Origin of the sequence: Spirillospora sp. NPDC047279 (assembly GCF_040643285.1) — a bacterium.
Taxonomy (GTDB): Bacteria; Actinomycetota; Actinomycetes; order Streptosporangiales; family Streptosporangiaceae; genus Spirillospora.
This window is the reverse complement of the sequence record NZ_JBEYUA010000001.1, coordinates 774258-829388: the sequence shown is the minus strand read 5'-3', so window position 1 is coordinate 829388 and position 55131 is coordinate 774258. Positions and strand designations below refer to the sequence as shown.

The window sequence follows — 55131 nt, the reverse complement described above, 5'->3', positions numbered from 1 at the left end:
CGCGACCTTGTTGACGTCGCCAGAAGCGAGCTTCTCCAGGTTTGCCTTGTAGCGCCGAGACCAGTTGGTCGGCTCTTCGGTGTAGGGTGCGCGAAGCACCTCGAACACCTTCTCCAGGCCCTCCTGGCCGACGACGTCACGGACGCCCACGTCCTCGACGTTCTCGACCGGGACCTGAACTGTCAGGTCGCCCTTGTCGACCTTCAGGACCAGGTAGGTCCTTTCCTCACCCTTGATGGTGCGAGTCTCGATGGCCTCGATCCGAGCAGCCCCATGGTGGGGGTAGACGACGGTGTCGCCGACCTGGAAAGTCATGTGACAAGTACCCCTTCCGCTAGAACAAGGGTAGCACGGACCCGACGGTGGCTGCACCGACCTTATGGACAAATGCCCAGGTCAACACCCTAATTGGGGTCTTGACAAAGCTCCTTAATGGTGCATTCCACCCCTGTTCCGGGGTTGGAACATGCCCGCGGCGAACTCACAACCCGGCCCACACGGCCCCAGGCCGGGCGGATCGCACTCCCTCCGAACAACCCCCTGCCACTGGCCGCGAAGCGGCTCATACTGGAAGGTGAACATGCCGGGCCGGGTGGGTACGAAGCGCCCGGAAGGGCCGAAAAGGTCACCCCGGGCGCGGCGGAGGGGTGACGGGCGAGGCTCGGCAGAACTCAAGATAGTGAGGTGCGGCGTGAGGCCAGACGGCGACCCCGAGCCAGACGACTATGGCCTGCCACGCGTCGACGTGGTGGTGCCGGACGACGCCCGTGAGCTAGAACGAGAGGTTCTGGCCTATCGCCGCGAGGAACGCCAGCGCCGCCGCCGCGCACGGTTCCGCCGCCTCCTCTCCCCGTTCAGCCGGTTCGGCGTGGCGGTGCCGATCATCGCGGGCGCGCTGCTCATCGCCCTGCTCAGCGGTGCCCTCATGACGGCGTTCGGCCCCCGGCCCGCGCCCCGCCCGACCGCCTCGCTCGCCGATCCCACGTCCACGGTGCCGCCCGGCCGCCCCGGAGGGCCGCTGCCGTCCGGCGACGTCGCGATCGTGAACGGCAAGGCCGAACGCAGGCGGCTCGCCGACCTCCGGTCCGGCGTGCTGGCCATCGTCCCGTCCCAGTGCGCGTGCGACCGGCTCATCGACGAGCTCGCCACCCGGACCAGGCAGTACAACCTGAGCTTCTGGCTCACGCTCGACCGCCGCGACGCCCCCGCCTCCCGCGATGCCGCGCTCAGGCGGCTGCGCGCCCTCGGCGGCGCCGCCCACGGCGGCCAGGTGACCCTCCTGGAGGACGAGCAGGGCCGGCTGGCCGACATGTACACGCGCGACGCGGGCAAGGCCACCACCCTCCTCATCCGCCCCGACGGCCTGCTCGCCGACATCGTCAGCGACCCGCGGCCCGGCAGGGAGCTCTCCGAGAAGATCAAGGCCCTGAACGCCGCGTCGCTCCCCGTCCCCTCCTCCACCCACTCCTGAACGCCCCGCCGCTCCCCTTCCGCCCCGTCGCTCCCCTTCCGCCCCGCCGCTCCCTTCCCGAACGCCCCCCTCGCTCCCCTTCCCCGGACGCCCCCACCACTCCGGCTCCTGAACACCCGGTCGCCGGCTCCTTCACGCTCGCCACCCCGGTCACCTGTCACACTCCGCGGTGGAACGTCCCGGGGCGGGCCCTCCATACCTCGTGGCGGCCCGCAAAACCACCCCCGGGGCCGGATCACCCACCCGGTCTCGCTACGCTCTCCTCTGGCGCCTTCGCGCCGCCCCTTGATGTGGTCCCTTCCGCGGACCCCTGGACTGACACCCCTCGAGGAGATCGACGCCGTGATCCGTAACAGCCGTCGAGTGGTCGCGCTCGCCATCGCGGGCGCCGTCGCCATCGCGCCGGTGATCACCGGCTGCGGCGCCGGCGAGACCCCTCAATCCGCCGCCCCCACCCAGCTGACCGAGGCCATCAACGCGTCGGTGCCCCAGGGCGACAAGGTGTCGAAGATCGACATCCGCAACATGTTCCTGCTCGGCCCGCAGGCCGACAAGGCGTTCCCGCAGGGCAGCTCGCTGCCGCTCTACGGCGTGCTGATCAACCAGGTCAAGGCCCCGGACCGGCTGGTGGCGGTGAGCTCGCCCAACTTCGCGCAGGCCCGCGTCTCCGGCGGCGCCCTGACGCTCCCGGCCGCCTCGCAGGACGGCGTCGGCAGCGTCGTCAACCTGCTCGGCCCGGCCTCCGCCGCCGCGACGCCGACCCCGAAGCCCGCCAAGCCGTCCGGCGGCGCCGCCAAGCCGACCGAGACCCCGTCTCCCGGCGCGACGGCCTCCCCCGAGAGCACGGCGACGCCCGAGAGCCCGGCCGCCTCCGAGAGCCCGGCCGCCCCTGAGAGCCCGGGCGCGACCGCGTCCGCGAGCCCCGGCGCCTCCGCCACCACGACGCCCCCGGCCGCCGAGACGCCCGTCTCGCCGACCGGCAAGGGCCCGCTGGTGGTCCTGACCGGGCTGACCGGCGAGCTGCGCGGCGGCGAGACCATCAAGGTGACGCTGCAGTTCGAGAAGGCGGGCTCGATCGAGCTCTCCGTGCCCGTCATCCCGCAGCAGGGCGAGTTCACCGAGTACGTGGCGGTCTCCGCCGGCGTTCCGGTGCCCGGCGCCGCCACCAGCCCGTCGGCCACGCCCACCGGCGGTGGCGCGGGACACGGCGGGAGCGAGCAGGGCACGCCCACCCAGGGCGGCGGCCACGAGACCACGGCCCCCGCGACGAGCGAGAGCCCCGCGGCCCACGGCTGACGGACTCCCCCGTTCACACCACGTCGAACGGCCCACCCTCCACACGGAAGGTGGGCCGTTCGCAACGTTCACACGTTCACCGAACGCCCGTAGCGACGCGCCGCGGGCGGGCGGGCGGGCGGGTTAAGGCTCGAACTTGTAGCCGAGGCCCCGGACGGTGACGATGTAGCGCGGCGTCGAGGGGGCGGTCTCGATCTTGGCGCGGAGGCGCTTGATGTGCACGTCGAGGGTCTTGGTGTCGCCCACGTAGTCGGCGCCCCAGACGCGGTCGATGAGCTGCATGCGGGTGAGGACGCGGCCCGCGTTGCGGAGGAGGACCTCCAGGAGCTCGAACTCCTTGAGCGGGAGCTGGACGGTCTCGCCGTTGACGCTGACGACGTGGCGTTCGACGTCCATGCGGACCGGGCCGGCCTCGAGCGTGGCGGGGGCCAGCTCCTCGACCTCGCCCTGGCGGCGGAGGACGGCGCGCATGCGGGCGATCAGCTCGCGGGTGGAGAAGGGCTTGGTGACGTAGTCGTCGGCGCCCAGCTCGAGCCCGACGACCTTGTCGACCTCGCTGTCCTTGGCGGTCAGCATGATCACGGGGACGTTGGACTTGGCGCGGAGCTCGCGGCACACCTCGGTGCCGGGCAGGCCGGGCAACATCAGGTCGAGCAGCACGAGGTCGGCACCGTTGCGCTCGAAGATGTCCAGCGCGTCGGGGCCGGTGGCCGCGACGGCGACCTCGAACCCCTCCTTGCGCAGGTTGTACGAAAGTGCGTCGCTGAACGACTCTTCGTCCTCGACGACGAGCACACGGGTCACGGTGTTGCCTCCCGGGCGGGTTCCTTGGCCGGGCCGTTGGCCGTCATTCTTGTTCGGCCCTTCACGGGGTAGGTGGGGTCGGATAGACGATCGAGGCGTCGCCGTCTGGGGGTCTCGGCTGGTCGGCGGCGGCTTCGTTGGCCCGCTCGGTGGCCGCAGGAGGGCGGGGGGACGCGTTGAGGAGGGGCAGGCGGATGGTGAACGTGGATCCGGAGCCCTCCTTGCTCCAGACCGTCACCTCGCCGCCGTGCTTGGTGGTGACGTGCTTGACGATGGCCAGCCCGAGGCCGGTGCCGCCCGTCTGGCGGGAACGGGCCGGGTCGACCCGGTAGAACCGTTCGAAGATGCGCTCCAGGTCGACGTCCGGTATCCCGATGCCCTGGTCGGTCACGTTGATCTCGACGTGAAGGTCGTCGCACTGCCGGGTGGCGACGACGACGCGGGTGTTCTCCGGGCTGTAGGCGACGGCGTTGTCGATCAGGTTGCGGATCGCGGTGACCAGCAGTTCCTCGTCGCCGCGGACCTTGAGGCCGTCCTGGCCGCCGGTGGTGAGGTCGATGTTCTTGGCGTTCGCCTTGATCTGGCAGCGGTCCAGCGCCTCGATGATCACTTCGTCGAGGGCGACCGCGTGCAGCTCCGGCAGCGGTTCGTCGCCCTGGATGCGCGACAACGTCATGAGGTCCTGGACGAGGTTGGTCAGCCGGACGGACTCGTGCTGCATGCGGCCGGCGAAGCGGCGCACGGCCTCGGGGTCGTCGGCGGCGTTCTCGACGGTCTCGGCGAGCAGGGACAGCGCGCCGACCGGGGTCTTGAGCTCGTGGCTGACGTTGGCGACGAAGTCGCGGCGGATGGCCTCGACGCGGCGCATCTCGGTGAGGTCCTCGGCCAGGACGAGGACGAGGCCGTGGGAGCCGAGCGGGGCCACGCGGACCGCGAACCACCGCCCCTCGGCCCGGTTGCGGCCCTTGGACGAGCCGACCTGCACCTCGGTCTCGCGGATCTCGCCGTCGCGGCGGGCCAGCCGGGCCATGGCCAGGAGCTCGTCGATCACCAGCCGGTCACCGCTCACGAGCCCGAACGCGCGCGCGGCGGAGCTGGCGCGCAGCACCCGGTCCTCGCCGTCGACCACGACGGCCGAGGAACGCAGGACGCTCAGCACCGACGCGACGCCCGGCGGCAGCCCGCTCTGGGGCGCGGCCGGGGCCGTGGCCTGCTGGGCTCGCTCGCTCACGCGTACCGCCAATCCCGTAGCGAGCCCGATCGCGAGCCCGGCAAGCCCGGTCAGGCCTGCGACAATCTCGACCTCCACACCTCGGATCGTAAGTGCCGTTCGGGGCGTTCCTGCACCATGGGGTGATACAACACGGTCTCGTTAGCCCAAAGTTCACCTTTCCCTACCGGGTCGTTCATGCAGGTCAGGCAGGCTGTGGCGTGGACGAGTACGTCCGGCGCCCCCGCACGGTCCGCCACCCTGACCACATCGTGACCCCGACCGCACCAAGGAAGTTGAATGCGCGACGCCTACCACGAGGAGCTCGACTCCCTCTCCGACAAGCTGGTGGAGATGACCCGGCTCGTCCGGTCCGCCATGGCCCGCGCGGTGACCGCTCTTCTGGACGCCGACCTGCGGCTCTCCGAGGAGGTCATCAGCAGCGACGAGCACGTCAACAAGATCGACGCGGAGATCGAGGAGATCGTCTTCGACCTGATGGCGCGCCAGCAGCCGGTGGCGGGCGATCTGCGTACTCTGATCACCTCGTTGCGCATGAGCGGCGACCTGGAGCGCATGGGCGACCTGGCGGTGCACGTCGCCAAGACCGCGCGGCGGCGCCACCCCGAGTCGGCGGTGCCGCCGGTGCTCCAGGCGACGATGCTGGAGATGGGCCAGATCGCGGAACGCATGATCGCCAAGACCGGCAGCGTGATCGCGTCCCAGGACGTCGAGATGGGCCTGGAGCTGGACGCCGACGACGACCGCATGGACCAGCTGCACCGCAAGCTGTTCGACATCCTGCTGTCGCCCAAGTGGACCGAGGGCGTCGAGCCCGCCGTCGACATCACCCTGTGCGGCCGCTACTTCGAGCGGTTCGCCGACCACGCGGTGCACGTCGCCGAGGACGTGGTCTACATGGTGACCGGCCAGCGCCCCCAGGAGATCATCGACGCTCCCGAGTAGCCCGAAGGCCATCACCCACACGGAGAGGGGCGCCCCCGCCGAAGCGGGAGGGCGCCCCTCTCCTCATGTCCTCATGTCCTCATGTGCCCGGAGGCTACTTCTTGCGCTGCTTCCTGCCCCGGCGGCCGCCGGTGGGCTGGCCCGGCGGAACGGGCGGGACGGGGGCGCCCTGCCCGGGGGGCGGCGGGACCTTGGGGCCGGGGGCGGGGCGGCCGGCGCCCGCACCCTGGTTCTTGACGGCCTCGATGGCGGCCTTGGCGGCCTCCGGGTCGAGGTACTCGCCGCCGCGCTTGAGCGGCGCGAAGTCGTCGTCCAGCTCGTACACCAGCGGGATGCCGGTGGGGATGTTGAGGTCGGTGATCTCCTCGTCGGAGACGTCGTCCAGGTGCTTGACCATGGCGCGCAGCGAGTTGCCGTGCGCGGCGACCAGCACGGTCTTGCCGCCGGCCAGGTCGGGCACGATGGCGTCGTACCAGTACGGCAGCAGCCGGTCGACGACGTCGGCCAGGCACTCGGTGCGCGGGATCAGCTCGGACGGCAGCGGCGCGTAGCGCAGGTCGTTGACCTGCGACAGCGGATCGTTGTCCTTGATCGGCGGCGGCGGGGTGTCGTACGAGCGGCGCCAGATCTTGAACTGCGCCTCGCCGAACTCCTCGCGCGTCTGCGCCTTGTTCTTGCCCTGGAGCGCGCCGTAGTGCCGCTCGTTGAGCCGCCAGGACCGGCGGACCGGGATCCACAGCAGGTCGGCGACGTCCAGCGCGATGTTGGCGGTACGGATCGCCCGCTTCAGCAGCGAGGTGTGGACGACGTCCGGGGTGAGGTCGTTGTCGAGCAGCAGGTCGCCACCCTTGGTGGCCTCCTGCTCGCCCTTGGCGGACAGGTCCACGTCCACCCAGCCGGTGAACAGGCCCTCCGCGTTCCACACACTTTCGCCATGTCGGAGCAATACCAGGGTCGCCATGGGCCAGAGCTTATCGGGGAGCCGTGAACGCGGCGTAAGCGGGCGCCGGCGGGCCCGGCGGCCTTCGCGGCGGCTCCCGGCGGCGGCTCCCGGCCGCTTTCGGCGGCCCTCAGCGGCGGTCGGGGTCGGCGAACGAGGCGAACGCCTGGAGGTTGGCGAGGCTCTCGCCGCGCTTGACCCGCCAGTCCCACTCGCGCTGGATGGACGTCTTGAATCCGCGTTCGAGGGCCTTGTCGAAGTTGTCGTCGCTGTAGGTGAGGACGCAGCCGAGGACGCGGTCGATCTCGTCGGGGGTCACCCCGCCCAGCGGGAGCTTGCCGACGATGTAGACGTCGCCGATCTCGTCGAGGGCGAAGCCCATCCCGTACATCCGCCCGTTCTTCTCCAGCAGGAACCGGTAGAAGTCGGCGTGGTTCTCGTCCGGCCGCCGGCAGAAGAACGCCTCGACGTGCAGGCTGTGGTCGCCCACGATCAGCCAGGTCATGGTGGCGAGCTTGTGCTGGCCGGGCAGCTTGACGAAGAACGCGCCGGGCTTGGGCACCTCGTAGTCGAGCTCGGACGCCTTGAGCGTCTCCTCGATCACGACGACGGGGTCGGGGACGTCTCCGCGACCATGGGCACTGCTCATGCGGACACCTCGGCGGCTGGCGTGGTCGAGAACACCGACACGTCGCCGCCCGCGGCGGCGGGAAGGCGGTGCGTGCGGCTGGGCGTGAACGTGGTCAAGGCGCCTGTATACACCTCGACGAGCCGGTCGACCGTGGTGTCCCAGCCGAGCGACTGCGCGTGTCGCACCGCGCCGCGGGCGAGGCGGGCGTGCAGGCCGGGCTCGGCGTGCAGGCGGCGCAGGACGCGGGCGTAGTCGGCCGGCTCGTGGCCGTCGATGAGGACGCCGGACTCGCCGTCCTTCACGGCCGTGCAGAGCCCGCCGACGGCCGCGGCGACGACCGGGGTGCCGCAGGCCTGTGACTCGACGGCGACGAGCCCGAACGACTCGTTGTGCGAGGGCACGACGGTGACGTCGGCGGCGCGGTACCAGTCGGCGAGCTCCTGCTGCGGGCAGGGCGGCTCGAACCGCACGACGTCGGCGATGCCCAGCTCGGCGGCCAGGGCCTGGAGCCCCTCGGGCCGCGACCGGCCGCTGCCGCTGGGGCCGCCGACGACGGCGACGACGAGCTTGGAGCGCAGCGAAGGATCGTCGTCGAGCATCCGGGCGGCGGCGTGCAGCAGCACGTCGGGCGCCTTGAGCGGCTGGATGCGGCCGACGAAGAGCAGCACGTACGCGTCGCGTGGCAGGGCGAGGCGGCGGCGGGCGGGGCCGGTCCGGTGCGGGAGGAGGCCGGTGCTGCGCGACAGGAGCGCGGCCTCGGGACGGAACAGCGACAGGTCGACGCCCGGTTTGACGGTGGCGACGCGCGCGGGGTCGGCGCCGTAGAGCTCGACCAGCTCGCGCGCCTCCTTGGCGGTGTTGGCGACGAGCTGGTCGGCGGAGTCGACGACCTGCTGCTCGCCGAGCACCCGCGCCTCGGGTTCGGGGGCGTCGCCGACGGCGAGCGCGGCGTTCTTGACCTTGGCCATGGTGTGCATCGAGTGCACGAGCGGTACGCCCCAGCGCCGCTTGGCGGCGTCGCCGGCCTGGCCGGACAGCCAGTAGTGGGTGTGGAGGAGGTCGTAGTGGCCCGGGTCGTAGGAGGCCTCGGTGCGCAGGACGCCGTTGGTGAAGCCGCACAGCTCGCCCGGCAGCTCGGTCTTGTCGAGCTCCTCGAACGGGCCGGCCACGATGTTGCGCACCAGCACGCCGGGCGCGAGCTCGACGACGGGCGGCAGTGCCCGGCACGTGGCACGGGTGAAGATGTCCACCTCGATCCCCCGGGCGGCCAGCCGCTTGGCGACCTCGACGACGTAGACGTTCATCCCGCCCGCGTCGCCGGTGCCCGGCTGGTCAAGGGGCGAGGTGTGAACGCTGATCGTCGCGACCCGGTTGAGACGAGACGACATGCGACCCGACACGGACACCACCTCCGGTTGTGCAACCTATCGGTCGCGAATTGTGTTCCCACCAGACGGTGTCCATGCGGGGCAGAAGTGACGTTCTGGGCAAATGTGGCACCTGTCACACAACGTTGCTACTAACCAGTCAGTAGGTATTTACTTCCCACGCTACTAATCACTGTGTCTAATAGAGCTGGGCGAAAGAGGAGTCGGCGTGCGCAAGCTCGGGATGGCGGGAGCGGCTCTGGCGGCGGGCGTGACGTGGGCCGCCGCCCTCACGGCGGTACCGCCCGCGGCGGCGGCGGAGAAGGGTTCGACCGTCACCTACGAGAGCATCCCCGGCGACGGCGGCACCGCGCTGAAGGCCCTCGTGATCAAGCCGACGGGACACGGCACCGGACGTTCGCCGCTGCTGGTGATGCCGGCGAGCTGGTCGCTCTTCCACGCCGAGTACCTGGGCGCCGCCACGCAGCTGGCCAAGGAGTCGGGCTACACCGTCGTGAGCTACACCAGCCGTGGCTTCTGGGACTCGGCAGGCACGATCGAGGTCGCGGGCCGCCAGGACATCGCCGACGTCAGCCGGGTGATCGACTGGGCGGTGCGGAACGCGAACGCCGACGAGACCCGGGTCGGCGCCGCCGGGATCTCCTACGGCGCCGGGATCAGCCTGCTCGCCGCCGGATCCGACAAGCGCGTCCGTGCCGTCGCCGCGATGAGCGGCTGGACCGATCTCAAGGCCTCGCTCTACCCGAACGAGACGGTCAACGACCAGTCGGCCGCGCTGCTCCTGGGCGCCGGCAACATCACCGGCCGCCTGGGCACCGACCTCAAGCGCCTCCAGGACGCCTGGATCGCCGACGAGCTCGGGCCCGTCCTCCCCCTCGCCGACGAGCGCGGCGCGATCAACCGGATCGGCCGGATCAACGCCAACCGGCCGGCGATCCTGGTGGCCAACCAGTGGGCCGACAGTATCTTCCCGCCCGGCCAGACCGCCGACTTCTACGAGCGGCTCACCGGTCCCAAGCGGCTGATGCTCCAGCCGGGCGACCACGCCACCGCCGAGGGACTGGGCGCCGTCGGCCTGCCCAACGACACCTGGACGGCGGCGGCCCGCTGGTTCGACCACTACCTGCGGGGCGTCGGCAACGGCGTCGAGCGCGAGGCGCCGGTCAACCTCAAGGCCCTCAACGGCGGCGGCTGGACGGGCTACCCGAACTGGAAGGCCGTCACCCGGGGCTCCGCCGCGTACCGCCTCGACGGCACCCGCACCCTCGCGGCGGGCGGCGCGACCGTGGCCGACAGCGGGATCGTCTTCGCCCACGGCGTCGCCCAGCAGGCGGGCATCCACTGGAAGATCCGCGTCGACCAGGTCGACCCCCGCAACGGCGCCGTGTGGCGGACCGCGCCGTACGGCCGCGCCACCACCATCGGCGGGTTCCCGCGGCTGCGCACGACGGTGATCCCGAGCACCCGGGACTCCTCGTTCTTCGCCTACCTGTACGACGTCGCGCCGAACGGCGAGGGGCAGCTGGTCAGCCACAAGCCGTTCACCCTCCGGAACGCGACCCCGGGCAAGGCCAGGACGGTCGACCTGCGCCTGGAGCCGGTCAGCTGGAAGGTCCCGGCCGGTCACCGGCTCGCGCTCGTCGTCGACACCACCGACATCCGCTACCGGTCCATGAGCAGGTCCGGGACGTTCACGCTGACCTCGACCGCGAAGGCCCCGTCCACGCTGACGATTCCGACCTCGTGACCGGCCCCGCGCCCTCCTCGTGACCGTCCTCGTGACCCTTCGCGCGGGCGTTCCGGGGGACCTGGGACGCTAGGGCGCATGCGTAAGACGGCGGTTGTCACCGGAGCAAGCAGCGGGATCGGCGCGGCCACGGCCAAGAGGCTGGCCGCCGAGGGGTTCAACGTCGTGCTCGCCGCGCGGCGGCGGGAGCGGATGGAGGACCTGGCGAAACACATCGCCGAGGAGGTGCCGGGCGCCGGGAAGGTCGCGGTGGTCACGCTGGACGTGACCGACCAGGCCTCGGTGGACGCGCTCGCCGAGGCCTTGGCGGACGTCCACGTGCTGGTCAACAACGCCGGCGGCGCCATCGGCCTGGACCCGGTCGCCAGCGCCGACCCGGCCGACTGGCAGGCCATGTACGACACCAACGTGCTCGGCCTGCTGCGCGTCACCAAGGCGCTGCTGCCCAAGCTGATCGCGTCCGGCGCCGGGCACGTGGTCAACATGACCTCGCTGGCCGCGCACGCCAACTACGAGGGCGGCGCGGGCTACAACGCGGCCAAGCACGCCGCGTTCGCCGTGAACGAGGTCATGCGGCTCGAACTGGTCGCCGAGCCGGTCCGGGTCACCGAGATCGCCCCCGGCCTGGTCAAGACCGAGGAGTTCTCGCTGGTGCGGTTCCGCGGCGACCAGAGCAAGGCGGACAAGCCGTACGAGGGCGTGCCGGAGCCGCTGGTGGCCGAGGACGTCGCCGACTGCGTCGCCTGGGCCGTCACCCGTCCCGCGCACGTCAACATCGACCGGATCGACGTGCAGCCGCGCGTCCAGGCGGCCCCGCACAAGCTGCACCGCCGCTGAACCGTTACCGCCCCTGAAGCGGTACCGCCCCTGAAGCAGTACCGCCCCTGAAGCAGCACCGCCCCTGAAGCAGCACCGCCCCTGAAGCAGCACCGCCCCTGAACCAGTAGGGCGCGCAAGGATCATTCCGGCCGGTGTCCGGGTATCCCCTGAACGGGAGTCGAGGCCGCTCAGGGGGACGGACGGATGACCGACTACGTGGTGCCACTGGACGAGGGCGGCGCGCCGGCCGACACGGGCGGCAAGGGCGCCTCGCTGGCCCGGCTCGCGGCCGCGGGGTTCCCCGTGCCGGCCGGGTTCCACGTCACCACCGCGGCCTACCGCCGCGTCGTCGGCGATGACGGCCTGCGGGACGGGATCCGGGTGGCCCTCTCGAACGTCGATCCGGACCTGCCCGCGACCGCCGAGGCCGCGGCCGGCCGGATCGCCCGGCTCTTCGCGGCGCACGAACCGCCGCCCGAGATCGCCGGGCCCGTCCGCGCCGCCTACGCGGCCCTCGGCGACCGGGAGGGCGACCCGGCCGACGTCGCCGTGCGGTCGTCGGGGACGGCCGAGGACCTGCCGGACATGTCGTTCGCCGGGCAGCAGGACACCTACCTGAACGTGCGCGGCGAGGAGGCGCTGCTGGACGCCGTGCGCCGGTGCTGGGCCTCGCTCTGGAACGCCCGCGCCATCGTCTACCGGGCCCGCAACGGCATCGACCACGACGAGGTGGCGCTCGCGGTCGTCGTCCAGCGCATGGTGCCCGCCGACGCGTCCGGCGTCATGTTCACGGTCGCGCCGGTCGGCGGCGCCACCGACCAGATCGTGATCAACGCCGCCTGGGGGCTGGGCGAGACGGTCGTCGGCGGCGGGGTGACGCCCGACACCGTCGTGGTCGACAAGCCGTCCGAGAAGGTCATCGGCACCCGCGTCGCCGACAAGGTCGTGCGCGCGGTCCGCGCCACCGGCTCCGCGGACGGCGCGGGCACAGGCGGCACAGGCGGCACGAGCGGCGCAGGCGGCACGAGCGGCGCAGGCGGCGCAGACGGCATGAGCGGCGCAGACGGCATGAGCGGCGCAGACGGCATGAGCGGCGCAGGCGGCGCAGACGGCATGAGCGGCGCAGACGGCATGAGCGGCGCAGGCGGCACGCGGGAGGAGCCGGTGCCCGACGAACTGCGCCGCGAGCCCGCCCTCACCGGCGACCAGGCGGTCGCGCTGGCCCGCCTGGGCAAGCGGATCGAGGAGCTGTACGGCCGGCCGATGGACGTCGAGTGGGCGTTCGCCGCGGGCCGCCCGTACATCCTCCAGGCCCGCCCGATCACCGGCCTCGACGAACGGCCCGCGCCGTCGGAGGTGTGGAACGACAGCCTGGACGGCGACTACCTGTGGACGAACGGCAACCTCGGTGAGGCGATCCCCGACGTGATGACGCCGTGCACCTGGTCGCTGGTCCAGATCTTCATGGGCGGCGCGATGGCGACCTCGTCGGTGCCCGGGTACCGCGCGTACGGCAACATCGGCGGCCGGTTCTACATGAACCTCAGCGTCGCGGCCTCGGTCGCCACCGCGTTCGGCATGAAGTCCCGGCTGGGCATGCTGGAGCAGGTCTTCGGCAGGCTGCCGGAGGGCAGGGAGATCCCGCTCGTCCCGCTGTCCCGGCCGCAGGTGTTCCGCGCCCTCCTGCCGGTCGTCGCGGCCGTCGTCCCGCGGGTGGTCGTCAACCAGCGGCGGCTCCCCGACTTCCTGGCCGCCTCGCCGGGCCGCTGCGCCGCGATGCGCGACCGGATCTGGGACGCCGGGACGGGCGACGACCTGGCCGGGCTGTGGGACGACGTGGTGGAGCCGTACTTCACCGAGGCCTGCCACATGCTGGAGGCCGCCGGGCGCCAGGGCGGGAACGCGCTCGTCACCGTCCGCGCCGACCTGGAGAAGCTGGTCGGCGAGGAGGACGCGGGCGCGCTGCTCAGCGGCCTGCGCGCCGACGGCGCCGCGCTCGCGAGCCTCGGCCCGGTGACCGGGCTCGCCAGGCTGGCCAACGGGGAGATCGACCGGGCGGCGTACCTGCGCGAGTGGGGGCATCGCGGCCCGCACGAGTTCGAGGTCGCGGCGCCGCGCCCGGCCGAGGACCCCGGCTGGCTCGACCGGCAGCCGGCCGCCACCGCGAGCGACGCCGCCGCGCTGCTGGAACGCCGCCGCGACGCGAGCCAGGCGGCGTGGCGGCGCCTGCGCGAGCGGCACCCGCGCAAGGTCGCCGGGCTCCGGCGCCGGATCGGCCGCTGGGCGAAGGCGGCCCACGACCGGGAGGCGGCACGGTCGGAGGTCGTCCGCGTGTTCTGGGTGCTGCGCTCGTTCGTGCTGCGCGCCGCCGGGCTCACCGGCTGCGGCGACGACCTGTTCTTCCTGACCATCGACGAGATCGTCCGCCTGCTGCGCGGCGACCGCGGCCCGCTCGACCGGGTGGAGGAGCGGCGCCGGGCGTACGGGCGCTACGCCGCGCTGCCGCCCTACCCGGCCGTGATCCTCGGCCGCTTCGACCCGGAGGCCTGGGCCGCCGACCCGGACCGGCGCACCGACTTCTACGACGGCACCGCGCTCACCCCGCCGCGGGCCGCCGGCGCCGTGATCACCGGTTTCCCCGGGGCGTCCGGCGTCGTGACCGGCACGGTGCGCGTCCTGGCCCGGCCCGAGGACGGGGAACGGCTCGAGCCCGGCGAGATCCTGGTGACCACGGTGACCAACATCGGCTGGACGCCGCTCTTCCCGCGTGCGGCCGCCGTCGTCACCGACGTGGGCGCGCCGCTCTCGCACGCCGCGATCGTGGCCCGCGAGCTCGGCATCCCGGCCGTGGTCGGCTGCGGCGACGCCACCATGCGGCTGCGCGACGGCGACCGCGTCCGGGTGGACGGCGCCCGGGGCACGGTCCGGGTGATCAGCGACGAGGGGCCACGGCCTCCCACGGAAGCGTCACCTCACCCAGCCGCCACCGCGACCGGCCGCCGTAGGGAGGGCGGGTGAGCACCGGGTGGGTGCGGGCCAGCAGGCCGACCGCCTCGATCCAGCGGGCGCGCGGGCCGAACGCCGAGTGCGGCGCGGCGGTCGCCCAGCACCGGTCGAAGTCGGTGAGCAGGGTGTGCACCGGTTCGCCGGGGACGTTGCGGTGGATGAGGGTCTTGGGGAGGCGTTCGGCCAGCTCGGACGGCTGGTCGAGGGTGGCGAGGTGCGCCGCGAAGGTGATCGTGCGCGGTCCGGAGCGGGACAGCGTGACCCAGACGGCCCGGCGGCCGATCTCGTTGCAGGTCCCCTCGACCAGCACGCCCGCCGGGGCGAGCCTGGCGCGCAGCCCGTCCCAGGCCAGCCAGGCCGCCTCCTCGTCGTACTGCCGGAGGACGTTCAGGGCGCGCACGAGCACGGGCGGGCGGTCGACGGGCAGCTCGAAGCCGCCGCGCCGGAACGTCAGCCCGGGCAGCGGGTGCGCGTCGAGATGGGCGAGCCCGGACGCCACCCGGTCGGGTTCGATCTCGATGCCCACGACCTCCAGCCGCGGCGCGACGGCCCGGAGCCGCGTGTAGAGCTCGACCGTCGTCACGGGAGTCGCGCCGTACCCGAGGTCGACGGCGAGCGGCCGCGGCGCCGACCGCAGCGCCGCGGTCTGCGTCGCGGCGATCCAGCGGTCGATCCGGCGCAGCCGGTTGGGCGCGGTGGTGCCGCGGGTGATCTCACCGTCGGGTCTCTGGGATCGGGCGGGTCTCTGGGGTCGGGCCACTCTGGGATTCTCCCCGGACCACCCCACTGAACGTGATTCGGTAAGCGACGGGTTACGGTGATCCCGGGTAGCCGTGTGGCGCGCGCGGCACCCTTGGGATCCCTGGAGGAGTGCCGATGCCGGAACTCGACCTCGCCACCTTGCACGAGGCCGTCGAGGCCGCGATCCCGGACCGCGAGTGCCTCGTCTGGCAGGGCGGCAGGACGACCTGGCGGCAGATGGGCGACCGGACCCGGCGGCTGGCGAACGTATTGCACGCGCACGGCCTGGGCCGGCGCGAGCGCGACTGCGAGGCGTGGGAGTCGCCGCACGACCATCTGGCGCTCTACCTGCACAACGGCCCCGAATACCTGGAAGGCCTGCTGGGCGCGCACAAGGCCCGCGTCGCCCCGTTCAACGTCAACTACCGCTACGTGGACGACGAGCTGGCGCAGCTGTTCGGCGACTCGCGTCCGGCCGCGATCCTCTTCCACGCGCGGTTCGCCGGCGCCATCGGAAGGGTCGTCGATCGTGCAGGGAAGGAGGGCGGCACCTCGCCGCTGCTGCTCCAGGTCGCCGACGACTCCGGCGAGGAACTCCTGCCCGGCGCGCTCGACTACGAGACGGCCCTGGCCGAGGCGTCCCCCGGGCCGCTGGACCTGCGCCCCTCCCCCTCCGACCTGCACATCCTCTACACGGGAGGCACGACCGGCCTGCCCAAGGGCGTGTTGTGGCGGATCGGCGACCTCATGGTGGGCCCGCTCGGCCTGAGCCGCCGCGACGGAACGCCCATCACCGACCTGGCCGAGGCGGTCGAACGTGCCGTCCGGGGCGACCACCGGGTCCTGATCGGGCCGCCGATGATGCACGGCGCGGGAACGTGGTCGGCGCTCGGCGGCTGGTGCGGCGGCGCCTGCGTGATCTTCCCCGGCCGGGTGGACGGGCTCGACGCGGCCGACCTGCTCGCCACCGCCGAACGGGAACGCGTCACGCGCATGCCGATGGTCGGCGACGCGTTCGCCCGGCCGATCGTGGAGGAGCTGGAACGCGGCTCGTACGACCTGTCGGCCCTGCGCACCATGCTCAACTCGGCCGCCGCGATCAGCCCCGGGGTGAAGCGGCGGCTGCTGGAACGGCTGCCGAATCTGCGGATCGTGGACGTGCTCGGCTCGTCGGAGAGCGGTTTCGCGGTCACCCGGCAGGGCGCGGCGGACCGGCCGTTCCTCCCCGCGCCCGGCGCGGCGGTGCTGAGCGCCGACCGCGGCCGCCGGATGAAGCCGGGCGAGGACGAGATGGGCTGGCTCGCCAAGGGCGGCCGGGTGCCGCTCGGATACCTGAACGACCCGGACAAGACGACGGCGACGTTCATCACGGTCGACGGCGAGCGGCTCGTGGTCGCCGGCGACCGGGCGCGGCTGCTCGCGGACGGCACGGTCGAGGTGCACGGCCGGGAGGCGACCACGATCAACACGGGCGGCGAGAAGGTGTTCGCCGAGGAGGTCGAGGTCGTGCTGCGCGGGCTGCCCGGCGTGGCGGACGCGCTGGTGGTCGGGCGGCCCAGCGAACGCTGGGGCACCGAGATCGTGGCGGTCCTGCGAAACGCCGAAGGGGCCGCGCCGGACGACGCGGAGCTGCGCGCGGGGTGCGCGGCCCATCTCGCCCGATACAAGATCCCCAAGGCCTTCCTGCGGACGGACGGCGGCCTGCGCCTGCCCAACGGGAAGGCCGACTACGCCGCCGCCCGCGCCATCGTCGCCACCGCGGGCGGCAACCGACCCGAATCAGGTTCGGCCTAAGGTCTGTACTCGGCGGTATCCGGCGGTGGATGCTGGGCGGCATGCCTGATCTCACCGTGCTCCTCGCCGACCTTACGGCCGAGGGCGACGACCTGGAGTCCCTCGTGGCGGGCCGGCCCGCCGGGGACTGGGCCACGCCGACCCCCGCCGAAGGCTGGACGGTCGCCCACCAGATCGCCCACCTGGCCTGGACCGACGACCAGGCGCTGGCGGCGGCGACCGACGAGGCCGCCTTCAACGAGATCATCGCCCAGGCGATGGCGAACCCCGGCGCGTTCGTCGACGACGGCGCGGCCGAGGGGGCGGAGGCCGAGCCCGCGTTGCTCCTCGCCCGCTGGCGCGCCGGCAGGGCGGCGCTCGCCGAGGCGCTCACCCAGGTGCCCGCGGGGGCGAGGCTGCCCTGGTTCGGGCCGCCGATGGGCGTCGCCTCCATGGCCACCGCGCGGCTGATGGAGACGTGGGCGCACGGGCAGGACGTCGCGGACGCGCTCGGCGTACGGCGCGAGCCGACGCACCGGCTGCGGCACGTCGCCCACATCGGGGTGCGCACCCGCGACTTCTCCTACGCCAACCGGGGTCTGACGCCGCCGGAGGAGACCTTCCGGGTCGTCCTGTCCGCGCCCGGCGGGGACGAGTGGACGTGGGGTCCCGACGACGCCGGGCAGGCGGTGCGCGGCCCGGCGCTCGACTTCTGCCTCCTGGTCACCCAGCGGCGCCACCGCGCCGACCTCGCGCTGACCGCGGAGGGCGCGGACGCCGACCGCTGGCTCGACCTGGCGCAGGCGTTCGCAGGTCCGCCCGGCAACGGCAGGACGCCCGCGTCGGCGTGAGAGGTTCCCCACTCTTGGAGATCATGGGAGTTCGAAACGCTTCGAACGGGACATGTCTCCAGACATGACCATGTTGATCGCCTATGACGGCTCCGACGACGCCAAGGCCGCGATCGCGTTCGCGGGAAAGCACGTGACCCCGGCCCCGACCGTCGTCCTCGTCGTGTGGGAGCCGCTGCTCGTCCAGATCGCCCGTTCCGCGATGGCCACCCCCGCCGCCTTCGTCGGCGACGACGCCGAGGCGGAACGGCAGCAGCGCGAGGAGGCCGAGAGCTTCGCGGCCGAGGGCGCCGAACTCGCCCGCAAGGCCGGGCTCACCGACGTCAAGCCGCACGCCGAGGCCAGCACCGGCCCGATCTGGTCCACCATCGTGGACGTCGCCGAGGAGCTCGACGCCTCGCTCGTCGTCACCGGCTCGCGCGGGCTGGGGCGGGCCAAGTCGGTCCTGCTGGGCAGCGTCTCCGACCGCATCCTGCGCCATGTCAAGCGCCCGGTGCTGATCGTCCCGCATCACGAGGACGACTGATCCGGCGGCGGCCGGACTCCGGCCGAACTGGAGCCGGACTTGAGCCGGGCTCCGGTCAGGGGTTGAGCGCTTTGGCGAACGCGGTGTAGGCGTCCTGCCCGAAGAGCACGAACCGGGCGTCGCTGACCTGGCTCGGGGTCGACCGGACCGTGTCGACGGCGATGCGCGCGGCGTCGTCGATCGGCCAGCCGTAGATCCCTGCCGAGACGGCGGGGAACGCGACGGACCGGGCACCCAGGTCGTCGGCCACCCGCAGCGACTCGCGGTAGCAGGAGGCCAGCAGGCCCGACCGGTCCTCGGACGTGGAGTAGACCGGGCCGACGGTGTGGATCACCCATTGCGCCGGCAGGTCGCCCGCGGTCGTCGCCACGGCCTGGCCGGTGGGAAGCCCGGCGCCGTAGTGCGACGCCCGCAGCCTGCGGCAGTCGTCCAGGATCGCCGGGCCGCCCCGGCGATGGATCGCACCGTCCACGCCGCCGCCACCGAGCAGCGAGGAGTTCGCCGCGTTGACCACGGCGTCCGCCCGCTGCTCGGTGATGTCCCCGAGCACCAGCTCGATCCGCATCGTCCACCTCCTCTCCCCACCCTTTCATCGGCCCCTCAGCCCGTCGACTCACCTCAGCCCGTCGACACCGCAGTGCGTCGGACACCTCGGCGCGTCGACACCTCAGTGCGGCGGCTCACCTCAGTGCGTCGACTCACCTCAGTGCGTCGACTCACCTCAGTGCGTCGACACCGCAGCATTTCGACGCCTCAGCACTTCGACGCCTCAGCACTTCGACGCCTCAGCACTTCGACGCCTCAGCACTTCGACAGCTCAGCGCCCCGACACTCAGCACCTCGACAGCTCAGCGGCCCGGCCGTCGCGGAGCTCCAGGCGGGAGCCGGTGAAGCGGCTCCGCGACAGCCGGTCGTGGGTCACCATGACGAGCGTTCCCGCGAAGTCCGCGAGCGCCTCGTCCAGCTCCTCCACCAGCAGCGGCGACAGGTGGTTGGTCGGCTCGTCCAGAAGCAGCAGGTCGACCGGCCTGCTCACCAGCCGCGCCAGCTCGACCCGCCGCCGCTGGCCGACCGACAGGGCGCCGAGCGGCAGCGCAAGGTCGTCCAGGCGGAAGAGCCCGAGCGCGAGCAGCTCCGCGGCGTGCTCGTCCGGCGGGCCAGGGCGTCCCGCGGCGAACGCCTCCAGCACGGTCCGCCTCGCCGGGCCCGCGACGCCCTCCTGACGGAGGTGGCCGACGCGATGCGGGCGGACCACCGAGCCTGAGTCCGGCGCCAGCTCACCGGCCAGGACGCGCAGCAACGTCGTCTTGCCCGCGCCGTTCGGGCCGGTGACCAGCAGCCGCTCCCCCGGTGCGAGCCGGAGCCCGTCCAGCGCGAGCCGCCCGTCCACCCGGACGCCGGAGAGCTCCACCGCACCGCCGTCACCGGAGATCCGGGCGCCGAACCGCAGCGGCTCCGGAGGCGGCGGCACCGCGTTCTCCCGCAGGGTCGCCAGCCGCTCGTTGGCGATGCGGACGCGCTTGGCCGTGCCGTGCGAGGTCGAACGGGACCGGTGCGCGCCGGCGCCGGTGTTGAACAGCGGGGTCTTGCGCCCGAGGGTCGCGAGCCAGGCACCGCCCGTCTCCACCAGCCGGGCCTGCCGGGCGACCTCGGCCGTCCACTCCTCGTGACGCCGCCGCCAGGCCTCCCGCGCCGCGGCCTTGGCCCTCAGATACCCGGCGTAGCCGTCGCCGTAGCGCCGCACGCCGCGGGTGTCGTGATCGACCTCCAGGATCGTGGTGGTGGTCCTCTCGAGGAACGTGCGGTCATGGGTGATCACGACGACCGTGCCGTGGTGGGTCCTGACGTAGTCCTCCAGCCAGGACACCGCCGCGTCGTCGAGATCGTTCGTCGGCTCGTCCAGGAGCAGGAGCTCCGGTGCCGCCGCGAGCGTCGCCGCCAGCACCAGCCGGGAGAGCTGCCCGCCGGACAACGTCGCGAGGCGGCGGCCCCGGTCGAGGCCGGGGAGCCCGAGGCCGTGCAGGGCGATGTCCACCCTGGCGTCGGCCTCGTACCCGCCGCGGCGCTCGAACTCGGTCAGCAGGTCACCGTACGCGCCCAGCACGGCCTCATCTGCGCTGCCGCCCGCACTGCCGTCTGCGCTGCCGCCCGGACTGCCGCCCGCACTGCCGCCCGTGCTGCTGCCTGTGCTGCCGCCTGTCGTGCCGTCCGCCGAGCTGAGCTGGGCCTCGGCTGCCCGCAGGGCCGCTTCGAGCTCCCGGACATCGGCGAGCGCCAGGTCGATGACGTCGGCGACCGTGTCCCCGGCGAGCAGCCCCTCCAGGCTCTGCGGCAGGTAGGCCGTCCCGCCGGGGGCGACGACGGTGAGATCACCGTTGTCGGGCCGCTCCCGCCCCGCCATCACCTTCAGCAGGGTCGACTTGCCCGAGCCGTTCTCGCCGATGATCCCGACCTTCTCGCCGGGCTTGACGGTGAACGAGACCCGGTCGAGCACGACGCGGTCGTCGTAGCGCTTCGTCACCTCGGACAGCGCGAGCTGGGCGACGGACCGTCTCGTCTCGTCAAGCCCTCCTTCAGTCGTCGTCCCCGTCGTCGTCCTTGCCATCGCCGTTCCCGCCATCGTCGTCGGACCGGTCGTCCGGGACGTTCGCGACGACCTTGCCCGAGGCGGCGTCCACCTTCAGCTCGCGCTTGGCGCCGTCCTTGCCCACCACCTCGACCTCCCAGGCGGGCGCGCCGCCGTTGCCACCGCCGGCGCCGTCGTCGGAATCGTCGTCGGAATCGAGGTCGACGGAGGACACGTGGCCCGGGACGGTCTTCAGCGCGATGCCCGCCGCGTCGGCCGCGCTCACCTTGGCCGACCGCGCCAGCTGGGTCTCGGCCGCGCGTTCCCGCTGGTCATCGTCACCGCCGCCGTCCGCGGCGACGGCGGTGGCCGTTCCGCCGACCGCGACCACGCTCGCGGCGATCGCGCCCACCAGGAGCCTCCGGCCGGTCACCAGACGCCGTACGTCACGCTTCATCAGATCCTCCTCGGTCGTTTCGCTCGCTGACGGGACCCACGCTGGCGGACCGACCTGAGGCGCACCTGAAGCAACCTGAAGGACGCTTCAGGTGCGTCTGGCAGCCTGGGGACATGCGCCTGCTGATCGTGGAGGACGAACGCCGCCTGGCCGCGTCCCTGGCCAAGGGGCTGACGGCCGAGGGGTTCGCGGTCGACGTCGTCCACGACGGCACGGCGGGCCTGCACCGGGCGTTCGACCACGAGTACGACCTGATCCTGCTGGACATCATGCTGCCCGGCATGAACGGCTACCGGGTCTGCGCGGCGCTGCGCGCGGCCGGGGACGAGACGCCGATCCTGATGCTCACCGCCAAGGACGGCGAGTACGACGAGGCCGAGGGGCTGGACACCGGCGCCGACGACTACCTGACCAAGCCGTTCTCGTACGTGGTGCTGCTGGCGCGCGTCCGCGCGCTGCTCCGCCGGCGCACCCGCGGCGGCGCCTCCACGATCGTGCTCGGCGACCTGACCGTGGACCCGGCCGCGCGGTCGGTCCGGCGCGGCGACACCGAGGTCGAGGTCACGGCCAAGGAGTTCGCCGTGCTGGAGCACCTCGCGGTGAACGCCGGGCTGGTGGTCTCCAAGGGCCAGATCCTCGAACACGTGTGGGGCGCGGCGTACGACGGGGACCCCAACATCGTCGAGGTCTACGTGAGCGCGCTGCGCCGCAAGCTCGACGCCCCGTTCGGCCGCAGGTCGATCGTCACCGTGCGCGGCTCCGGCTACCGGCTCGTGACGGACGGCGGCTGAGATGCGCCGGCCGTTCGCCTCCGTCCGGGCGCGCACCACGCTGACCGCGACCGTCGTCGTCGCGGCCGCGCTGGTGGTCACCGGGCTCGCGGTGGTGCTGATCCTGCGGGCGGGGCTCGACCGGCAGACCGACCTGCGGTCCGAGGTCACCGCGCGGGAGGTCGCCGCGCAGCTCTCGACGGGGGTGCCTGCCGCACGGCTCGATCTGCCGGACGGCGAGGAGCACCCGGTCCAGGTCGTGGCCTCCGGGGGCCGGGTGGTGGCGGCCAGCGAGAAACTGACCGCCGTCAGCGGCACGGGCGTCCCGGCCGCGCCGCCCGCCACCGCCGCCCCGAGCCCGGCCGGGGACGCTGATGACGGCGCTGACAGCGACGGCACCGACAACGACGGCACCGACAACGATCGCGACGACGACTCCCCGCCGCCGCGCGGCGAGGTCTCCGACGACGTCCGGCACGGCGCCGGGAGCGCCACGGTGGACGGCGAGAGCGCCGGCTACCGGTTCGCCTCCGTCGAGGTCACGACTCCCGCCGGCGAGACGCTCACCGTCCACGCGGGCACCGACGTCGAGAGCGCGCGGGCGGCCGTGGGCACCGTGACCAGGGCCATGCTCGCCGGCCTGCCGCTGCTGCTGCTCGTGGTGGCGGGCGTGACCTGGCTGGTCACCCGCCGCGCGCTGCGGCCGGTCGCCGCCATCCGCGGCGAGCTCGCCGCGATCACGGCGTCCAGCGACCTGGCCCGCCGCGTCCCGGTGCCGGCGTCCCACGACGAGGTGGCCGACCTGGCGGTCACCACCAACGAGACGCTGACCGCGCTGGAACGTTCGGTCGAGCGGCAGCGCGGCTTCGTCGCGGACGCGTCCCACGAGCTGCGCAGCCCCATCGCCGCGCTGCGCACGGAACTGGAGGTCGCCGCCGCGCACCCCGAGCTGCTCGATCTGGACGGGCTGACCGGCGAGGTCGTCCGCCTCCAGCACCTGGCGGCGGATCTGCTGCTGCTCGCCCGGCTGGACGCGGGCGAGCGGCCCGCACGGCCGAAACCGGTCGCGCTCGCCGATCTCGTCCGGGAGGAGGTCGCGCGCCGAGCTGCCACCGACCGGATCCCCGTCACTTTCGATCTGCGGGCGGCCCCGGTCGTGGAGGGTTCGCCCGAGCGACTCGCCCGGGTGCTGGGCAACCTGCTGGACAACGCGCAACGGCACGCGTCCTGCGAGGTGAACGTCACGTTGCGGGAGGAGGACGGAGGGTGGGCAGTGATGGACATCACTGACGACGGTCCCGGAGTCCCCGAAGCCGACCGGGAACGGATCTTCGAACGCTTCGTCCGGCTCGACGACGCGCGCAGCCGCGACGACGGCGGCGCGGGGCTCGGCCTGGCCATAGCCCGTGACCTGGTGCGGATTCTGGGCGGTACGCTCACCGTGGGAGCCGTCCCACGGGGAGGTGCGCACTTCCGGATCCGGCTGGCCGTCCGCGACGTCCCGGGCGGAAGTCGTGGCCGTGCGTAGATGGTGGAATACAGTGAGTAGGCCGCGCTCGGCCGCGCCGGGCGTGACCTGGCGTGAGTCTCTGCCTATCCTTCCTGGAGGCGGCCACAAAGGCGTGCAGTCGTGGAGGTACCCCCCTTGAAGATTCTTGTCGCCGGCGCAACCGGTGTCGTCGGCCGTCGGCTGGTCCCCCTGCTCGTCAAGGCCGGGCACGAGGTCACCGGCACGACCCGGTCGTCCGAACGCGCCGAGTCCGTTCGCTCCCAGAAGGCCGATCCGCTCGTCGTGGACGTCTTCGACAACGCGGCGTTGCACGACGCCGTCCTCGCCGTACGGCCGGACGTGATCGTCCACCAGCTCACCGACCTGAGCGGCGAGGACTTCGCCGCCAACTCGGAGCTGCGCATCCAGGGCACCCGCAACCTGGTGTCGGCCGCCAAGGCCGCCAACGTCGAGATGATGATCGCGCAGAGCATCAGCTGGCTCTACGCGCCGGGCGACGCCCCGGCGGTGGAGACCGACGCGCTCGACCCGGCGCTGCCGCCCTACGAGGGCGTGGCCGCGCTGGAGGAGTCGGTCGCCGAGCTGCCGCGCGGCGTCATCCTGCGTTACGGCGCGCTCTACGGCCCGGGCACCTGGTACGCGACGGACGGCGCGATCGCCGACCGGGTGCGCGCGGGCAGCCTGCGGCCGTCCCCGGCGTGGACCTCGTTCGTGCACGCCGACGACGCGGCGGCCGCCGCGCTGGCGGCGCTCGACTGGCCGGCCGGCCCGGTCAACATCGTCGACGACGAGCCCGCGACCACGGCCGACTGGCTGCCGGTCTACAGCGCCGCGCTGGGCGCGCCGCTGCCGGCCAACGCCCGGCACGCCGCGGCGACGGGCCGCCCGGTCTCCAACGCCAAGGCGCTCGACCTCGGGTGGAAGCCGCAGATCCCGTCGTGGCGGCTCGGGTTCGCCGAGCTCGGCGGCGATCAGGCCTGACCGGTCTCGAACCTGCTGATCCGGTCGCCGTCGAGGGTGAAGTCCCAGCGGGTGCTCATCGCGCCCCAGGTGTCGTTGCGATAGTCGACGATCATGCCGAGACCGCCCGGGTCCTCACGGCGCACGTCGAAGTGGCCGTGGGCGGCGAAGATCTCCCGGTCGGCCCAGGCGTCGAGGTCCTGGGGCCTGCCGTCGTCGGTCATCGCGGCGTCGCGGGTGAGCAGCCCGCGGAACGCCGCCCGGTCTCCCTGGTTGATGGCCTCGGCGAACTTGCGCACGACCGGATGGGCCGGCAGGCGGGGCGTCTTCGGCGTCATGGCCCCCAGTGAACGTGCCACCGGGTCAGCCGCGCTCCCCTAACGGGTCAAGAAAGAACCGATCCCTGCACGTTCGCCCGATCGGCCCCTGATCGTCCGTGCTGATCGTCCGCGCTGATCGTCCGTGCTGATCATGCACTCTGATCATGCGCTCTGATCATGCGCAGTGATCATCCGAACTGGAACGATCGCTTCGCCAGGCCGTGCCAGAAGCCGTCGATCACCGACCGGCCGCCCGCCTCCCCCGCCCCGAGGGCCACGAACAGCGGCGCGAAGTGCTCGGTGCGCGGATGCGCGAGCCGCGCGGCGGGCGCCTTGCCCGCGAAGTCCAGCACCGCGTCGACGTCGCCGGCCCCGACGGCCCGCTCCGCCCACTCGTCGAACTCGGCCGACCAGGCCGGCGCCTCCCCGTGCGGGTCCTGCCGCATCTCGCGCAGGTTGTGGGTCGTGAAACCGCTGCCGACGATGAGCACGCCCTCGTCGCGCAGCGGCGCCAGCCTCGTGCCCAGATCGAACAGCTCCGCCGGCTCCAGGGTCGGCATCGACATCTGCAACACCGGGATGTCGGCCTCCGGGAACATCTCCACCAGCGGAACGTAGGCCCCGTGGTCGAGCCCGCGTTCGGCGTCCTGCGTGACGCCGGGCAGCAGCTTGCGCACGTCCTCGGCCAGCGCGGGCGCGCCCGGCGCCTCGTACTTCACCTCGTAGTAGTGCTGCGGGAAACCCCAGAAGTCGTAGACGAGCGGCACCGTCCGGGTCGCCCCGATGGCCAGCGGCGCCTCCTCCCAGTGCGCCGACACCACGAGGATCGACGTGGGCCGCGGCAGGTCGTCCGACCAGCGGGCCAGCTCGCGCGTCCAGACCGCGTCGTCGGCCAGCGGCGGCGCGCCGTGGCTGAGATAGAGCACCGGCATCCGGGCCATGGCAGCCTCCCGAGCAATGATTGATACTTCAACCACCAGCGTACGCGGGTTTCCGCGCCGTGCGACTCGCGGGCCGTGCGACTTTCCGGGCCGTGTGACTTTCCGGGCCGTGTGACTTTCCGGGCCGTGTGACTTTCCGGGCCGTGTGACTTTCCGGGTCCTGTGACCGGGGCGATGATGACGGGATGGACCCCAAGGAGAGGCTGACGGCGATCTGCGCGGCGTTCCCCGAGTCCGTCGTGGAGGAGAGCCCGCCGCACGTGGGCTTCAAGGTGCGCGGCAAGACCTTCGGCTGGTACACCAGCGACCATCACGGTGACGACCGTGAGGCGCTGACCTGCAAGGCGGCGCCGGGCGAGCAGGAGTCCCTGATCGCCGCCGACCCGGACCGCTTCTTCCGGCCCGCCTACCTCGGCCACCGCGGCTGGATCGGCGTACGGCTGGACGTGGCCGGCGTCGACTGGGACGAGGTCGCCGAGATGGCGGCGGAGAGCTATCGGCTGGTCGCGCCGAAGCGGCTGGCGGCCCAGCTCAAGTAGGCGGCGACCCCGAGCCTCGTCCGAGTCTGAGCCTGGAGCTGGCCTAAGCCTGGAGCTGGCCTGAGCCTGGGGCTGGATCTGGGTCCGAGCCTGTGTCCGGGCTGAGCCCGGATCTGGGGCTGGGGGCGGGCGTCGTTGGGGTCAGAGGAACTCGATCTCGTGGGTCTTGGCCTCGGGGTAGGCGGCGCGCAGGAGGTCGGTGCCCTCCTCGACCATGCCCTCGCGGTCGGCGTCCGAGACGGGCTCGAAGAGTTCGATCCACACGGTCGCGACGCCGCGCTTCTTCTCGTGCTTCCACATGCCGTGGACGAAGCCGTCGACCAGGACGGCCGCGCGGATGATGCCGTTGACGGTGAAGAGGCGCTTGCGGTGCTCCTCGGAGACGATCCGGGCACGGTCGGCGTGGGAGAGCGTGAGGTTGTCGAACTCCGGCACGAACCGGATCGGGGCGGGGACGCCGGGGCCCGGGCGGGGAGCGTCGGGCAGGTCGTAGAGCACCTTGCCGTTCTCGTCCGCGAACGTGACCAGCTCGGGCGCCAGGCGTTCGAACACCTCGCCCAGGAGCGTGAGGCCGGACCAGTGCTGCGCGTCCATCACGGTGGCCGGCCCGAACGCGGCCAGGTAGCGCAGCACCATGCGGTCGAGGGAGGCTCCGCGGTCGAGGGAGGCTTCGGGCGAGCGGCCGAGCCACGACTCGAGGGTGGTGTGCCTGGCCAGGCCGCTCTTGCCCCACAGGCCGCGGGGCGGGGTCTGCACGAGCGGGATCGCCGTCCGGGAGGCCCAGTTGAGCAGCTCGGGGTCGCCGGACGGGAACCGTTCGGCGAGAAGGGCGCGCATCTCCTTGTCGGTGCGGGGCTCCCTGAACAGCTCGCGGGCGGCCGCCTCCAGCGCGGGCAGGTCGATGCCGCTCAGGTCACGGCCGTTGCCGGTCCGCACGCTCCGGTCGGCGATCGCCTGGGTGAGGGGGCGCAGCGCCAGGGCGTCGCGTCCGCTCACCAGGTGGAGGGTGCCGCGCATCAGGACGATGCGCACGGCTTCGCGTTCGCTGAGAAGGGTGGCGAGGTCGTCGAACGCGAATCCGGCGAGGCGGCTCCACAGCCCGATGTAGGGCGGCGTCGGAGCCTGGGCCTGCATGCCCACCAGATGCTCGACGGCGGCGAGGGCAGGAAGCTCGTGCCGTTCGAGCAGCAGCTGGCGAGCCAGCAGCGCCCGGTTGAGCGACCACCGGTCGAGCACCTGGCCGGCGGTCGCGGAGGCCGGGGAGTCAGTCGTCATAGCGTCCTCTCAGCTCCTGCCAGTTGGGAGGGGGGCCGGGCAGCTCCTCCGCCTCCGGCATGTGCAGCGCCGCCAGGTACAGCTCCAGATAGCGGTGTTGCAGCCGGTTCATCCGCTCATCGTCCCCGATGCGGATGGTGTGCAGGTGCTCCAGGAGGACGGAGATGTCACCGACCTCGATGTCGCGGCGCAGCGCGCCCGCCTCCTTGGTGCGCTCCAGCAACTTCAGGGTGGCCATGTGGATGGCCTGCCCCTTCTTCGCCATCTCCTCGGTGACGGGGAAGCTGCCGGCCAGCCGCATGGTGAGGGAGCCCGCGCCGATGTCCAGGCAGCGGCGCATGAAGTCGGCGAACGCGGACCACGCCTCCCGGTCGTCCTCCAGCGCCGCCTCCACCTGGGTGAGGTAGCGGTCCATCCCGTCGTCGGCCAGACGCTGGAGCAGCTCTTCCTTGCTCTTGTACCGCCGGTAGAGGGCGCTGATGCCGACGCCGGCGTGCTCGGCCACAGCGGAGATCGGCGCACCGGGGTCCGCGGTGAACACGGCCCGCGCGGCCTCTTTGATCAGCTCGTCGTTCCGGGCCGCCTGGGCCTTGCGGCCGCTCATGGGAGCTTGCGTCTTGGTCTCCATGCCACCCATAGTAAGGGAACGAAGAATTCCGTTCTATATTGCGATCCCGCGATTTTCTCTGTACGCTGTACGCTGTTATCCTACAGGCGAGAACTGGGGGAAGTGGGAAGAATGGGCCAGATGAAGGACGAAGCAGAACGGCATCCCGCCGACAGCCATGACGTGATCAAGGTCCGGGGGGCGCGGGAGAACAACCTGGCCGACGTCTCCCTGGACATCCCCAAGCGCCGGCTCACCGTCTTCACCGGGGTGTCCGGGTCAGGCAAGTCGTCCCTCGTCTTCGGCACGATCGCGGCCGAGTCGCAACGCCTGATCAACGAGACGTACTCCGCGTTCCTCCAGTCGTTCATGGCGAGCCCGGGCCGCCCGGACGTCGACGCCCTGCACAACCTGAGCGCCGCGATCGTGGTCGACCAGGAGCGCATGGGCGCCAACGCGCGGTCGACGCTCGGCACCGCCACCGACGCGTACACCCTGCTGCGCATCCTCTACAGCCGCATCGGCGAGCCGCACGTCGGTCCTTCGTTCGCGTTCAGCTTCAACACCGCGGCCGGCATGTGCCCGGAGTGCGAGGGCATCGGCCGCAAGTCCGAGATCGACGTGGACGAGCTGATCGACCGCGACAAGACCCTGAACGAGGGCGCCATCACCGTGCCCGGCTTCGGCGTCGACACCTGGTACTGGGGCGCCCTGGCCCACTCGGGGTTCTACGACCCCGACGTCAGGGTCCGCGACTTCAGCGACCAGGAGTGGGAGGACTTCCTCCACAAGCCCGCCACCAAGATCAAGGTCAACGGCACCAACGTGACCTACGAGGGCCTCCTGGTGAAGGTCCAGCGGCTCTACCTGTCCAAGGACCGCGAGTCGATGCAGCCGCACATTCGCACGTTCGTCGACCGGGCCGTCACGTTCACCACCTGCCGCGCCTGCGGCGGCTCCCGGCTCAACCCGGCCGCCCTGTCCTCGAAGATCAAGGGCAGGAACATCGCCGACTGCGCGTCGATGCAGGTCAACGAGCTGGCCGACTTCGTCCGCGAGATCGACGACCCGTCGGCCGGGCCGCTGCTCAGCGGGCTCGGTCACACCCTCGACTCGCTGGTCGAGATCGGCCTCGGCTACCTGAGCCTCGACCGGGAGTCCGGCACGCTCTCCGGCGGCGAGGCTCAGCGCGTCAAGATGGTCCGGCACCTGGGCTCGCCGCTGACCGACGTCACCTACGTCTTCGACGAGCCGACGGTCGGCCTGCACCCGCACGACATCCAGCGCATGAACGACCTGCTCCGGCGCCTGCGCGACAAGGGCAACACGGTGCTGGTCGTCGAGCACAAGCCGGAGACGATCGAGATCGCCGACCATGTGGTCGACCTCGGCCCGGGCGCCGGCACCAACGGCGGGCACATCACGTTCACCGGCGACCTGGCCGGGCTGCGCGCGTCCGGCACGCTCACCGGCCGGCACCTCGACCACCGGGCCCGGCTGCGCGACGAGGTGCGCGAGCCGACCGGCCTGATCTCGATCGAGCACGCCACGCTGCACAACCTCAAGGACGTGAACGTCGACGTCCCGACCGGGGTGCTCACCGTCGTCACCGGCGTCGCGGGCTCCGGCAAGAGCTCGCTGATCCACGGTTCGCTCGCCAAGCGGGACGGGGTCAACGTGGTCGACCAGTCGGCGATCCGCGGGTCCCGGCGCAGCAACCCGGCCACCTACACCAGCCTGGCCGACCCGATCCGCACCGCGTTCGCCAAGGCCAACGGGGTCAAGGCCGCGCTGTTCAGCGCCAACTCCGAGGGCGCCTGCCCCAACTGCAAGGGCATCGGCCTCGTCTACACCGACCTGGCGATGATGGCCGGGGTCGCCTCCGTCTGCGAGGAGTGCGACGGCAAGCGCTTCACGCCCCAGGTGCTCACCTACGAGCTGCGCGGCAAGAACATCAGCGACGTGCTGGGCATGTCGGTCGCCGAGGCCCGCGACTTCTTCACCGAGAAGCAGGCCCGCGCGATCCTCGACCGGCTCGCCGACGTCGGGCTCGGCTACATCACCCTGGGCCAGCCGCTCAACACCCTGTCCGGCGGCGAGCGGCAGCGGCTCAAGCTGGCGATCCGGATGGCCGAGAAGGCGACGACCTACATCCTGGACGAGCCGACCACCGGCCTCCACCTGGCCGACGTCGACCAGCTCCTCGCGCTGCTCGACCGGCTGGTGGACGCGGGCAACACGGTCATCGTCATCGAGCACCACCAGGCCGTGATGGCGCACGCCGACTGGATCATCGACATGGGACCGGGCGCCGGCCACGACGGCGGCCGCGTCGTCTTCACCGGCACCCCCACCGACCTGATCGCCAAGTCCAACGGCCTGACCGCGCAACACCTCGGCGAATACGTCAACGGCGCCTAGCTGTGCATGGCCAGACGGGATCCCTCTTTGCAGATGGGCACTCCGGGTAGCTGGGGGCGTCCCCGGAAGACGGGGCGTCCCCGGAAGACGGGGCGCCCCGGATAGATGAGGCACTCCGGGCGGTGAAGGCCTCGGGCGGTGAAGGCCTCGGGCGGTGCGGCCTCGGGCGGTGCGGCCTCGGGCGGTGCGGCCTCGGGCGGTGCGGCCTCGGGCGGTGCGGCCTCGGGCGGTGCGGCCTCGGGCGGTGCGGCCTCGGGCGGTGGAAGGCTACTCCGCCCCTCTAACTGACGCTTGGGCCGCTCATCGTTGACACTTCTGGCGGATCAGGGTCACTCGCTTGGCTTATGCAGTTGCCCGACTACAAGAAGTGCGGACCGTAGGTCAAACCGGGCAGCGGCGAGGAAGAAGGTGTGGTTGAGGCCTGGCGCCTCGCAGCGGGTCAACGCATCTCCGGTTCTCTCATTAGCCCTTTCAGGGCTGGCGGCATCGGTCACCCCTTTGGCGAATTTCGGTGCCCGAGTGCGGCCGGGTACGGCCTTCTATTCAAACTTGGCAGCGACAAGAAAGTAGGCGGCTGGTCGGGGTCTTGTGTCATTGCGCGGGTGGGGGGTGGCTGATGTTCGGACGTTGTGGCCGCGCGAAGCGCGGGTTTCAGTGCAACCTCAGGCGGCGGCCTGCCTTTCCCTATTCGCATGACTCGGCTTCTGAGACCTCAGCCAACGTGACGGCAATGCTCGGGGAGGCGGGGGTGTGCGCGTTGGGTCAGTTCGGCTCCGCTCAGCCGTCCATCTGCGGCAACCGGCTTAGACTCCGCCTCACCCGTGCCGGGCCACGCGCCGACCGTGGGACGAAAGATCCACCTGTAACGGCGGCCAGAGAAATGATGGCCACCTGCGGCCAATCGAAATGTCCGTAATCAGATAATTGCAATCTGTGACCGGTCATATAATTGGGGGTATGAGTTCGATCGTGGCGGATCTGGAGTCCGCTTCCACCGCTGAATTGGTGGAAGCGGCAGCGGCGATCGCCACCCAGCTCACCCAACGTCCCGCCCCCGACTCCGGGTCTGCTTGCATGGAGTTGGCCGAGGAGTTGGCGCGTGCGGTCGACCAAACCGAATTCGCGTTGGCCGCGATGATTGCGGTGGTGGATCGCACGGGTGAAATGAAGCGCTGGGGGCTGCCGTCCACGCAGGCGTGGCTGCGCTGCCGTCTGGGGATGCGGGAAGGCCGCGCCAAGGAACGCATCACTCTGGCCCGGCAGTTGCCGCGTTTGGAGCGGGTGGGCAAGGACCTGGCCGCCGGTGCCCTGTCGCTCGGCTACGCGGCTACGGTTGCCGACGCCGTGCAGCGGTTGAACGATGAGGACTGCGCGGCCGCCGAGGACATCCTGCTGAACGCGGCGAACGATGGCTTGTCGGCGGGGAAGGTTGCCCGGCTCGGCCGCAAGATCCATGACCTGGTGAACGAGGCCGATGGCACCGAGAAGGCGCCCGAGGACGTTCAGCGCGGCTATGAGCGGTCGTGGTTGACGTTGAGTCGTTCGCTGGATGGCGGGTCGTATGTGAACGGGTGGCTCAATCCCGAAGACGCCGCGATCCTGGACGGCACCCTCGGCCCGCTGACCAAACCGGCTGGGACCGACGACCGGCGCGACCTTGGGGAGCGGACGGCGGCGGCGCTGACCACCGTGCTGTCGCACGGGCACAAGGACACCCGCGTCACCGTCATCGCCAACCTTGAGACATTGATGGGTGAGGACGCGCCTGGCTGGCTGCGGGACGGCACCCCCATCCCGGCCGAGCAGGTGCGGCGGCTGGCCCTTACCGCCGGAGTCTCGCCCCTGCTCCTGGGGCCGGGCAGCGTGCCGCTCTACCTGGGCCACACCACCCGCATCGCCAGCCCAGGCCAACGCCGCGTCCTGGAAACCCAATACGACACCTGCGCGGTGCGTGGGTGTGAGGTGCCGGGTTTCCTGTGCGAGGTCGACCATGTTGATGGGTGGGCGCTGGGAAACAGCCCGACCGATATCGACAAACTCGCGCTGTGCTGTGGGTGGCACAACCGCTGGAAACACACCCACCCGGCACAAATGCAGATCACCAAAGACCGGCACGGACGCTACGTCTACCGGACGTTGCCACCGGATGGGGTCGCACGATCCAGACGCGGCAGACCACCCACGGGAAGATCACCCGACGCGGGCGACAACCCTTGGGGCGATCACCATCTCGCAGCCTGATGGGAGCTGACGAGTCGGCCACGCTGCGCAGACTCGGTCTCTGGTATGCCCCTGGGTGGGTGAGCACTCCCAGACAAGCCGCTCTGGACGGCCTCGTGGGCGCGCACCTGGCAGAGACAGTGCCTTCAGCCGTCGATGCGGAGGGAAATACGGATGCGTCCGTCCAAGCTCGCGACGGTCACTCGGCCCCTGACATCTTGAGGCTCCTGACGAGCACGGCAAAGGAGTGGCGGTTCAGGTGCAGTTTCGGTCCGGCCGGGTCGGTGGAGTCCCGCACACCGATGACCTGGCCGACAGGACCGAGCGTCAACGCCGCCACCTCGACACAGGTCGTTGCGTCGTCGCCCCCGCTATAGCTGCTCTTACGCCAGACGGTCATCGCGATCCCTCTCCGCCTATGTCCCGGAGTGCCTGCTCGACCAGCGCGTACGAATCCGGCTCGCTGAGCGCCGCCGCGCACACCCTCTCGAAGACCACGCTGTAACGCGCGACATCATCGTCACCTTCGAGAAAGATAGCTTGGATCAGCCCCTCGATGAAGGCGAGCGTGAAGTCGCCGGATTCGACGTCCAGCACCGTGAAGGCGCCCTCTGGACTGGGCAGGGTGGTGGCGGAGAACGGGAGCACGCGGAGCCGGACGTTGGGCGTGCGCGACGCCTCCAGCAACCGATGGAGCTGACCTGCCATGACCTCCGCGCCGCCGGTCATCTGCCGGAGAACGGTCTCGCTGATGACGGCATCCAGGAAGGCGGGGTTCGGCCTCGTGAGCGCCTCCTGCCGGGCCATCCGGAAGGCCACGGAGCTGTCATAGTCACGGTCCCCGACAGGCGGGCGCGACCGCATGACGGCGCGGGCGTACTCCGGGGTCTGGAGCAGGCCCGGGACCACGTTCGGCTGGAACGTCCGGATCCTGGCCGAGTCCTGCTCCAGGCGGACGGCATCGCTGATCACCGGGGTGGGAGACAGGTTCGCGTGCCGCTTGACCCACTCCTTGGAGCGGCCCGCACCGGCCAGTCCACGTAGTGACTCGCCCAGTGCCTGATCCAGGACCTCGTACTTGATCAGGAAGTAGTCCACCTCGTGAGTCCGCACGATGACCTGTGCGTTCTCCATGCGGTGGAGAGCGGACTTGGAGATGTTCAGGAGGGTGGAGGCCTCCTCCAGGGCCAGGCCGAGTTCCTCACGAATCTTCCGCAACTCGGCTCCGAGGCGACGCATCCGCACGGTCGGGGGGTGCTTGGCCATGCCACACATTGTGATCGAGTAACTACATACAGGCCCGGCGTTCGCGGGAATCCTCTGTTGACAGGCCCGGCCGTCCCCCTGATTATGAACGTGTGTTCATGAACGTGTGTTCATATGGAGGATGAGTCGATGGAGATCGTGAACGTGGGGCAGGCGGAGGCGTGGAACGGGTACGAGGGCGAGCACTGGGCCGACCACCACGACCGCTACAACGCGATCAACGGCGGGTTCAACGGCGCTCTCCTGGATGCGGCCGGGGTCGGCGAGCGGGACCGGGTGCTCGACATCGGCTGTGGGGCCGGGCAGACCACGAGGCTGGCGGCGCGGAGGGCACGGCAGGCCGTGGGCGTCGACCTGTCGGGCCCGATGCTCGCCCGCGCCCGGCAGGCCGCGAGGGCGGAGGGTCTCGGGAACGTGACGTTCGAGCAGGGTGACGTGCAGGTGTTTCCCTTCGACGAGGGGGTGTTCGACGCGGCGATCAGCCGGTTCGCGGTCATGTTCTTCGAGGATCCGGTCGCGGCGTTCGCGAACGTGGCGCGGGCGGTGCGGCCCGGCGGGCGGCTGGCGTTCCTCAGCATGTCCGATCCCGGTGGCAGCGATCTGGGCAAGGTCCTGGCGGCCGTGGCCGGTCACCTGCCGGTGTGGCACGCGACTCCGGAGCCGGATCGGCGCGGGCCGCTCTCGCTCTCGGACCCCGGCCACGTGCGCGCGGTGCTCGGCGACGCGGGTTTCCGCGACGTCGAGGTTCGGCGGGTCGAGGCGGAGGAGGTCTGGGGGCGGGACGCGGAGGACGCGGCGGAGTTCTTCGCCGGGTGGGGGCCGGTCCGGCATCACCTGGGCGGCGCCGACCCGGGGCCGCTGCGGGCTTCGCTGGAGGACGCGTTCCGGCCGTTCGAACGTGACGGGGCCGTGCGGCTGGACGGGGCCGCCTGGCTGGTGACGGCGGTCCGATGAAGCGCATCGTTCTCATCGGCGGATACGGGGCGGTCGGGCGGGAGGCCGCCGCGTTGCTGGCCGGCTGGTATCCGGGGGCCGTGGTGCTCGCGGGGCGGCACCCGGAGCGTGCCCGGCCGGTGCCGGGGACCACCGCGATGCGCATCGACCTGGACGATCTGGACGGCGTGCTCGACGGCACCGACGCCGTCGTCATGTGCGTCGACCACGGCAACGTCCGGGTGGCACGGGCGTGCTTCGAACGCGGGATCCACTACGTCGACGTCTCCGCCTCGTACGACGTGCTCGCCGGGATCGAGCGGCTGGACGGGGTGGCCGCCGAACGCGGGGCGTCGGGCGTGCTCAGCGTGGGCCTGGCACCGGGTGTCACCAACCTGCTGGCCCGCACGGTGGGCGGGCCGGACGTGCGGATCGGGGTGCTGATCGGCTCCGGCGAGGCGCACGGACCGGCCGCGCTGGAATGGACGCTCGACGGGCTCGCCGCGATGGGGTCGTCCTGGCCGATGCCGTTCACGGGGTACGGGACGCGCACGGTGCACGCCTTCCCGTTCTCCGACCAGCACACGCTGCGGCGGACGCTCGGGGCGCCGGCGGTCGCGACCGGGCTGTGCCTGGATTCGCGGATCATGACGGCCGCGCTCGCCCGGCTGGCGCGGCTTTCGGGGCTGCTGTCCAGGCCCCGGATCCGGGCCGGGGTGCTGGCGACGCTGGGGAGGGTGCATGTCGGCTCCGACGGTTTCGCCGTCACGGTCACCTCCGGGGAGCAAGTCGCCTCGTTCGGCGGGCGGCGGCAGAGCCGGGCGACCGGCGTGGTGGCGGCGCTGGCCGTCCGGAGGCTGGAGACCTTCGCCCCTGGGGTACGGCACCTGGACGAACTCGTGGAGCCGGCCGCGTTCCTGACGCAGGTCGCGGAGTACGGCTTCACTACGATGCCGGGTGATGTCACCTAGGAGAGCGGCCGCGCTGCCGGACGGCGGAAACCTGCGCGACCACCTGATCGCCACCGCCGGGCGCATCATCGCCGAGCACCGGACGGCCGGGCTCACCGTGCGTGCGATCGCCCGGGAGGCCGGGGTCGCCGACGGCGTGCTCTACAACCACTTCGCCGACAAGGAGGAGCTGCTCGCGTACGCGCTGTGCGCCCATGTCGGGCAGGTGGAGAGGGACATGGGCGAGCTGCCCGCCCCCGGCACCGGAACGGTGGAGGACAACCTGCGGCGCTATGTCGGCCACGGCCTGGAGATGCACCGCCGGATCGTGCCCGCGTTCGTCGGGCTCTTCTCGCAGCCGAGGGTGCTCGCCAGGTTCGCCGAGCTGGGCGAACAGGACGAGGACTGGCGCGACCGCCTGTACGGCTACCTGCGCGCCGAACGGGACCTCGGACGCCTGGCGCCGGAGGCCAGGGTCGGCGCGGCGGCGAGGATGATCGTGGGTTTCTGCCACGAGACCGTGATGTCGGCCCTGTTCCAGAACGGCGTGCCCGGCCCCGCTCCGGCGCCGGAGGCCGTCGACGATCTGGTCGCGGTCGTGCTGCACGGGATCGTCAGTTCGTAGATAATCCGCATCTGGATCACATTGTTACACTGGCGTCATGACTGCCATGGCCCCGGCCCGCACCGTGCCCGACCTGTCGTTCTACCTGGACCACACCAGCCACGTGCTGCGGACCAAGATGGCGGCGGCCCTCGCCGAGATCGGACTGACCGCGCGCATGCACTGCGTCCTCGTGCACGCGCTCGAAGAGGAGCGCACCCAGATCCAGCTCGCCGAGATCGGCGACATGGACAAGACCACGATGGTCGTGACCGTCGACTCCCTGGAGAAGGCCGGGCTCGCCGAGCGGCGCCCGTCCGGCAAGGACCGCCGGGCCCGGATCATCGCGGTCACCGAGAAGGGGGCCGAGGTCGCCGCGCGCAGCCAGGAGATCGTCGACGGAGTGCACCGCGACGCGCTCGGCTCGCTGGCGGACGAGGACCGCACGGCGCTGCTCAGGATCCTCGACCTGCTGGCCACCGGGCACCTGGCCACCCCCGAGGAGGCCACCGGACAGGGGCGCCGGGCCCGGGAGCGCAACAAATAGATCGCTTGGGGATTGTCTGCAACGGAACTATCTACTACGGTCTCTCTTGTCGGGCTCGCACGACCCGACCCTGAACGAGGAGAGACCATGCCGACCGACTCACGAGGACTGGCGCTGGGCGTCCTGTCCGCCGCCGGGCTGATGACGATCCTGGACGGCAGCATCGTCACCGTGGCGATGCCCGCCATCCAGAACGACCTGGGCTTCAGCCCCGCCGGGCTGAGCTGGACCGTGAACGCCTACCTGATCGCGTTCGGCGGGCTGCTGCTCCTGGCCGGCCGGCTGGGCGACCTGATCGGCCGCAAGACGATGTTCCTGGCGGGGAACGCGGTGTTCACCGCGGCCTCGGTACTGGCCGGAGCCGCCACCACCCCGGGCGTCCTGATCGCGGCCCGGTTCCTGCAAGGCGTGGGCAGCGCGATGGCCTCCGCGGTGGTCCTGGGCATCCTGGTGACGCTCTACACCGAGCCGCGGGAACGTGCCAAGGCGATCGGGATCTTCAGCTTCACCGGAGCGGCCGGCGCCTCGATCGGCCAGGTGCTCGGCGGGGTGCTGACCGACCTGCTCAACTGGCACTGGATCTTCCTGATCAACCTGCCGATCGGGCTCGCGACCATCGCGCTGGCCGTCCGGGCGCTCCCCCGGGACCGCGGCATCGGGCTCGCCGCCGGAGCCGACATCGCCGGTGCCATGCTGGTCACGGCGGGGCTGATGCTGGGCATCTACACCGTGGTCAAGGTGGAGGAGCACGGCTGGCTGGCCGGTCACACCCTCGGCCTGGGCGCCGTGTCGCTGGCCCTGCTCGCCGCGTTCGTCGTCCGGCAGGCCAGGGCGGCGACCCCGCTGATGCCGCTGCGGATCTTCCGTTCGCGCAACGTCTCCGGCGCCAACGTGGTGCAGATGCTGGCGCTGTCGGCGATGTTCGCCTTCCAGATCATCGTCGCGCTCTACATGCAGAAGGTCCTCGGCTACAGCGCGCTGGAGACCGGCCTGGCGATGCTCCCGGCGGCGGTCGCCATCGGCGGGATCTCGCTCTTCGTCTCGGCCCGGCTGATCGCCCGCTTCGGCACCCGCGTCGTGCTGGTCACCGGCCTGCTCCTGCTGCTCGCCGCGATGGCCTGGCTGACCCGCGTCCCGGTGAACGCCGGATACGTCACCGACCTGCTGCCGGTCATGGTACTCATCGCGGGTGGCGGCCTGGTCCTCCCGGCCCTGGCCAACCTGGGCATGAGCGGCGCCAAGGCCGACGACGCAGGGCTCGCGTCGGGGCTCTTCAACACCACGCAGCAGATCGGCATGGCGCTCGGCGTCGCCGTCCTGTCCACGCTGGCCGCGTCCAGGACCGAGCACCTGCTCGGCGAGGGCAGGAGCCGGGCCGAGGCGCTGACCGGCGGCTACCACCTGGCCTTCACCACCTCGGCGGGCCTCCTGGTCGCGGCGCTGGTGGTCGCCCTGGTCGTCCTGCGCACCCCCAAGGACGCCGCCGAGCCCAAGCCCGTGGACGCGTCCGCCGAGCCGGCCGCCCAGCCTTCCCCCATCGCCTGACGACCCCGCCCGATCCCGTCCAAGCCCTCCCCCATCCGCTGAGAAGAACCTCGAAAGGAACTGTGAGATGACCTCCGACACGAACGAGAACTCCGGCCCCGCCCCCCGCGTCCTCACCGACCGGGAACTGGTGGACCTGCTCGCCGGGCAGCGGTTCGGGGCGCTGGCCGCGGTCAAGAAGGACGGGCACCCGCACCTGTCGACGGTGCTCTACGAATGGGACCCCGAGGAGCGCACGGTCCGGATCTCCTCGACCGAGGACCGGCTGAAGGTGCGCCAGTTGCGCAACGACCCCCGCACGGCGTTGCACGTGAACGGGGGGAACGTGTGGTCGTTCGCGGTCGCCGAGGGCGACGCGGAGATCGTCCCGGCGCCCGAGGCGGGTCCGGGACGGGTCTGGATCACGATCAAGGTGTCCCGGTTGTACGGGACGGCGCTGGACGTCGCGGACGCCGCCGACGAGGGCTGAGGATCGGGACGACGGCGATCAGTACGGCAGGAATCAGTGCGGCAGGGCGTAGAGCAGGATCGGGAGGCCGGCGATGAGGGGAACCGCCATCATCGCCACCACCCGGGTCGACCGGCGCGGGGCCTCCGGCTCCAGCAGCCGGTTGACCCGTGCCATGACGGGGATCTCTCCGGTGGCCGCGGCGCCGAGGGTGCCGGACGGGGCGGCCGGGGGGCGGGCGGCGGCGAACCGCAGCAGGGCGGTGGCCAGCTCGCGCGGGGCCCGGTGGTGCTTGGCCCGGTCGTCGGCGGCCATCTCGATCAGCAGCTCGACCGCGTCGAGACATCGGCCGACCAGGCGGATCTGCGGGAACACCTGGCGCAGCGAGGCGAACGGCAGCAGGACCAGGTCGTGGCGTTCGCGGGCGTGCGCACGTTCGTGCGCCAGCACCGCGGCCAGCTCGGCCGGGTCGAGCAGCTCCAGGGTGCCCGCGCTGACGACCACCTTGGACGAGCGCACGCCGGGCACGCAGTAGGCGGCGGCCTCCGGGTGGTCGAGGACGAGCGTGCCGGGGGCCGCCGAGTCGCTGCGCGAGACGAGGGCGAGCAGCGCGCGGTGCCGGCGCCGGGCCCGGACCACGCGGAACACCGCGTACATCAGCATGGCGAGCAGCACCGCGGTGAGGCTCACCGCGGCGAGCAGCGCGGTCACGTGCGTGGCGTCGAGCCGGCGGGCCTGGTCGGCGAACAGCGCGGGCAGGCCGCCTGCGATGCCCTCGTCGTAGGGCAGCAGGGCGATGCTCAGGAGCGTTCCGATGGTGGCCACGCCCCAGCCGAGGCCGAGGGCCTGCCAGAGCGCGATCGCGGTGCGTGGAGCGCGCCAGGTCCAGCGCGCCTTGGAGAGCACGTGCGCCCCGCCAACGGTCCCCATTGACATCAGTGCGAGCAGGGCGGTGCCGGTCATGCCGGTGGCTCCCTGCGCGTGAGGTTGAGCAGCGCCTGGCGGATCACGTTCGCCTCGTCGTCGGAGACCGAGCGCACGAAGTGGGCCAGGGCGGCGTCGCGGTCGCCGGTCTCGTTGAGGGCGCCCAGCATCAGCTCGGCGACCCAGCTCTCCCGGCTCTCGGACGGGCTGTACCGCCAGGCGCGGCCGTCGCGCTCGCGGTCGAGGAAGCCCTTCTTGGCGAGCCGGTCGAGGACCGTCATGACCGTGGTGTGCGCGAGGTCACGGTCGCCGGCGAGGGCACGGCTCACGTCGCGCGCAGTGGCGGCGCCGCGGCCCGCGTCCTCCCTCGCCCAGAGGACCTCCATGACCGTGCGTTCAAGCTCTCCCAGACCCTTCACGCCGTCCAGGTTAACCGACTGAGAGGCATATCACCACGGCAGGTAGTACTACGGAGTCAAGTACTACAACGCGTAGTACTACATTCGGTCGTATGAGCTCCGTAGCGCTCCTCGCGGACGCCGCCCAGGGCGCCGCGACGCCGGCCGACTTCATGGCCGCCCGCCAGCAGATGGCGTTCACCCTGGGCTTCCACATCATCCTGGCCAGCATCGGGATCGGCCTTCCCGCGCTCACCCTGCTCGCCGAATGGCGATCCCTGCGGACCGGGGACCGGGTCTACGCCGAGCTCGCCCGGCGCTGGATGAAGGCGGCCGGGGTCCTGTTCGCGGTCGGCGCCGTCTCCGGCACCGTCCTGTCGTTCGAGATGGGCACCCTGTGGCCGGGCTTCATGGACACCTACGGCCAGGTCTTCGGCGCCGCCTTCGCGCTGGAGGGCATCGCGTTCTTCATCGAGGCGATCTTCATGGGCGTCTACCTGTACGGCTGGGACCGGCTGTCGCCCCGGGCACACTTCGTCACCGGCATCCCGGTCGTGATCGCCGGGCTGCTGTCCGCCTCGTTCGTGGTCACCGTCAACTCCTGGATGAACCAGCCGCGCGGCTTCAAGCTCGTCGACGGCAAGGTCACCGACGTGGACCCGCTCGCGGCCATGTTCAACCCGGCGACGCCCGTCCAGGCCGTGCACCTGATCCTGGCCTCGCTCATGGTCTGCGGCTTCGTCGTGGCGTCCGTCTACGCGGTGGCGCTGCTCCGCGACCACAGGGCGGGACGCGTCGACCGCTACAACCGGATCGGCTTCGCCATCCCGTTCACGCTCGGCGCCGTCTGCGCGCCGATCCAGGTGCTCGTCGGCGACTGGGCCTCCCGCTTCGTGGCCGACAACCAGCCGATCAAGTTCGCCGCGATGGAGGGCATCGAGCACACGCAGGCGGGCGTCCCGTTCACGTTCGCCTTCCTGGAGATCCCGAACGCGCTGTCGCTCATGCTGAAGTTCGACTCGAAGGCCACGCTGCGCGGCCTGGACTCCTTCCCCGAGGACGTGCACCCGCCCGCCGAGGTCGTGAAGACCTCGTTCGAGATCATGATCGCGATCGGCATGGCCCTGCTGGCCCTCGCCGCCTGGTGGGGCCTGGCCTGGTGGCTGCGCCGCCGCGCCGCCGGCCGCTCGGGCGAGCTCGCGGGACGCCGCGACCTGCCCTGGAAGCCCTGGTTCCTGCGCGTCGCCACGCTCGCCGGGGTCGCCGCCGCCGTCGCCATGGAAGCGGGCTGGACCACCACCGAGGTCGGGCGGCAGCCATGGATCGTGTACGGGGTGATGCGCACCGAGGAGGCCGTCAACCCCAATCCCGGCCTGCGCTTCGGCCTCTACGTCGTGCTCGTCGTCTACGCCGTCCTCACCATCGCCACCATCAGCGTGCTGCGCCGCATGCGCCGCCGCCCCGAACCCGCGACGGCCACCGGGCCCGATACCGGCACCGATCCCACCCCTTCCCGTGAGGAGGCCGAGATCTGATGGACCACGCCGACGTCGCCCTCGGACTGATCCTGCTCGGCCTGTCCGCCTACCTGCTCTTCGGCGGCGCCGACTTCGGCGCGGGCCTCTGGCACCTGATCTCGCCGCGGCGCTCCGACAAGAACGTCATCGAGCACGCCATGGGCCCGCTGTGGGAGGCCAACCACGTCTGGCTCATCTTCGTGATGGTCATGACCTGGACCGCGTTCCCGCCCGTGTTCGCCGACGTCATGGCCGTGCACTGGGTCCCGCTGTCCCTCGCCGTCCTCGGCATCGTCGCGCGCGGCAGCACGTTCGTCTTCAGCAAGGCCGTCCCCGACCAGCGCGCCTATGGCTGGGTCTTCGGGATCTCCTCGGTCCTCACGCCGTACTGCCTCGGCGCCGTCGCCACCACGGTCGTCACGGACGCGCCGTCCTGGCTCAGCCCGCCGGGCGTGTACGGCGGCGTGCTCACCACCGCGCTCTGCGCGTACCTGGCCGCCGTCTACCTGATCTGGGACGCGCGGCGGCTCGGCGACGCCGACGCGGTCCTGCGCTTCCGCGGCTACGCCGTGCTCTCCGGGGTCGTCACCGGTCTCCTCGCCCTGCCGGGCGCCGCCGCGCTCGGCGTGCACTCGCCGCTCATCCTGGCCTCGGCCGCCGCAGGGGTCGTCTCGCTCGCCCTCGTGCTGCGGCGCAACTTCCTCGCCGTCCGGGTCACCGGCGCGCTCGCCGTGGTCACCGTCCTGTGGGGCGCCGCCGGGATGGCCGACCTCGACCTGGAGTCCGCCGCCGCCCACGACGCCGCGCTCCAGGTCGTCTTCGTGGCGCTCGCGGTCGGCGCCCTCATCCTCGTCCCGTCCATGACATGGCTGTACGTGTTGTTCCAGCGCGGCGAGGGGCGACCCCGATAGGCGTACGGCGCGCCGGGTCACGGTCGGCGACCGACTCCCGGCGCGCCGTATATCTAGGCCTGAATATCTCCGTATGATTCCGCCTGGATGTCGTAGTCGGGGGGCTTGGGATCTTTGGGGGTTCCCGCGTGTCCGCAGACGCGCCGTCGAGGCGGATCGGCCCGTACGAGGTGCTGCGCTCGCTGGGCGCGGGCGGCATGGGCGAGGTCCATCTCGCCCTGGACCGATACGGCCGCACGGTCGCGGTGAAGACCATCCACACCTACCTGCTCGACCGGCCGAGCATCCGGACCCGTCTGGGCCGCGAGGTCGAGACGATGCGGCTGATCGAGCACCCCCGGGTCGCGTCCGTCCTCGACTTCGACCTCGAGGGCGCGACGCCCTACCTGGTCACCCGGTACGCCCAGGGCCGGCCGCTCGACACGGTGGTGACCGACGACGGCCCGTTCGGCGGCGACGCGCTCACCGCGTTCGTGATCGGCGGCGCGGAGGCGGTCGCGGCCGTGCACGCCGCCCGGGTGGTGCACCGCGACATCAAGCCCGGCAACGTCATGGTCGCCGACGGCATGCCGATCATCATCGACTTCGGGATCGCGCACGCGGTCGACGCCACCCGTCTCACCCAGGACGGGCGCCGCGCGGGCACGCTCTGGTACATGGCGCCCGAGTTGTGGGACGGCGGCTCGGTGGGCCCCGCGGCCGACGTCTTCGCCTGGGCCGCGACCATGGCCTACGCCGCCACCGGGCGCCACATCTTCCAGACCCCGCACGACGCGGGCGTCTACGCGAGCATCCGCAGCGGCCGTCCCGACCTCGAAGGCGTGCCGGACGGCCTGCGCGGCCTCCTGTCCAAGGCCCTGTCGGTCGACCCCGCCGACCGCCCGGACGCGGCGGAGCTCGTCGCCCGCCTCCACCAGCTCCGCGGCGTCGCCACCGAACCCGATCCCGCCCCGCAGGTCGCCCAGACCGCGCCGCCCCCCGGGCTGGTGGAGGCGCCCCCCGGGCCGGTGGAGCCGCCGGGCGGCGAGCCTTCGGGTGTCCTCGCCAACGCCGATCCGGCCTCGGCCGACGGGGCGGGTGGCGGCGATGAGGTGCTCGCCTTCGCCGAGGTCCCGGCCCCGGCGGCTGACGCGGCGACGCGGGTCAAGGCGGCGGGCGATCCCGGGTGGTTGTCGTGGGAGAGCCTCTTCCTGGCCGCCGTCGTGATCTGCGTCGCCGGGATGATCTCCGTTCCGCTGGTGGACGGGCGGCGCGGCTTCAAGGATCTCCAGGCGCTGGGAACGTCCGGGCCGAAGCCCGCGTACGCCGTCGACGGCTGTGTGATGTTCGGCTGCCTGGGCTCAGACAAGGAGCGCGGCAGGAGCATGGTGCGCTACCGGCTCAGCGCGTCGGTGTTCCGGGCGCAGACGTCCTACCGGGTCACCGGCTGGGGCGACCGCTTCATCCACGCGCTGCCGGTGGTCGAGAGGGCGCGCGGCTGCTCCGCGAACGCCAGGCTCGCCTACCGGGTCGCCGGGCGCACCGGCACGCTCCCGCTGAGGACCGGCCAGAAGACCACGATCGAGTACGACGGGCTCGGCAGCCCCGCCACGTTCGAGGTGGAGTTCCGGCTGGACGACGCGACCGGGGGCTGCACGGCGACCGTCGGCCTCCAGGACGCCTATCTGCACCGGCTGCCGCCGGCTCTGCAGTTCTTCGCCAACAACAGGGAGAGCTGACCGTCAGCCCTCCAGGTAGTGGAAGCCCGGCTTGGGGTGCATCAGGAAGTCGTGGTGCGAGATGTTCCAGCCGTACGCGCCCGCCATGGCGAAGGCCACCACGTCCCCGACGGCCAGGCGCCCGGCCCGGACCCGCCGGGCGAAGACGTCCTTGGGGGTGCACAGCTGGCCGACGAGGGTGACGAGCTCCTCGGTCGCCGGGCCGGGCCCGCCCTGCGCGATGACCGTGAACGGCTGGTCGTGCTGCTTGGTGACGGGTGTGCGCAGGTGCATGGTGCCGCCGCGCAGCACCGCGTACCACTCGCCGTGCGCCCGCTTCACGTCGAGCACGTCGGTGACGTACCAGCCGGAGTGGACGGTCACCGCGCGGCCGGGCTCGATCCGCAGGGTCTCCCCGGGTCGTGCCAGGTCGGCGATGCCCTTGGCGTACGCGGGCCAGTCGAAGCGCCGGGACGGGTCGGCGTAGTCGACGGCCATGCCGCCGCCGAGGTTGATCTCGGGTGCGGCCAGGTCGAGCCGGCCGCGGGCGAACGTCAGGATCTCCTCCGACTGCCCGAGCATCTCGGGCGCGTCCAGGCCGGAGGCCAGGTGCGCGTGCATCCCGCGCAGGCGCACCCAGGGTGCCCGGGCCAGGATCGCCCGGCAGGCGTCGATCGTCTCCGGGTCCATCCCGAACGGCCCCGACATCGCCAGCGCGTACCCCTGCCGGTCGCCCGCCAGGTTGACCCGCAGGAGGACGTCGACCTCGCGCCCGGTCTCGCGTGCGAGCGTCGCCAGCCGCTCCAGCTCGTACGGGCTCTCGACGTGGACGCGGTCGACGCCGAGCCGCAGGATCGAGGCCAGCTCCGGGTCGGTCTTGCCCGGGCCGCCGAACGCCAGCGGCAGGCCGGGGAGAACGCGCCGCACGTGGTCGAGCTCTCCGCCCGAGGCGACCTCCACGCCGTCCAGGTACGGCGCGAGCGTCCGGAGGATCGGCGCGTCGGCGTTCGCCTTGGCCGCGTAGTAGAGCTCGGGCGTCCCCGGGCCGGACAACGCCTCCCGGATGTGCTCCGCCTGCGCCCGCAGCGCCCCCAGGTCGTGGACGAACGCGGGCAGTCCCTCGTCGTCGGCGAGCGCGACGGCCCGCTCCCGCACCCCATCAGTGATCATGCTGTCCGGCTCCCTCACGGGCCGAGCGTAGCCATTCGCACGGCCCGGGCCGGCTCCGCCACGGACCCGTGGCCGGTGTCGACGGCGGTCGTCTCGCCGGCGCCCGGCGGGCCGCACGACCACAGGACGGGAAAGGAGCCGTCACCCATGGCGGCCGTGGGGCATCGTGTCCTCCTGAGGGTCTCGGCCGACCCTACGTGGTGGCGTGCCCCGGCTTCAGCCGATGGGTTCGAGCTCCAGCTGTTCGGCGACGGGTTCCTCCCTGGGAGGTGCGGGCGGCATGGGGCGCTTGCGGCCGGGCCACCACCAGTTGGCGTGGCCGAGGAGGCTCATCAGCGCGGGCACCAGCATCATCCGGACGATCGTGGCGTCCACCGCGACCGCGACCGCGAGCCCCATCGCCATCATCTTGACCATCGGGTCGGGCTGCGGCACGAAGCTGGTGAACACGAAGATCATGATGAGCGCGGCCGAGGTGATGAGGCGGGCGGTGGCGCCGATGCCGACCACGACGCTCTCGTGCGGGTCGCCGGACTTCTCGTACTCCTCCTTGATCCGCGACAGCAGGAAGACCTCGTAGTCCATGGACAGCCCGAAGATCAGGGCGAACATGAACAGCGGCACGAACGACATGATCGGGATGGCCTGGTCGATCCCGAGCAGCTGGATGCCCCAGCCCCACTGGAAGACCGCGGTCACCACGCCGAACGAGGCGCCGATCGACAGCAGGTTCATCAGCGCGGCCTTGATCGGCACGATGATCGACCGGAACGCGATGACGAGCAGGATCAGGGCCACCCCGACGACGGCGACGACGACGGTCAGCATGCGTTCGCCGACCGTGTCGGCCAGGTCGATGATCGCCGGGTTCTCGCCGCCGAGGTAGACCTTCGCGCCCGGATGGTCCTTCAGCACCGCGGGCAGCTCGACGCCGCGCAGCCGGTGCACGAGGTCGGTGGTCTCCTCGACGTGCGGTGCGGTCGCCGGGATGACCTGGATCGTGGCCGTGGTGCCGGTGACGATCGGCTCGCCGGTGAACGCGACGCCGGGGACCTCCGAGATCCGCTGCTTGAGCTCCTGGCCGAGCACCACCGCGCCCTTGTCGGGCTTCTTCGTCAGGTCGGGGGCGCCCTTGGGCAGCGGGATCGCCGGCTCCTTGGAGGGCGGCGGCGCCACCGTGCCGCCCTGCGGACCGGTCAGCCCGCCGAGGCCGCCCGGCCCCTTGACGGTGGGCGGCGTGGGCTTGGGCTCGGCGGTGCGTCTCACCTCGCCCGGCACCTTGGCGACGATGACGAACGGGCTGTAGTGCCCGGCGCCGAACTCCTTGGCGACGATGTCGTACGCCTGCCGCCCGTCCATCTTGGGCGAGGAGACGCTGTCGGACATGACCCCGAAGCGCAGGCTGAGCGTGGGCACCGACAGGGCGAGCAGGACGAGCGTCGCGACGATCGCGTACGGCCAGGCGTTGCGGTCGACGTGCCGCCCCCACGCCATCCACCGTGTGGAGCCGCGGTCCGGCCGGACGCGCGGCAGCCTGTAGCGGTCGATCTTCGTGCCGAGCGCGCCCAGGACCGCGGGCAGCAGCGTGAGCGCGGCGAGCACCATGAGGCCGACCGCCAGCGCGGAGGCGAGGCCGATGCGGCCGATGAACGAGATGCCGGACAGGAAGAGCCCGCAGATCGCGAAGACGACCGTCCCGCCGGCGAACACCACCGCGTGCCCGGAGTGCGCCATGGCCCGCCCGACCGCGGTCTCCACGTCGTCGCCCTCCGCCAGCTGCTGGCGGTAGCGCGTCACGATGAACAACGCGTAGTCGATGCCGGCGCCGATGCCGAGCATGGCGGCGATCATCGGCGCGGTCGGGTGCAGCTCCAGCATCGACGCGGAGTAGTGGATCAGCGAGTACGCGATGACCATCCCGCACAGCGAGACCAGGATGGGGATGCCCGCGGCGAGGTAGGAGCCGAACGCCAGCAGGAGCACGACCATCGCGAGCGCGATGCCCACGCCCTCCTGCGGGCCGCCCTTGGGCTGGTTGAGGATCATGGCGACGATGCCGCCGAACTTGACGTCGAGCCCGGCCATCCGGGCCGGTTCCACCGCCGCGTCGAACTTGTCCAGGTCGGCGGCGCTGACGTCGCCCATGGTGCCCTTGAGGTTGACCCGGATCACCACGGCGTCGTGGCTCTTCATCCCGCCCATGCCCTCGATGAAGGGGTTCTCGGCGAACGCCACGCGGTCGAGGTCGGTGATGTTCTGGATGGCCTTGCCGACTGTGAGGGCGACCCGCCAGTCCCCCGGGCTCGCGTCCGGCGTCGCGTGGAACACCACCGTCGCTGTCGGCCCGGTCATCGCCGGGAAGTCCTCGCGCAGGGTGTCGATGGCACGCTGGGTCTCGGTGCCGGGCAGGGTGCTCTGCTGGACGAACATGCCCCCTTGGGTGAACCCGAGAACACCCGTCCCGAGCATCACCAGGATCCACAACTCGAAGACGGTACGCCGTCGCCGAACGCAGAGGCGGCCCAGCCTCTCCAGAATTCGCGCCACACTCGGAGAAAAACACGTATGGATGCATATTTGCAATAGCTGCAAGTTTGCATTCGTGTTAGTCTGCGTGACATGGGTCACGTCGAGGGGTTGCGTGAGCGGAAAAAGCTGCGCACCCGCCGGACGATCGCGGCCGAAGCGCTGCGGCTCTTCGCCGAGCGCGGCTACGAGGAGACGACGATCGCCGACATCGCGGCCGCCGCCGACGTGTCACCCCGCACGTTCTTCAGCTACTTCCCGAGCAAGGAGGACGTGGTCTTCGCCGAGATCGACGACCGGCTCGCCGAGGTCGCCGAACGCCTCGCCACCCGCCCGCCCGGCGAGCCCCCGCTGGCCACGATCAGGCGCAGCATGGTCGACATCATGGAGGCGCTGGTCAGCGAGGCGGGCCAGTACGGCAGCGTGCAGATCCAGCTCATCCTCGAACGCCCCGGCCTGCGCGCCCGCGCCCTCCAGCGCATGACCGACACCCAGCAGGAGCTCGAGGAGCACCTGCACGGCCTCTGCCCCGGCATCAGCGAGATCGACGCCGTCGCCGCGTCCGGCATCGCCGTCGGCGGCATGCAGGCCGTCATCGTGCACTGCCGCCGCCACGGCTACTCCCCCGAGGCCATGCGCGACGCCCTCGACAGCGCGCTCACCATCGTCGAGCGCGGGCTGGGCAGCGTGGCGGCCTTCCACCAGGCGCCCGTGGAGAGCGCCGGCTGAGACGTCGGACGCCGTGGCGCGGTGGCGCCCGAGCCGCGGCGTCCGACCTGCTTCATGGCCCTGCGCGCTTCATGGCCCAGCGCGGTTCACGGCCCCGCGCGGGCGGTCAGTCCGCGATCTTGATGCGGAGGCGGCGGAAGCCCCGGCCCTTGTTCTCGACCTTGGCGACCTGGATGCGGCCGATCTGCTTGGTGGACGCGACGTGGGTGCCGCCGTCCGCCTGGGTGTCGAGGCCGACGATGTCGACGATCCGCACGTCCCGCACCTCGGGCGGGACCAGGTTGGTGGCGGTGCGGATGATGTCGGGGATCTCGAACGCCTCGGCGCGCGGGAGCTCCTTCACGTCGATCCGGCGGTCGGCCTCGACCTCGGCGTTGCAGGCGTCCTCGACGGCCTGCTTGAAGCCGGGCGGGACCTCGCTCAGGTCGAAGTCCATCCGAGCGGTCAGCTCGTCCATGTTGCCGCCGGTGACGAGGCAGCCGTAGTCGCGGAAGACGACGCCGCACAGCAGGTGGAGGCCCGAGTGGGTGCGCATCAGGGCGGTGCGGCGGTCGTCCTCCAGGGCGCAGGTGACGGTCGTCCCGGCGGGCGGGACCGGGTCGCCCTCGACGGGGATCAGCTCCAGGTCGTCGCCCTTGCGGACGCCCGCGATGCGGGTCTGCACACCCTGCCAGACGAGCACGCCGTGGTCCGGCGGCTGGCCTCCGCCGCCCGGGTAGAACGCCGACCGGTCGAGGACGATCCCCTCCGGGCCCGAGCCGAGCACGAGCGCGTCCCATTCACGTAGCGATTGGTCATCGAGTTCCAGCCGTGCGGTACGGCCGTGCAGGTGTGTCCCCATACTTCGACAGACTAGGACGCAAGCCTGTTCACAGGAGGGTTCTTCAGCGTGCGCCGAGTGGTCTCCACGGCGGTCGTGACCGTGCTCGTCCTCGGCGCCGGGGCGGCGTCGGCGGTGCGGGCGCCCGCCCTGCGGGACCCGGTGCGGGACACGGGGCACCGGCCGCCGGTCGTGTTCGTCCTGGGCGACAGCTACACGGTGGGGACGCGCGGGGTCAGGCCGGAGCAGACGTACGCGGCGGAGACCGCGCGGCGGCTGGGCTGGCAGCCGATCCTGGCCGGGCACGCGGGCACGGGCTTCGTCAACACCGGGATGACCGGCCGGGGCTTCGGCGGGCTGTTCGAGGAGCAGCTCGGCTGGCGTCCCGCGCCCGACCTGATGGTGATCGCCGGCGGGCACAACGACGTCTGGTATCCACCGGGACTGGTGGAGCGGAACGCCCGGCGGCTCCTGGCGAAGATCAGGAAGCGCTGGCCGCGGACGCGCGTGGTGCTGGTGGGACCGTTGTGGGGCGGCGACCCGTGGCCGGCCGCCCTGGTCGTGCGGGACGTGCTGAACGAGGCGGCGGACGAGCAGCGCGTGCCGTTCATCGACCCGCTGCGGGAACGCTGGATCACCGGGAGCGTGCGCACGCGCACGGGCAACGCGCCGCACTACATCCTGCCGGACGGCACGCATCCGACCGTCACGGGCAGCCGCTACATCGCGACCCGGCTCGTCGCCGAGCTGAAGCGGCGGGGCCTGGCCGCCTACCAGGGGCCGTAGGGGCCGGAGCCGGAGTTGCCGCCGCCCTTCTTGTTCTTGTACGGCTTGACGGCCGGCTTGACGTCGGCGAGATAGATCGCGGCGACGATGAACGCGGCGATCGGCAGGAACGACAGCAGCGGCAGGAAGTTGACCGCGCCGCCGAGCCCGACCACGTTGGAGACGACCAGAAGGATCAGCCACAACTTCTTGGTCTGCTTGTCGGCGGCCGGGAAGGCGCCCTCGGGCACCTGCAGAACATCGATCAGCGCGACCACCTCGAACACGAACGCGACGATCGCCAAGAACCAGAAGAAGTAGGAAAGCCCTGCCATCATCGTGCGTTCACCACTCTCGTCGCGGATGTGTCCCCTCGGACGTCCCCCTTCAGACTAGTAAACGACGAGGCCCGACCGGGTGATCCCGGCCGGGCCTGCGAAATTGTCGTCCGACGGTCAGGCGTCGGTCTTCTTGGCGGCGGTGGTCGCCTTCGACTGCGCCGTCTTCTTCTGCTGAGCGGCCTTGGCCTTGGGGGCCGGGGCGGGCTTGGCCTCGGTGATCTCGGCGACCTCTTCGGCCTCGCGGTGCACGACCTTCTTGCCGCGCTCGGCGAGCTCGTCGATGAACTCGACGGTCCGGGTGCCGACGTGGGTCACGTACGCGACGGCCGCGCCGGGCAGGTCCTTGACCTCGACCCGGTCCTGCACCTTGCCGGCGGCGCCGCGGGCCTCGCCGCGGTACTTGGCGGCGGTCTCCCGCAGCTCGCCCTGGTACTTGGCCGCGATCTCGCGGACCTGGCCGCGGTACTTGGCCGCGGTCTCCCGGAACTCGCCCTGGTACTTGGTCACCTGCTCGGGCAGCTCACGGACCTTCTCGGCCGCGAAGTCGCCGCCGCCGATCACGGTGTAGACGGCCTTGTTCTCTCGGAGGTTGCTGGCAAGCGTCATCCGACCTCTTCCTTTCCTTCTGTTAGATGCTCGGAGGGCACGTCGGCGAGTTCGTTCTCCTTGCGGAACGACAGGTAGATGTCGAGCAACACCTGCTTCTGCCGTTCGGTGAGGATCAGGTCGGCCCGGAGGGCGGCCTCCACGTCGGTGTCGGCCTCCCGCTCCTCGAGGATGCCCGCCTGGATGTACAGGGCCTCGGCGGAGATGCGCAGACCCTTGGCGATCTGCTGCAGTATCTCCGCGCTGGGCTTGCGCAGGCCCCGCTCGATCTGGCTCAGGTACGGGTTGGAGATCCCCGAGACATCGGCCAGCTGGCGCAACGAGATCTTCGCCCGGGTGCGCTGCTCGCGGATGTACTCCCCGATGGAGCCGACCTTCGAACTTGCCATGTCTCCACCCTGCGTCAGGGTGCTTGCAATTGCAAGCACGCTTGCTAGCACTGTGCTGTGAGTCCCCTCACAAGACGTAGATCAGCATGTCACGGGCGTAACGGGAACGACCGGACGGCGTCAGTTGATCGCCGAGGCGGGCGCCGTCCAGGTGTTGCACACCCCGAGGCCCTGGCCGCGGAACCCCTTGGTGACCCAGCCCGCGTAGTTGTGGCCCGAGCCGTGGTCGCGGCGGTCCACCGGCTGCCGCTCGTCGCCGCGGCCCTGCACGTCCACGATCATCGCCGCGTACTGCCGGCGGGTCATCCCGATCGTGAGGCGCTCGGCGCCGAGGAAGGCGCCGGCGAAGCACTGCGCCTGGAGCTCGATGCGCCGGCTGGCCGCGTTGCGGCCCGCGGTGTCGGACTGCTCCATCACCTGGTGCCCGTACAGCAGGATCCCGGCCCGGTCCTGGACGTGGTGGCCGTACTCGTGCGCGACCACCCGGGCGAAGACCCCGAAGTGGTCGAGGGACTCGCCGCCGGACGTCTCGATGATGTGCTGCAGCCCGACGTACATCGTGTTGTTGGCCGGGCAGTAGAACGCCGAGGCGCCGGGGCTCGGGTAGGTGCCGCACGGGCTGCGGCCCGGCGCGCTCCAGAACACCCGCTTGGGCGGCGTGTACTCCACGTCCGCCTTGGCGAACTGCCGGGTCCAGGACGCGTCCAGGCACTGCGCCAGCGCGTCCATGAACCCGCCCATGGAGGCCGTGCCCTGCTGGAGCCTGGGCAGCTTGCACTGGACCGGGGTCAGCGGGCCGGTCTTGTAGAGGGCGTTGTCGGTCGCCGTCGCGCGGGTCACCTGCTGGCCGGAACGTGCGCCCGGCTGGCCGGGCCGGCCCGGCGTGCCCTCGATCAGCGAGGAGATGATCGAGGCGCCGAGGATCGCCAGGACGCCGAGCGCGGCCACCACGCCGAGGAGACCGACCACGAGCCCGCCCGCCGTACGCCGCTGCGGCCGGCGCGGCGGCTGGTAGTGGTAGCGGGGCTGCCCGCCGTGAGCAGGCAGGTGGTGCGGCGGAGCGGGTGCCGGTGCCGGAGGGGGGTGGTGACCTGCCATAGCGAAAAATCATCCCATAGTGGCCGCCGCTGACCAGCATTCACGCCGGACCTGTACGATTTGCCGCCATGTTGGGTCGCCTGCGGCCGTTGGTCGCCTCCCTGGCCGTTGTCGCGCTCATCCCCTTGACCGCGGGCACGGCGTCCGCCTCCGGCACGGCCGCGGGATCCGCCTCCGGCACGGCCGCGGGATCCGCCTCCGTTCCGGGCGCGGGATCCGTTCCGGCCGCGGGATCCGCCCCGGCCACCGGGTCCGCCCCGGCCACCGGCCGGCGCGCGGCGGCGGAACGCGTGATCAAGGACGAGGTGACGCTGAAGGTCGGGCCCGACGGCGTGACCCACGCGCGCGAGTCGATCGTCTACGAGTTCGCGGGCGGCCGCGAACTGCGCCGGACGTTCGTCACCGGCACCCACGACAGCATCACCCGCGACCGGGTCTACAAGGTGGAGAACGTCAAGGCCAGCAGCCCCGACGGCGGTCCCACCCGGGTCTCGACCTCCACCACCGACACCCGCACCACCGTCAAGGTCGCCGCGGACGCCAGGCTGACCGGGCGCAAGACCGTCGTGCTGGAGTACGACGTCAGCGGCATCGTCGCCCCGATGGGGGCCGCCGAGGAGCTGCGCTGGACCGCGCTGGGCGGCTGGCGGGTCCCGATGGACGAGGCCAGGGTCGTCGTCGACGCCGGCGCGATGATCCGCAACATCAACTGCTTCGCCGGGCCGCTGGAGGGCTCGACGGGCTGCACGCAGTTCTTCACCGACCACACCAAGACCCGCGCCGAGTTCCGGCAGGGACAGATGCTGGCGGACGAGTACGTGACCGTGGTCGTCGGCTTCCCGGCCGGGACCACCAACGCCCAGCCGGTCTACGAACGGCGGCACACCGTGGCCACCGCGTTCTCGGTGAACGGCGTAACCGGCTCCGCCCTCGGCGGGCTGCTGCTCCTGCTGCTCGGCGGCGTCGCCGCCCTCTACCTGCTGCGCGGCCGGGACGCCCGGGTGGTGGCGCAGAAGGCGGCCGAGGGCGACCACGCGCCGCTCGCCGGCAGCGAGTTCGAGCCGCCGGACGGCGTGCGGCCGGGCCAGATCGGCACGCTCATCGACGAGCAGGCCGACGTCATCGACGTGACCGCGACGATCGTCGACCTGGCGGTCCGCGGCTACCTGCTGATCGACGAGGAGGACCGCGAGGTCACCGGGCGGCTCGACTGGGAACTGCAGCAGCTCGACCGCCCCTCCGACGACCTGCTGCCCTACGAGCGGCTGCTGCTCGACTCGCTGTTCACCGAGGCGGACGGCTCGCCGCGCCTCGCCGTCAAGCTGTCGGCGCTGGGCGGCACGTTCGCGACCCGGCTCGCGAAGGTGCGCGCGGCGATGTACGACGACGTGGTCGCGCAGGGCTGGTTCGCCCGCCGCCCCGACACCGTGCGGTCGCGCTGGACGATCGCCGGGTTCGTGCTCACCGGTCTCGGCGTCGTCGGCACGATCCTGCTGGCGTTCTTCACCGACCTGGCGCTGGTCGGCCTGGCCGTGATCATCGCGGGCGCGGCCCTGGCGTACGGCGGGCAGTACATGCCGGCCAAGACCGCGCGCGGCGCGACGGTGCTGGCGCACACGATCGGCTTCCGGGCGTTCCTCGAACGCGGCGAGATCGCCGAGGACGACGAGCTCGGCGCGCGGCAGCGGATCGCGCTGTTCTCGCGGTTCCTGCCGTACGCGGTGGTGTTCGACCTGGTGCCCAAGTGGGCCAAGACGGTCGAGAACGCCGGCGAGCGGGCCAAGGGCGCCGACAACCTCTACTGGTACGAGGGCCCGGCCGAGTGGGACCTGTCCAAGTTCGCCGAGTCGATGCGGGCGTTCACGCTCACCACGTCGGGATCGATCTCCCAGTCCCGGGGTCTGTGATCCGTCGCGTGTGATCCGTCGCGTGTGATCCGTCGCGTGTGATCCGTCGTACACGGTTGAAGTCCTCCTGGCGGGTAGGGGCCTGGTCAGGAGGTGAACGGCATGTTGGCAGACGCATCACCGGTGGGGGCCAACGCGCTGCTGATCGCCGGGCCCATCGTCCTGGCGCTCGCGCTCGTGGGGTGGCTCTTCCTGACATGGCGCGGGAAGCGGAAGATGACGCGGCGTCCGGAGCACAAGCGCGACCGGGCCGCCGAACGAGGCCCCGTGTCGGGCGGGATGATC

53 protein-coding genes (2 of these 53 running past the window's edge) are annotated in these 55131 nt (G+C 71.7%); 28 read left to right on the top strand and 25 right to left on the bottom strand.

Annotated features, from left to right (window positions below; genetic code table 11):
* On the bottom strand, positions 1–315 hold the 5' portion of the coding sequence (locus ABZ810_RS04025) for a CarD family transcriptional regulator (protein ID WP_026414839.1). It extends 168 nt beyond the left edge of the window; 315 of the gene's 483 nt are visible here — the first part of the coding sequence; it begins with the start codon at positions 313–315; its stop codon lies off the left edge, out of view.
* A gap of 376 nt (positions 316–691) precedes the next feature.
* Between ABZ810_RS04025 and ABZ810_RS04020 the strand changes: the two genes are divergently transcribed.
* Together ABZ810_RS04020 and ABZ810_RS04015 are read left to right on the top strand one after the other, a co-directional pair.
* Positions 692–1471: a hypothetical protein gene (locus tag ABZ810_RS04020; RefSeq protein WP_358398867.1), complete on the top strand. Its 780-nt coding sequence runs from the start codon at positions 692–694 to the stop codon at positions 1469–1471.
* A 342-nt stretch (positions 1472–1813) separates the two neighbouring features.
* The gene (locus ABZ810_RS04015; protein ID WP_358398865.1) at positions 1814–2767 is read left to right on the top strand and encodes a hypothetical protein; all 954 of its coding nucleotides are present in this window, start codon (positions 1814–1816) and stop codon (positions 2765–2767) included.
* A 123-nt stretch (positions 2768–2890) separates the two neighbouring features.
* On the opposite strand, the gene ABZ810_RS04010 is transcribed toward ABZ810_RS04015, so the two are convergent.
* Together ABZ810_RS04010 and ABZ810_RS04005 are read right to left on the bottom strand one after the other, a co-directional pair.
* A complete protein-coding gene (locus tag ABZ810_RS04010) occupies positions 2891–3571 on the bottom strand; it encodes a response regulator transcription factor (protein ID WP_358398863.1) in 681 nt (226 codons plus the stop codon).
* Between the two features lie 61 nt (positions 3572–3632).
* Positions 3633–4880, bottom strand: a complete 1248-nt coding sequence (locus ABZ810_RS04005) for an ATP-binding protein (RefSeq protein ID WP_358398861.1) — start codon at positions 4878–4880, stop codon at positions 3633–3635.
* 201 nt (positions 4881–5081) lie between these two features.
* On the opposite strand from ABZ810_RS04005, the gene phoU reads away from it, so the two are divergent.
* The gene (gene phoU, locus ABZ810_RS04000) at positions 5082–5747 is read left to right on the top strand and encodes a phosphate signaling complex protein PhoU (RefSeq protein ID WP_358398858.1); all 666 of its coding nucleotides are present in this window, start codon (positions 5082–5084) and stop codon (positions 5745–5747) included.
* Positions 5748–5841: 94 nt separating this feature from the next.
* On the opposite strand, the gene ABZ810_RS03995 is transcribed toward phoU, so the two are convergent.
* The 3 genes from ABZ810_RS03995 to mshA all read right to left on the bottom strand — a co-directional run bounded on the left by ABZ810_RS03995 (position 5842) and on the right by mshA (position 8706).
* On the bottom strand, positions 5842–6708 hold the full coding sequence (locus ABZ810_RS03995) for a phosphoglyceromutase (protein ID WP_358398855.1): 867 nt from the start codon (positions 6706–6708) through the stop codon (positions 5842–5844).
* A 109-nt stretch (positions 6709–6817) separates the two neighbouring features.
* Positions 6818–7336: a YbjN domain-containing protein gene (locus ABZ810_RS03990; protein ID WP_358398853.1), complete on the bottom strand. Its 519-nt coding sequence runs from the start codon at positions 7334–7336 to the stop codon at positions 6818–6820.
* Positions 7333–8706, bottom strand: coding sequence for a D-inositol-3-phosphate glycosyltransferase (mshA, locus tag ABZ810_RS03985; RefSeq protein WP_358398971.1), 1374 nt, complete (start codon positions 8704–8706; stop codon positions 7333–7335). The genes ABZ810_RS03990 and mshA overlap by 4 nt, the downstream gene beginning before the upstream one ends.
* Before the next feature lie 208 nt (positions 8707–8914).
* On the opposite strand from mshA, the gene ABZ810_RS03980 reads away from it, so the two are divergent.
* The 3 genes from ABZ810_RS03980 to ABZ810_RS03970 all read left to right on the top strand — a co-directional run bounded on the left by ABZ810_RS03980 (position 8915) and on the right by ABZ810_RS03970 (position 14290).
* Positions 8915–10453: a CocE/NonD family hydrolase gene (locus tag ABZ810_RS03980; RefSeq protein WP_358398850.1), complete on the top strand. Its 1539-nt coding sequence runs from the start codon at positions 8915–8917 to the stop codon at positions 10451–10453.
* A gap of 78 nt (positions 10454–10531) precedes the next feature.
* The gene (locus ABZ810_RS03975; protein ID WP_358398848.1) at positions 10532–11290 is read left to right on the top strand and encodes an SDR family NAD(P)-dependent oxidoreductase; all 759 of its coding nucleotides are present in this window, start codon (positions 10532–10534) and stop codon (positions 11288–11290) included.
* A gap of 186 nt (positions 11291–11476) precedes the next feature.
* Positions 11477–14290: a PEP/pyruvate-binding domain-containing protein gene (locus tag ABZ810_RS03970; RefSeq protein ID WP_358398846.1), complete on the top strand. Its 2814-nt coding sequence runs from the start codon at positions 11477–11479 to the stop codon at positions 14288–14290.
* On the opposite strand, the gene ABZ810_RS03965 is transcribed toward ABZ810_RS03970, so the two are convergent.
* Positions 14205–15038 carry a class I SAM-dependent methyltransferase gene (locus ABZ810_RS03965; RefSeq protein ID WP_358398844.1) on the bottom strand — a complete coding sequence of 278 codons (834 nt, stop codon included), beginning with the start codon at positions 15036–15038 and terminating at the stop codon, positions 14205–14207. The two genes, ABZ810_RS03970 and ABZ810_RS03965, sit on opposite strands and share 86 nt — an antisense overlap.
* A gap of 116 nt (positions 15039–15154) precedes the next feature.
* Here ABZ810_RS03965 and ABZ810_RS03960 point away from each other — a divergent pair, with 116 nt between their 5' ends.
* The 3 genes from ABZ810_RS03960 to ABZ810_RS03950 all read left to right on the top strand — a co-directional run bounded on the left by ABZ810_RS03960 (position 15155) and on the right by ABZ810_RS03950 (position 18169).
* Positions 15155–16813 (top strand): AMP-binding protein, encoded by a 1659-nt coding sequence (locus tag ABZ810_RS03960; RefSeq protein WP_358398841.1) that lies wholly within the window; start codon positions 15155–15157, stop codon positions 16811–16813.
* Positions 16814–16854: 41 nt separating this feature from the next.
* Positions 16855–17643, top strand: a complete 789-nt coding sequence (locus ABZ810_RS03955; RefSeq protein ID WP_358398839.1) for a TIGR03084 family metal-binding protein — start codon at positions 16855–16857, stop codon at positions 17641–17643.
* Positions 17644–17707: 64 nt separating this feature from the next.
* The gene (locus ABZ810_RS03950; protein ID WP_358398836.1) at positions 17708–18169 is read left to right on the top strand and encodes a universal stress protein; all 462 of its coding nucleotides are present in this window, start codon (positions 17708–17710) and stop codon (positions 18167–18169) included.
* Positions 18170–18224: 55 nt separating this feature from the next.
* Here ABZ810_RS03950 and ABZ810_RS03945 read toward each other — a convergent pair whose 3' ends face one another.
* The 3 genes from ABZ810_RS03945 to ABZ810_RS03935 form a co-directional block, all read right to left on the bottom strand.
* A complete protein-coding gene (locus ABZ810_RS03945) occupies positions 18225–18734 on the bottom strand; it encodes an O-acetyl-ADP-ribose deacetylase (protein WP_358398834.1) in 510 nt (169 codons plus the stop codon).
* 267 nt (positions 18735–19001) lie between these two features.
* The gene (gene abc-f, locus ABZ810_RS03940; RefSeq protein ID WP_358398831.1) at positions 19002–20774 is read right to left on the bottom strand and encodes a ribosomal protection-like ABC-F family protein; all 1773 of its coding nucleotides are present in this window, start codon (positions 20772–20774) and stop codon (positions 19002–19004) included.
* Positions 20743–21192 (bottom strand): PepSY domain-containing protein, encoded by a 450-nt coding sequence (locus ABZ810_RS03935; RefSeq protein WP_358398829.1) that lies wholly within the window; start codon positions 21190–21192, stop codon positions 20743–20745. Before ABZ810_RS03935 ends, abc-f begins: the two co-directional genes overlap by 32 nt.
* Before the next feature lie 113 nt (positions 21193–21305).
* Between ABZ810_RS03935 and ABZ810_RS03930 the strand changes: the two genes are divergently transcribed.
* The 3 genes from ABZ810_RS03930 to ABZ810_RS03920 all read left to right on the top strand — a co-directional run bounded on the left by ABZ810_RS03930 (position 21306) and on the right by ABZ810_RS03920 (position 24453).
* Positions 21306–21983: a response regulator transcription factor gene (locus ABZ810_RS03930; RefSeq protein WP_358398826.1), complete on the top strand. Its 678-nt coding sequence runs from the start codon at positions 21306–21308 to the stop codon at positions 21981–21983.
* Position 21984: 1 nt separating this feature from the next.
* A complete protein-coding gene (locus ABZ810_RS03925; protein ID WP_358398823.1) occupies positions 21985–23490 on the top strand; it encodes a HAMP domain-containing sensor histidine kinase in 1506 nt (501 codons plus the stop codon).
* Positions 23491–23607: 117 nt separating this feature from the next.
* Positions 23608–24453: an NAD(P)-dependent oxidoreductase gene (locus tag ABZ810_RS03920; protein ID WP_358398821.1), complete on the top strand. Its 846-nt coding sequence runs from the start codon at positions 23608–23610 to the stop codon at positions 24451–24453.
* On the opposite strand, the gene ABZ810_RS03915 is transcribed toward ABZ810_RS03920, so the two are convergent.
* Together ABZ810_RS03915 and ABZ810_RS03910 are read right to left on the bottom strand one after the other, a co-directional pair.
* Positions 24444–24770 carry a nuclear transport factor 2 family protein gene (locus tag ABZ810_RS03915; RefSeq protein WP_358398818.1) on the bottom strand — a complete coding sequence of 109 codons (327 nt, stop codon included), beginning with the start codon at positions 24768–24770 and terminating at the stop codon, positions 24444–24446. The two genes, ABZ810_RS03920 and ABZ810_RS03915, sit on opposite strands and share 10 nt — an antisense overlap.
* Positions 24771–24940: 170 nt before the next feature.
* Positions 24941–25684, bottom strand: a complete 744-nt coding sequence (locus tag ABZ810_RS03910) for a class III extradiol ring-cleavage dioxygenase (protein ID WP_358398968.1) — start codon at positions 25682–25684, stop codon at positions 24941–24943.
* A 194-nt stretch (positions 25685–25878) separates the two neighbouring features.
* Here ABZ810_RS03910 and ABZ810_RS03905 point away from each other — a divergent pair, with 194 nt between their 5' ends.
* A complete protein-coding gene (locus tag ABZ810_RS03905; protein WP_358398815.1) occupies positions 25879–26232 on the top strand; it encodes an MmcQ/YjbR family DNA-binding protein in 354 nt (117 codons plus the stop codon).
* Positions 26233–26373: 141 nt separating this feature from the next.
* Here ABZ810_RS03905 and ABZ810_RS03900 read toward each other — a convergent pair whose 3' ends face one another.
* Both ABZ810_RS03900 and ABZ810_RS03895 read right to left on the bottom strand, forming a co-directional pair.
* Positions 26374–27507, bottom strand: coding sequence for a winged helix DNA-binding domain-containing protein (locus ABZ810_RS03900; RefSeq protein WP_358398812.1), 1134 nt, complete (start codon positions 27505–27507; stop codon positions 26374–26376).
* Complete coding sequence (locus ABZ810_RS03895; RefSeq protein ID WP_358398809.1) at positions 27497–28135, bottom strand: TetR/AcrR family transcriptional regulator; 639 nt, start codon at positions 28133–28135, stop codon at positions 27497–27499. Before ABZ810_RS03895 ends, ABZ810_RS03900 begins: the two co-directional genes overlap by 11 nt.
* Before the next feature lie 120 nt (positions 28136–28255).
* Between ABZ810_RS03895 and ABZ810_RS03890 the strand changes: the two genes are divergently transcribed.
* Together ABZ810_RS03890 and ABZ810_RS03885 are read left to right on the top strand one after the other, a co-directional pair.
* Positions 28256–30535: an excinuclease ABC subunit UvrA gene (locus ABZ810_RS03890; RefSeq protein ID WP_358398807.1), complete on the top strand. Its 2280-nt coding sequence runs from the start codon at positions 28256–28258 to the stop codon at positions 30533–30535.
* Positions 30536–31492: 957 nt separating this feature from the next.
* Positions 31493–32776 (top strand): DUF222 domain-containing protein, encoded by a 1284-nt coding sequence (locus ABZ810_RS03885; RefSeq protein ID WP_358398804.1) that lies wholly within the window; start codon positions 31493–31495, stop codon positions 32774–32776.
* 178 nt (positions 32777–32954) lie between these two features.
* Here the strand turns inward: ABZ810_RS03885 and ABZ810_RS03880 are convergent, their stop codons facing one another.
* Positions 32955–33155, bottom strand: coding sequence for a DUF397 domain-containing protein (locus ABZ810_RS03880; RefSeq protein ID WP_358398802.1), 201 nt, complete (start codon positions 33153–33155; stop codon positions 32955–32957).
* Positions 33152–34021: a Scr1 family TA system antitoxin-like transcriptional regulator gene (locus ABZ810_RS03875; RefSeq protein WP_358398799.1), complete on the bottom strand. Its 870-nt coding sequence runs from the start codon at positions 34019–34021 to the stop codon at positions 33152–33154. The genes ABZ810_RS03880 and ABZ810_RS03875 overlap by 4 nt, the downstream gene beginning before the upstream one ends.
* A gap of 129 nt (positions 34022–34150) precedes the next feature.
* Here ABZ810_RS03875 and ABZ810_RS03870 point away from each other — a divergent pair, with 129 nt between their 5' ends.
* From ABZ810_RS03870 to ABZ810_RS03845, 6 genes are all read left to right on the top strand, one after another.
* A complete protein-coding gene (locus ABZ810_RS03870) occupies positions 34151–34975 on the top strand; it encodes a methyltransferase domain-containing protein (RefSeq protein WP_358398797.1) in 825 nt (274 codons plus the stop codon).
* Positions 34972–35925 carry a saccharopine dehydrogenase NADP-binding domain-containing protein gene (locus tag ABZ810_RS03865; protein WP_358398794.1) on the top strand — a complete coding sequence of 318 codons (954 nt, stop codon included), beginning with the start codon at positions 34972–34974 and terminating at the stop codon, positions 35923–35925. Before ABZ810_RS03870 ends, ABZ810_RS03865 begins: the two co-directional genes overlap by 4 nt.
* A complete protein-coding gene (locus ABZ810_RS03860) occupies positions 35915–36529 on the top strand; it encodes a TetR/AcrR family transcriptional regulator (RefSeq protein ID WP_358398792.1) in 615 nt (204 codons plus the stop codon). The genes ABZ810_RS03865 and ABZ810_RS03860 overlap by 11 nt, the downstream gene beginning before the upstream one ends.
* Before the next feature lie 37 nt (positions 36530–36566).
* A complete protein-coding gene (locus ABZ810_RS03855) occupies positions 36567–37055 on the top strand; it encodes a MarR family transcriptional regulator (protein WP_358398790.1) in 489 nt (162 codons plus the stop codon).
* Positions 37056–37142: 87 nt separating this feature from the next.
* The gene (locus ABZ810_RS03850) at positions 37143–38600 is read left to right on the top strand and encodes a DHA2 family efflux MFS transporter permease subunit (protein WP_358398787.1); all 1458 of its coding nucleotides are present in this window, start codon (positions 37143–37145) and stop codon (positions 38598–38600) included.
* A 67-nt stretch (positions 38601–38667) separates the two neighbouring features.
* On the top strand, positions 38668–39069 hold the full coding sequence (locus tag ABZ810_RS03845; RefSeq protein WP_358398784.1) for a TIGR03618 family F420-dependent PPOX class oxidoreductase: 402 nt from the start codon (positions 38668–38670) through the stop codon (positions 39067–39069).
* 33 nt (positions 39070–39102) lie between these two features.
* Here ABZ810_RS03845 and ABZ810_RS03840 read toward each other — a convergent pair whose 3' ends face one another.
* Both ABZ810_RS03840 and ABZ810_RS03835 read right to left on the bottom strand, forming a co-directional pair.
* Positions 39103–40011: a M56 family metallopeptidase gene (locus ABZ810_RS03840; RefSeq protein WP_358398782.1), complete on the bottom strand. Its 909-nt coding sequence runs from the start codon at positions 40009–40011 to the stop codon at positions 39103–39105.
* Positions 40008–40391 (bottom strand): BlaI/MecI/CopY family transcriptional regulator, encoded by a 384-nt coding sequence (locus ABZ810_RS03835; protein WP_358398780.1) that lies wholly within the window; start codon positions 40389–40391, stop codon positions 40008–40010. The genes ABZ810_RS03840 and ABZ810_RS03835 overlap by 4 nt, the downstream gene beginning before the upstream one ends.
* A gap of 92 nt (positions 40392–40483) precedes the next feature.
* Between ABZ810_RS03835 and ABZ810_RS03830 the strand changes: the two genes are divergently transcribed.
* The 3 genes from ABZ810_RS03830 (at position 40484) to ABZ810_RS03820 (ending at position 44516) form a co-directional block, all read left to right on the top strand.
* The gene (locus ABZ810_RS03830; protein WP_358398777.1) at positions 40484–41905 is read left to right on the top strand and encodes a cytochrome ubiquinol oxidase subunit I; all 1422 of its coding nucleotides are present in this window, start codon (positions 40484–40486) and stop codon (positions 41903–41905) included.
* A complete protein-coding gene (locus ABZ810_RS03825) occupies positions 41905–42798 on the top strand; it encodes a cytochrome d ubiquinol oxidase subunit II (RefSeq protein WP_358398775.1) in 894 nt (297 codons plus the stop codon). Before ABZ810_RS03830 ends, ABZ810_RS03825 begins: the two co-directional genes overlap by 1 nt.
* Before the next feature lie 128 nt (positions 42799–42926).
* On the top strand, positions 42927–44516 hold the full coding sequence (locus tag ABZ810_RS03820; RefSeq protein WP_358398772.1) for a serine/threonine-protein kinase: 1590 nt from the start codon (positions 42927–42929) through the stop codon (positions 44514–44516).
* Between the two features lie 3 nt (positions 44517–44519).
* Here the strand turns inward: ABZ810_RS03820 and ABZ810_RS03815 are convergent, their stop codons facing one another.
* Positions 44520–45665 (bottom strand): alanine racemase, encoded by a 1146-nt coding sequence (locus tag ABZ810_RS03815; RefSeq protein WP_358398770.1) that lies wholly within the window; start codon positions 45663–45665, stop codon positions 44520–44522.
* 216 nt (positions 45666–45881) lie between these two features.
* Entirely contained in the window at positions 45882–48149 is a 2268-nt protein-coding gene (locus ABZ810_RS03810; protein WP_358398767.1) for an MMPL family transporter, read from the bottom strand.
* Positions 48150–48284: 135 nt separating this feature from the next.
* Here ABZ810_RS03810 and ABZ810_RS03805 point away from each other — a divergent pair, with 135 nt between their 5' ends.
* Complete coding sequence (locus ABZ810_RS03805; RefSeq protein ID WP_358398765.1) at positions 48285–48920, top strand: TetR family transcriptional regulator; 636 nt, start codon at positions 48285–48287, stop codon at positions 48918–48920.
* Positions 48921–49026: 106 nt separating this feature from the next.
* Here the strand turns inward: ABZ810_RS03805 and ABZ810_RS03800 are convergent, their stop codons facing one another.
* On the bottom strand, positions 49027–49761 hold the full coding sequence (locus tag ABZ810_RS03800) for an alanyl-tRNA editing protein (RefSeq protein ID WP_358398763.1): 735 nt from the start codon (positions 49759–49761) through the stop codon (positions 49027–49029).
* Between the two features lie 48 nt (positions 49762–49809).
* On the opposite strand from ABZ810_RS03800, the gene ABZ810_RS03795 reads away from it, so the two are divergent.
* Positions 49810–50526, top strand: a complete 717-nt coding sequence (locus ABZ810_RS03795) for an SGNH/GDSL hydrolase family protein (protein WP_358398760.1) — start codon at positions 49810–49812, stop codon at positions 50524–50526.
* Here the strand turns inward: ABZ810_RS03795 and ABZ810_RS03790 are convergent.
* From ABZ810_RS03790 to ABZ810_RS03775, 4 genes are all read right to left on the bottom strand, one after another.
* Positions 50511–50843 carry a DUF2516 family protein gene (locus tag ABZ810_RS03790; protein WP_358398758.1) on the bottom strand — a complete coding sequence of 111 codons (333 nt, stop codon included), beginning with the start codon at positions 50841–50843 and terminating at the stop codon, positions 50511–50513. The two genes, ABZ810_RS03795 and ABZ810_RS03790, sit on opposite strands and share 16 nt — an antisense overlap.
* A 117-nt stretch (positions 50844–50960) precedes the next feature.
* Entirely contained in the window at positions 50961–51452 is a 492-nt protein-coding gene (locus ABZ810_RS03785) for a hypothetical protein (RefSeq protein WP_358398756.1), read from the bottom strand.
* Positions 51449–51841, bottom strand: a complete 393-nt coding sequence (locus ABZ810_RS03780) for a helix-turn-helix transcriptional regulator (protein ID WP_358398754.1) — start codon at positions 51839–51841, stop codon at positions 51449–51451. The genes ABZ810_RS03785 and ABZ810_RS03780 overlap by 4 nt, the downstream gene beginning before the upstream one ends.
* Before the next feature lie 120 nt (positions 51842–51961).
* Complete coding sequence (locus ABZ810_RS03775) at positions 51962–52939, bottom strand: neutral zinc metallopeptidase (protein ID WP_358398752.1); 978 nt, start codon at positions 52937–52939, stop codon at positions 51962–51964.
* Positions 52940–53007: 68 nt separating this feature from the next.
* Between ABZ810_RS03775 and ABZ810_RS03770 the strand changes: the two genes are divergently transcribed.
* Both ABZ810_RS03770 and ABZ810_RS03765 read left to right on the top strand, forming a co-directional pair.
* Entirely contained in the window at positions 53008–54846 is a 1839-nt protein-coding gene (locus ABZ810_RS03770; RefSeq protein WP_358398750.1) for a DUF2207 domain-containing protein, read from the top strand.
* A 102-nt stretch (positions 54847–54948) separates the two neighbouring features.
* Positions 54949–55131, top strand: the 5' portion of a protein-coding gene (locus ABZ810_RS03765; RefSeq protein WP_358398748.1) for a hypothetical protein. 54 nt of this gene lie beyond the right edge of the window; the window shows 183 of its 237 coding nt (coding positions 1–183); it begins with the start codon at positions 54949–54951; the stop codon falls past the right edge of the window.

Bases quoted from the DNA above. Each gene is read 5' to 3' on its own strand.
- phoU (WP_358398858.1), top strand. From the start codon at position 5,082: ATGCGCGACGCCTACCACGAGGAGCTCGACTCCCTCTCCGACAAGCTG.
- ABZ810_RS03995 (WP_358398855.1), bottom strand. From the start codon at position 6,708: ATGGCGACCCTGGTATTGCTCCGACATGGCGAAAGTGTGTGGAACGCG.
- ABZ810_RS03990 (WP_358398853.1), bottom strand. From the start codon at position 7,336: ATGAGCAGTGCCCATGGTCGCGGAGACGTCCCCGACCCCGTCGTCGTG.
- mshA (WP_358398971.1), bottom strand. From the start codon at position 8,706: ATGTCGTCTCGTCTCAACCGGGTCGCGACGATCAGCGTTCACACCTCG.
- ABZ810_RS03975 (WP_358398848.1), top strand. From the start codon at position 10,532: ATGCGTAAGACGGCGGTTGTCACCGGAGCAAGCAGCGGGATCGGCGCG.
- ABZ810_RS03970 (WP_358398846.1), top strand. From the start codon at position 11,477: ATGACCGACTACGTGGTGCCACTGGACGAGGGCGGCGCGCCGGCCGAC.
- ABZ810_RS03960 (WP_358398841.1), top strand. From the start codon at position 15,155: ATGCCGGAACTCGACCTCGCCACCTTGCACGAGGCCGTCGAGGCCGCG.
- ABZ810_RS03955 (WP_358398839.1), top strand. From the start codon at position 16,855: ATGCCTGATCTCACCGTGCTCCTCGCCGACCTTACGGCCGAGGGCGAC.
- ABZ810_RS03950 (WP_358398836.1), top strand. From the start codon at position 17,708: ATGACCATGTTGATCGCCTATGACGGCTCCGACGACGCCAAGGCCGCG.
- ABZ810_RS03945 (WP_358398834.1), bottom strand. From the start codon at position 18,734: ATGCGGATCGAGCTGGTGCTCGGGGACATCACCGAGCAGCGGGCGGAC.
- abc-f (WP_358398831.1), bottom strand. From the start codon at position 20,774: ATGGCAAGGACGACGACGGGGACGACGACTGAAGGAGGGCTTGACGAG.
- ABZ810_RS03935 (WP_358398829.1), bottom strand. From the start codon at position 21,192: ATGAAGCGTGACGTACGGCGTCTGGTGACCGGCCGGAGGCTCCTGGTG.
- ABZ810_RS03930 (WP_358398826.1), top strand. From the start codon at position 21,306: ATGCGCCTGCTGATCGTGGAGGACGAACGCCGCCTGGCCGCGTCCCTG.
- ABZ810_RS03925 (WP_358398823.1), top strand. From the start codon at position 21,985: ATGCGCCGGCCGTTCGCCTCCGTCCGGGCGCGCACCACGCTGACCGCG.
- ABZ810_RS03915 (WP_358398818.1), bottom strand. From the start codon at position 24,770: ATGACGCCGAAGACGCCCCGCCTGCCGGCCCATCCGGTCGTGCGCAAG.
- ABZ810_RS03910 (WP_358398968.1), bottom strand. From the start codon at position 25,684: ATGCCGGTGCTCTATCTCAGCCACGGCGCGCCGCCGCTGGCCGACGAC.
- ABZ810_RS03905 (WP_358398815.1), top strand. From the start codon at position 25,879: ATGGACCCCAAGGAGAGGCTGACGGCGATCTGCGCGGCGTTCCCCGAG.
- ABZ810_RS03900 (WP_358398812.1), bottom strand. From the start codon at position 27,507: ATGACGACTGACTCCCCGGCCTCCGCGACCGCCGGCCAGGTGCTCGAC.
- ABZ810_RS03895 (WP_358398809.1), bottom strand. From the start codon at position 28,135: ATGGAGACCAAGACGCAAGCTCCCATGAGCGGCCGCAAGGCCCAGGCG.
- ABZ810_RS03890 (WP_358398807.1), top strand. From the start codon at position 28,256: ATGAAGGACGAAGCAGAACGGCATCCCGCCGACAGCCATGACGTGATC.
- ABZ810_RS03885 (WP_358398804.1), top strand. From the start codon at position 31,493: ATGAGTTCGATCGTGGCGGATCTGGAGTCCGCTTCCACCGCTGAATTG.
- ABZ810_RS03880 (WP_358398802.1), bottom strand. From the start codon at position 33,155: ATGACCGTCTGGCGTAAGAGCAGCTATAGCGGGGGCGACGACGCAACG.
- ABZ810_RS03875 (WP_358398799.1), bottom strand. From the start codon at position 34,021: ATGGCCAAGCACCCCCCGACCGTGCGGATGCGTCGCCTCGGAGCCGAG.
- ABZ810_RS03870 (WP_358398797.1), top strand. From the start codon at position 34,151: ATGGAGATCGTGAACGTGGGGCAGGCGGAGGCGTGGAACGGGTACGAG.
- ABZ810_RS03865 (WP_358398794.1), top strand. From the start codon at position 34,972: ATGAAGCGCATCGTTCTCATCGGCGGATACGGGGCGGTCGGGCGGGAG.
- ABZ810_RS03860 (WP_358398792.1), top strand. From the start codon at position 35,915: ATGTCACCTAGGAGAGCGGCCGCGCTGCCGGACGGCGGAAACCTGCGC.
- ABZ810_RS03855 (WP_358398790.1), top strand. From the start codon at position 36,567: ATGACTGCCATGGCCCCGGCCCGCACCGTGCCCGACCTGTCGTTCTAC.
- ABZ810_RS03850 (WP_358398787.1), top strand. From the start codon at position 37,143: ATGCCGACCGACTCACGAGGACTGGCGCTGGGCGTCCTGTCCGCCGCC.
- ABZ810_RS03845 (WP_358398784.1), top strand. From the start codon at position 38,668: ATGACCTCCGACACGAACGAGAACTCCGGCCCCGCCCCCCGCGTCCTC.
- ABZ810_RS03840 (WP_358398782.1), bottom strand. From the start codon at position 40,011: ATGACCGGCACCGCCCTGCTCGCACTGATGTCAATGGGGACCGTTGGC.
- ABZ810_RS03830 (WP_358398777.1), top strand. From the start codon at position 40,484: ATGAGCTCCGTAGCGCTCCTCGCGGACGCCGCCCAGGGCGCCGCGACG.
- ABZ810_RS03825 (WP_358398775.1), top strand. From the start codon at position 41,905: ATGGACCACGCCGACGTCGCCCTCGGACTGATCCTGCTCGGCCTGTCC.
- ABZ810_RS03815 (WP_358398770.1), bottom strand. From the start codon at position 45,665: ATGATCACTGATGGGGTGCGGGAGCGGGCCGTCGCGCTCGCCGACGAC.
- ABZ810_RS03805 (WP_358398765.1), top strand. From the start codon at position 48,285: ATGGGTCACGTCGAGGGGTTGCGTGAGCGGAAAAAGCTGCGCACCCGC.
- ABZ810_RS03800 (WP_358398763.1), bottom strand. From the start codon at position 49,761: ATGGGGACACACCTGCACGGCCGTACCGCACGGCTGGAACTCGATGAC.
- ABZ810_RS03790 (WP_358398758.1), bottom strand. From the start codon at position 50,843: ATGATGGCAGGGCTTTCCTACTTCTTCTGGTTCTTGGCGATCGTCGCG.
- ABZ810_RS03785 (WP_358398756.1), bottom strand. From the start codon at position 51,452: ATGACGCTTGCCAGCAACCTCCGAGAGAACAAGGCCGTCTACACCGTG.
- ABZ810_RS03780 (WP_358398754.1), bottom strand. From the start codon at position 51,841: ATGGCAAGTTCGAAGGTCGGCTCCATCGGGGAGTACATCCGCGAGCAG.
- ABZ810_RS03775 (WP_358398752.1), bottom strand. From the start codon at position 52,939: ATGGCAGGTCACCACCCCCCTCCGGCACCGGCACCCGCTCCGCCGCAC.
- ABZ810_RS03770 (WP_358398750.1), top strand. From the start codon at position 53,008: ATGTTGGGTCGCCTGCGGCCGTTGGTCGCCTCCCTGGCCGTTGTCGCG.